Source organism: Streptomyces sp. NPDC058534 (assembly GCF_042717365.1).
Taxonomy (GTDB): Bacteria; Actinomycetota; Actinomycetes; order Streptomycetales; family Streptomycetaceae; genus Streptomyces.
This window is the reverse complement of the sequence record NZ_JBHXNW010000014.1, coordinates 30,410-72,777: the sequence shown is the minus strand read 5'-3', so window position 1 is coordinate 72,777 and position 42,368 is coordinate 30,410. Positions and strand designations below refer to the sequence as shown.

The window sequence follows — 42,368 nt, the reverse complement described above, 5'->3', positions numbered from 1 at the left end:
TGCCCACGCTTAGCCGCGTCCCGGGGGCCGCCCCGCTGTACCGGGCCGGCCGCCCGGTCCCGTTATCGCGGGAGCGCCCCCCCCCCCAGCGGGGGGGGGGGCTCTTCCCTGTGGACGGGGCGACGGGGGCCGCTCTTCATGCCTACGGCAGCCTCGCCGGGGCAGGGCTCGTAGGTCGGCCAGGCTCCCGTCCCTTCGCGCCACCCCTCAGAGTGAATCGTTGGCGGAAGACCGGGGTTCGACCCCAGCCGGGAGCACGGCGTTCGCCCGAGCCTCCGGGGACCGTCCGGTGTACAGGCCGGGCGGTACTCCTTCCCGGCACGACCCGCAAGGGTGAATTTCGGCGAACTGACGTCACCGTGCCCGCCCGTCCGATCTAATCGGACTGGGGACGCAGCCGGAACTCCCCTTGTCCCGTGGGCAGTCGACTCACGACCGCCGTGGTCGTACTCGTGCCTACGGGATGGGGGTAGTGGAACATGCGTCCCACCCGGCGCCGCTTCGCGGCGCTGCGGGAGGTACATGCCGAGCGAGTCAGGGCTCGCGCTGCACGCGTACGCGCCAACAAGAACTACGGCCGTGCGAAGCGTGTAGCCCTGTACGTCGTCAGCCTGGTGGTAGCAGCCATCAGCGACGACGTACTGAACTGGCTTCTACACGGCCTGTAGCACCTTCCAGGGGGGCTGACGCTTCACTGGGCTGAAGCCCCCCACTTCCTGTCACCTTCCTTGCGGTTCGTCCCCAGCACTGTCGGCGACGAACCCAACCCAATGCACATCACTGTGCATTGCGTATGCCATGAGATTAGCGTCTCCAAAGTTGATTCGAGACATGCTTCATTAAATTGGCAGCGGTGAATTTAGTCGGCGAATCAATCGTAATTGGGTTCACATTTGTTCACTGAACAAGTTCAGCCCCGGGAGCACCCGCCCCCAGCAGGTGACGATCAGCCGGCCGCCCTACGGTAGGCGCGGCGCCCTGCGAGGGCCTGTGTGACGGTGGCGCCAGTCCAGCGGTGGGCGCGGCCGTGGGTGTCGTCGGGGGCGGGCCAGCGACCCTTGTTGCGGTCGGCGCGGATCGTGGCGGCCGTGATGCCGGTCAGGGCCTCGATCTCCGTCGCCGTGTAGAGGCGGGTGCGCTCCAGGGCGACCGGGGGGCGTTCGATGCGCTCGCGGATCACGCGGTCGACGTCGGCCGGGTCGAAGAGGAGCCGCTTGCCGTCCTTGCCGATCGCGGCGGGCCAGGCGGGGTGGCGCGCCCAGACGTTGCGGACGTGAGCGAGGCTGCGTCCGTGGCGGGCGGCGATCTGCTCGTACGTCTCGCCGGTGGGGGTGTCTACCATGGGTGGTGTCCGTCCCTTGTGGATGGTGGTGACCGGTGGGGGCATTGCGCCGGGCGTTCGCGCCCGTGGGCTTCGGCCCGGCCCCTGCCGGTCTTCGGTCTTACGGGAAGGCCCCCGGCTGCCGGGGGCCTTCGCGGTCACTCCTGGGGGTCGATCAGCTCGTGGGCTACAGCGTGGAGGGCGTCCGCGCCGGTCACGAGGTTGATCCGGATCTCCAGGCTCACCAGGTGTTCGTGGTGCTCCATCCACCTGTTGTAGAGGTGCGCTGCGGAGAGCCAGTGGAGGCACCCTCCCCAGATCCCTGCCTGGAGGTCTTCGTCGATCGGTTCGTCTTCGATGAGGTCGATGACCCGGGTGACGCCCTCGATCATCTGCTCGCCGTGGAGAACATCCTCTTCGAAGGTCGGGAGGCTGATCGGGATGGGGAGGAACCCGCACACCCTGGTGATCAGGATGTAGATCCCGAGGAGCGCGTTGCCCAGGTTCTGGGTCTCCCGCTCGAACTCGTCAGACATAGTCCATCCTCTCTGGAGTTGTGGTGGTGAAGGTCGGGGATTGCGGCCCCTTCCTTCTGTCTCCAGTATGGCGGTTCACGCATTGCTTTGCAACACTTCGGACGGGAAAAACGGCCCACCCCCGGACAGGGTCAGGGCCGTTGAGGGCTCAGGCCCGACGCCATCCGGAGAGGCGGTCATCGGCGCCGACCGCCGCGGTGAGGCGGGCGCCGGGCAGCTCGTGCAGCTCCAGGCCGGCCTCCGCGGCGATCTCCGCGGCCGGGTAGCGCTCCGGCGCGGCCCGCTCCTGGGGCGGTACGTCGGCTACGACCTCGGCTTCGTCGCCGAAGAGCAGCAGGACACGTACGGCGACACGGTCGCTCATGAGGTGGTTCCCTTCTGATCATTGAGCTGGCGAGCCAGCCGGAAGCGGACCCGATGACTCTTCTTCTTCAGCCCTCCGGAGGCACCGGTGCCCTTGCACCTCAGTCCGGCAGCTGCGCCGCAGCCGGGGCATTCGACCTTGCGGGTAATCTCTTCCTCGGACTCCAGGTCCTGCTCCTCACGCTGCCGCCGGGCTTCGGTCGCGGCGGCATGAGCGCGCTGCGCCTCGTCGACGCGGAAGTAGCAGTCCATAGCGCGCGCAACGGCGGCTGTCGGGTCGGCCCCGGCGGTCAGCTCGTTGATCACCTTGAGAAAGCCGGCAGCCGCAGGACTCTGGTGCTCGATGGGCAGGTACTCATTGCCGGCGTGCTCCAGTTGCTCCTGGAGGCGGGCGAGGTCTCGGTGGAACTGAAGTGCGTTCGTCGGTGGTTCGGTCACGGCGTCATCCTGCCTTCCCAGGGCCCTGCGCGCTGCGCTTCCGGCCGTCTGCGTTGAAGGCGTCCCGGCAGGGTGGGCACGCCGGCGCGGTGATGTAGCGGTGTGCCCAGAAACCCTGCACGGTGCCGCACTGGCCCGTCCAGTCCGGGTGCGCCTCGGGGTTGTCGAGGGCGTCGTCGTCCCAGGCGCCGGGCGGCGCCCAGCCTCGGTCGGCGGCGTACGCGCGGGCGCGGGCGATGCCGCCCAGGCTGGCACCGTGGTCTGCCGGGTCGGCGCGCCACAGGGCGTCGTACATGGCGCGTACGGCGAGGGCGCGGCGGGCGAGGACGTGCTCGCGGTTGAGCATCGTGCCGAAGTTGCCAGGGTCCATGCCGAGGTGGACAGCGAGGTGCTGCTGCGGCCAGCCGACGGCCACCAGGGCGCGGGCGCGGCGGCGGGTTCCCAGCGGGCTGATCGGCGTGTTCGGGGCGAGGTTCTCCAGGGTGGGTTCGACGGCCAGGACGGCGGCCGCGGTATCGGGGCGCATCGTCTTCTGCGGGGGCGTGCCCCGTTCGGGCCGGCCGTTCAGCACAGCTTGGAGCCGCTTCCGATCGACGCCGGCGCGGGCCGCGATGGCGCGGAGGCCCATCTCGCAGGACTGGAGGTAGCGCACGTGGACGCGGACCGGTTCCGCGTCCACCCACGGCTCCCACGTCCCGGCGATGAGGGCCTTCGTGCGGTTCTCCTCGTACCGGCTGCGCGCCCAGCCGCAGGTGTAGCAGCGGCAGCCGTCGAGCCGGTAGCGAGCGTAGCCGTGCGGGCGGCTCATCGTCGGGCCTGCTCCGTGACGGTGTCGGCCATGGCGCGGATGGCGGCGCGCGCGGCCGCCGCGTTCTCGCCTGGCGTGTCGGGCCTGGCGCGGCTGGCGCGGAGGACGGCGAGGGCCTGGCGTAGGTGCTCATCGAGCACGAGGACCAGGCGGCCGTCGTCCGTCGAGGGCTCCGGCGCGCTGGGGGCCGGTGACGGCGCGCTGGAGGCGTCCTCTTGGCGGATGGCCTCCAGGTCGCGGAGGATCGCGTCCTTCCCGACCCGCAGCTGTGCTGCGATCTTCCGGCTCGACAGCGTCGGGTCCTTCTCGATGAGCTGGCGTACGAGCGTCCGGCGCACGTCGGCGGTCATGGCGGGCGGCTGGCTCACGTCCCCTCCCCCGGGGTGTCGTTGGTGGCGCGCGACGGGGGCTCGGTGGCGCGCGCCGGGTGGGCGTGGTCGGGGCACGGTTCGGACTCCACAGGCTCGCCGCACGTCGAGCAGACGTAGCCGCCGGGCGGCAGGGTCGGGTCCCACACCTCGCGGTACGGCCGTCTGGCCGCGCAGTCGGGGCACAGCCAGCCGTGCTCGCCGACCGGGCGACTCCATGTCTCCCGAGCTTCGGAGAGCGGCGCACGCCGACGGCATGCGGTCGTGCTGCACTCCAGCGTCAGCGCGTCGTCGGGCTGGGGAGTGGCGTCGGCCGCGCGGCTGCTCTTCTCCCCGGCGTAGTGATCCGGGCCCGTGGCCATCAGGCACCCCCGGCGTGGACGGGCCGGCCGTCACGGACGACGGTCAGCCGGTGCGGCCCGGCCTCGAACCACAGCTCCATGAGCGGGTCCGGGTCGTCATCGACGGCGAAGCAGCCGACCATGCTGTCGAGGAACTCGGTGTCCTCGGGCAGGGTGTGGCACAGCAGCTGCATGGACAGGAAGCCGTCGATGCCGGCTGTGATGCGGTAGGTCTCCCCGAATGCCTGCGACAGGCCACCGGCCTCGTAGTGGACGTGGACCAGGTCCCCGGGGCGGGCCGGGTACCAGGGCGCGGTCGTCAGATCGGCGTGTCCCCGCTGGAGCGCGGCGATCTCCGCGCCGATGTCGCGGGCGCGCTTGGCGTCCTCAGCTTGCGCGAGGGGGCTCAGTCGCTCACCGGTGTCCGGGCGGCCGTACAGGGCGGTGAACAGCTTCTCGGCCAGCCCGGCCGGGCTGCCCGTCCAGCTGTTGCTGCGCTCGCCCGGGCCGGTCAGCTTCTCGGTGACGGAGATGGAGAGGGCCGCGGGGGCGGCTCCGGGGATGAGGCCCTCAACGGTCTCCGTCATGATCTGTAGGCGCGGGTCGAGGCGGCATTCGGTGGCCATCAGGTGTTCTCCTTCGGGGTGTCGGTGGTGAGCTGCGCTGCCCAGTCGGCGAGCACGGCGAAGTCCACGGCGGTGAGGCCGACGCGCGGGTTGACCCAGTGCAGGAGGGCGGGGCCGTCGTGGTGGCGGTCGACGTACGCCTGGTCGACGTCGGTGATCTGGTCGTCGACCCAGGCGAACGGTCGGCCGGCCGCGTACTCCACGACCTTCCAGGTCTTCACGTACGTGCCGTCGGGGCGGTCGGCGAACTGGTCCCCGAACTCGATCACGGGGAAGTCCTGGGTGCGGGGCAGGCCGATGCGCCAGCCGATCCACTCGTTGGCGTCGTGCTCCCACGTGGTGGCCCACACGAGTTCGAACGGCAGGGCCTGGAGCGCGGGCCCGTGCGCAGGGTTGAGCCACACGCGCAGCGGCTTGACCCGGTGCTCGGGCAGGCCGGCGTGCTGGGCGATCCACGTGTCGGGCTTCAGCCGGTGCGTCTGGTACCCGGCCGGACGCCGGTGCGGCGGCGCGTCGAACGGGTTCAGGGGTCCGTCAACGTCCAGGAGCAGCAGAGGCCGGCGGCTGGCCGTCACGTCTCGTCCTCGTCCGGCTCGCAGACGGCGAGGGCGAACTTCCAGACCCAGGAGGAGTCGTCGACGTACAGGCGCGGGAAGTCCCAGATGTTCTGTCCGTCCTCGTCCAGGTAGCGGACCTGGGCGATGGGGAGGCCGGGCATCTGGATCTCGATGGTGCGGTCGTCGTCCATGGTGAGCGTGAACGCGTACCGGCCGTCACCGTAGTCGGACGCCGACGTACGGGCGCAGCCGGCGACTCCGAGGCCTGCCTGGCGGAGGTCGTCGGCGAAGACGGTGATGTTGGCGGCGGCGTGCTCTTCGGAGGCGTCGTTGACCGGACCGGAGCCGGGGTTGATGAAGACGGTCATCAGGCGGTGTCCTTCGGGGCGTTGCGGGCGTCGCAGGGCTGGGTGAGTCGGGCGAGCAGCAGAGGCAGTGCCTCCAGGTCGCCGACATCGCGGGCGTAGGCGATGGCGTCGGTGATCTGCTTCCGCTCCTCCTGCGTGGTCCAGTGGGCGATGACGTGGTGGCAGGCGCGGCCGGTCACGACGCTCAGTCCTCGAACTCGGGCAGGCCGCGGGTGTCCAGGCCCATGGAGCTGGAGGCGCAGTGAGCGTGATCGAGGGCCTGGGCGAGCAGGCCGGCGATCTCCGAGGCGGTCTTCACCGCCTCGCGGAGGTGCTCCACGGCGGGGTCCGGGTCGCTGCCGCCGTCGATGAGCACTCGGCCGGCCTTGTGAGTGTGCTCCACGGGCCGCAGGGTCTGCTCGATGGCCTGCGGGAGCATGCGCGCCAGGTACGCGAGCGAGCCGATCGCCGCGTACGTCTGGGGCGGGTACTGCCAGTCGTCGCCGCTGGTGATCGTGGCGTGGTTGAACTGGCGTATGAGGTCGCCGGCCTGTGAGGCGAGCCGGTCGGGGGTCGTCATGAGTTCTCCGGTCGGTGGGTAGGGCCCGGCGGCGGGAAGCGAGTCGGTGCGCTGGGGGCGCGGTCGCGCGTCCGGCCGCCGGGCGGTCTGAGGGGTCAGTGGACGCGGAAGCCGCCCTGGCGCTGGGCGCGCTCCAGGTAGGCGATCCACTTGAGCCAGTGGTCGACGTTGCCCCCGAGCAGCGCCTTGACCTCTTCAGCGCTGTGGGTGCGGTACGACTCCAGGGCGGCGGCGATCTCCTCGGGGGTGACCAGCCAGCCGTCGTTCGTGCCGAACTTGTGCAGCGCGATGCCGAACGGCGGGTCGGGGTGCCAGGCGCGGTGCTCGTCGATCGTCTTCGCGTAGGCGACGGCCTCCGGCTTGACCGGCATGTCGCCCTCGTAGTCCTCCGGGTACCGGACGGCCGACACGTCCTCCCAGTCGATGCAGTCCGGCTTCTCCGGCCACGCGGCGAGCGGATAGTCGGTGGCGATCATCCCGAGCTGCTCCATGATCTGGGCGTAGCGGGACATGCCCCAGATGTTCAGCCGGAAGTAGCCGGAGTCCTCGCCTTCCGGGACGTTCGCGATGTACATGTCGTAGCCCACGGCGGGCTCCTTCGATCGATGCTGTGGAGTACCTCCGGCCGGACTCGAACCGGCGCGCTGCGGGGTATAAGACCGCTGCTCTGCCACTGAGCTACGGAGGCTTGGCGGGCCGCGCCCCGGGGCGGGGGGGAGGAGCCCGGCCGCCGGTCTGCGGGGTCAGGTGCGGCTGAGGAGCAGGAGCCGCTTGTGGGCCTTGGTCTTGGTGTCGTCGTCGGCGCCCTCGATGGCGGCGGTCGCGCGGGCGATTTCCTCGGTCATGGTCTTGCCGGGGCGGCGGGGGGCGACGTGGTCGAGGTAGCCGGTGATCGCGCGTTCGGCGGCGTAGGCGGTGCGGCCGACGCGGGCGGTCTCGGTGTCGAACTGGTCGGTGAGGAGTGCGGTGCGCGCGGCGTGGTTGGCGCGGGTGCGGCGGGTGGCGTCCTCTTCGATCGGCCACAGGTCGGCGATCACGCGGTGGAAGTCGGCGACGGCGATGTCCGTGCGGGCGAGGGCGGTCTCCTCGTAGGCAAACTGGGCGAAGTAGTTGACGGACAGTCCGAGGGTGCGGCGTGCTTCCTTGATCTGTGAGGTGGCGCCGATGGTGTGGCGGACGGCCCAGCGGGTGACGGCGTCGCGGACGGCGAACCTCTCGGTGTTGGCGCAGACCGGCCGCCAGGGGGTGACGACGCACTGGAACTGGCCGTTGCCGGTGTGGTCGTTCATCACGGCCACGTACGGGACGATCAGGTCGTTGATGCCGTCGGCGTCGACTCGGACGGCTTCGGGGAGGCGGATGGAGATGAACACCCGGCGGCCGCCGCGCAGGAGTCCGGCCGACTCCCAGACGACGTCGTAGCGGCCGACCAGCTCTTGCAGGAACTCGAAGCCCTGCCGGTTCTGGATGGGCGCGTACCGGGCGCCGACGACTCCGAGGGCGGCGCCGGTGTCGGCGCGGACGGTGTGGAACTGGTCGGCGTGCTCGCGCAGTTCCTCGCCCCACCGGTAGAGGGAGGGGACGGTGGTCACGTCGAAGTTGAGGCAGGACAGCTCCAGCACGGTGTCGATGTCGCTGGTGCCGCCGGGGATGATCTGTCCGAGGCCGTGCCAGGCGGGGGACGACGCGTAGAGGGCGATGGTGCCGTCGGCGCGGGTGTCGAGGCCGTGCTGGGCGATGATCTCCGCGATCTGTCCCCGGGCGTTGCGGGAGACGGTGAAGGTCTCGCCCCGGTCCCAGCCGGTGAGGACCTCGTACCGGTCGGGGCTGATCATGCGGATCTCGCCCCGGTCGATGCGGGCCTGGAACCTGCGCTCGTGGTCGCGGGCGGCGTCGATCTGCCGGGTCTTCTCGTCGGCGAACGCGGTGTTGACGTCTGTGGTCACGGTCTTCCCCTCCAGGGTGGTGGTGGTGCTTCGGCAGTGGGCCCGGCCGGGGTCGAACCGGCGCGCAGTGGGGTTTAAGTCCCTCGCTCTGCCTCCTGAGCTACGGGCCCGGTGGTGCTCAGCCGCAGGCGGCGGAGCGGGTGATGGACGATCGGCGGGCGTGCACGGGTCCGGAGATTTCGCCCCAGGGGTCGACCAGCGCGAACCGGACGTCCGCCAAGCCCATCTGGTCGATGGCGTGGCAGATCCGGCAGGGGCAGGGGACGGCCAGCCACAGGCCGTGGAGGTCCGTGATGGAGCCGTGGTAGACGACGAGGTCGCCGGGCTCGATCAGGTCCAGGGAGCGGAAGAGTGTGTCCATGGCCGTCCTCTCACGGTCGGTGGTGCGGGTTACGGGTGGCTGCGCGTGGGGCCGGTGGGCGGGGTCCACCGCATGGAGTCGCCGCTGCCGTGCCAGGCCGGGCCGGTGCGGCGAGCGGGTGCGGGGGCGGCTGGGCGGGGCCGGTACGTGTACCGTCCGGCGGTGCTGCCGTACTGCTCCCACGCTTCGGTGAGCACGTGCTGCTCTCCCGGTGAGTAGGCCATGACGGGCCGGAAGCGTCCGTGGATGAGCTGGAGGGTGTGGCCGGGCTCGCGGCCGTAGGTGGCGCGGTAGATGCGGGCGGCGGCGCGTCCGAGCGGGGAGCGGTACGTCCAGTCGGCGGGCAGGCCCCGGCGCACGAGGTATTCGGAGACGGTGATCCTGCGGCTCATGGCACCCCCTGCGTGACCTTCCGGAGTCGGAAGCCCGACCCCATGTAGTAAATTGTACGAGAGAGTACGAGCTACCACAAGGCCGTGATGGTGATTTCTTTGACCTCACGAGTCGCACGAGCCCCGGCCCCCGAGCTGTCCCGATCAGTCCCACGCGCGGGCGCGTGATGGGGACAGCGGGCCGCGTCAGCCGGAGGCCGACACGAGAGTGAACGGGCGCCGCACGCCGGCGGAGAATCGTTCCGCCGCAGACAGCGCGCACACCACCCGCACCGCCGGGTCCATGTCGAGCTTCGCCGTGGCGTACAGGGCACCGACGGCGATCTCCTCACCGCAGCCGACCGCGGCGTATCCGTCGGCGGCCTCCCCCACCTGGAAGTCGTCGCGGACGATGAACAGCCGCCCGGCAACACCCACCAGGAAGGTGCCGCCTTCCTCCTGCTCGCTGTCCTTCCTCAGCCACCCGCCGGCCTTGAGGGTCTCCCGCACGGCGTCGATGAACGTCGTCGCCATGAACTTCTCCAGCTGCTCCCCGTCGGGGGCCGGCGGCGCGAACGCGTAGCGCAGCAGCTGCCCCATGCGGAACGAGGTGGTGAAGCCCATGACGTACGGGCCGGTGGTGAACACCTTCTGGTCGGCACGGACGGTGAGGCTGTAGCCCGACACGCCCGCGGAATCCCCGCCGATGAAGACGGTGCCCTCGTGCACGAGGCCGACGATCGCGGTCACGCTGAACTCCTGGTGGTGGTGTTGGTGGTGAGCAGGTACAGGCGGTTGCCCTCGTAGCGGGCCGGTTCGCCTGTGTCGCCGTCCTCGCAGGCGTTGTTGATGCACCACGCGCGCGGCCGGTCGTCGTCGGCGCGGCCGTACACGGTGCGCTGTCCGCACGCCAGGCACAGGGCATGCCGGAAGTGCACCGACGGGCCGCGCAGCCCCAGCACCGTGAGGACCGTGCCGTGCCAGCGGGCGACAATTCGCCGCACCTCCGGCTCGCGGCCGGCGTTCTCCGCGCCGGGCGGGATCGCCTTCAGCGCGCGGCCCCAGGGCTGCTTGTGCTGCGAGTCGCGCAGCTCGGCATCGAGCAGCACGGCCTCCGCCTTGATCCGCTGGGACCAGGACACGGCCTCCATGGACGTCGGTGGCCGGGATCCGGGAGGGGCGTGCCCGCCGGCCGCCGCGGGCCGGGTGCGCAGCGACAGGTGATCGAGCCGGAGGATGAGACCGGGCCCTCGGTCGCCGGGATGCTGATCGTCTCCGCGGTACAGGTCAAGGAGATCGGCGACCAGGTCGTCAAGCGTCTGCATCAGGCCGCGGCCTCCTTCTTGCGTGCCCAGCGGGCCTTGCTGCGCTCGGACTCGCACGCGCGGCACACGCGCTCGCCACGCCTGCCGGGCTTGGGGTTCGGTCGGCGGTACACGTTGTCGCCAGTCAGCTCGTGGCCGTTACGGCAGTGGGTGCGCAGCTGCTTGCCGTACGCGCCCACGCGCCGGTCCGTTCCATTCGTGGGTGGCGCCGTCTCGGGTGCGTACCAGTGCGCGCGGAAGCGGCGGCGAGCCATGGATATCCGCGCGGTCATGGCGCCGTACTTGATCCCGAGGGCGTCGGCAGCGGCCTGGAAGTCGTCGTGCACGGCGAGGGCGATGACAGCCGCGCGTTCGGCGTCCGTGAGGCGGGCGAGGATCTGTGGCACGGCCAGGCGCTCGATGAGCCCGTCCTCGGGGTACGCCGGCGGCAGCGTCCAGTACTGCCGGAACCTCGGGGAGGAGGCGACTTCGTTGGTGCCGTCCTTGTCACGGTGCCCGAACGTGTGCCGCATCTCGCGGACCTCGTTGTAGATCGCCTGCCAGCCCACGCGCACCAGCTCGGTACGCCCGGGCGGTTCGTCGGCCTCCGCCAGGGCGGAGGCGATCGCCGACCAGGCGACGTCGTACCTGGTGTGCGCGTCTGAGGCCAGCGACCGATCGGCCCGGCATGCGGCGGCCGCCATGGCGTGTACGTCCCGCATGGTGAAGCCGTGTGCCACCGGCGCGTCGTCAAGCGTCTGCACGGCCGCCCTCCAACAGGATCGTCGGCAGCTGCTCGCGGCAGTCGGCGCACTTCCGGCTCACCACGGGGGTGCCGTCCCCCAGGCGGAATGGCGTCTCCTCCCACGAGGTGTGCGCGCAGCGGGCGTCTGGCTCATCGTCGACGACGAAGCCGGTCCATGCGACCGACGTGAGGTTCGCGGGGACCTCGGCGACGACGACCTCGGCGACGCGCGAACCGACCACGGCCGGGGCGTTTTCAGTGGCGAAGGTCAGCGTGACGCTGACGTGCTTCTCAGGCATCGGTGTTCTCCTTGCTTCGTCGTGCTCGCCAGACGCGACGGCACCAGCCGCACACGTCGCCGGCGTCGGGGTACAGGGCGCCGCTGCCCTGCTGTGGTTCGTCGCCGTGCAGTGAGCGGCGCAGGTGGGGGCAGTTCGGGTAGATGTGGTCGACCGCTCCGAGCGGGGCCATGTACCAGGGCTGGACGGCGTTCTCGGGGCCGTGCCGGTCCCGGAGATCGGCGTCGGCGATGGCGAGCGCCGTCTCCAGGACTGTCGGGTGCTGGGCGATGACGTGGCCCGGGTGCGTAGCCATCAGCTGTGCCTCACTGATCTCGGGGGATGTTCGTGTACGGGCAGCGCACGGCGATCGCGCTGTGCCGGTGCCCGCAGTGCCGGCAGCGCCAAGGGCTGGCCTCGGGCGGGCGGAAGGCAGTCACCGGCCGCACCTCGGACACGGCTGGTCCACGAGGTCCACGCACACGACGCACGTGGTGTCTTCGTCCTCGTCCACCCAGTCCGAGTCAGTGACGTCGGTGCCGCACAGAGCAAGATTCGGATCGCAGTAGCAGACGACGTGCGTGAGGTCGTCGTGCGCCTGGTCGACGGTGGTCGGCGTCGCAACGAGCGCGGTCACCCCACCTCACCACCCGTCAGGCGCTCGTACAGGGAGCGCCCACTGAGCCGGTCTTCGATGTGCCGGTCGTGGCCCGGGCCGGGCTCGTCGGTCCCATTCACCGCGCGGGCGACGTCGACGGCCAGGACGTCGTACATGCCGGAGCGGGCGACATACTGCGCCTGCTCTTCCAGCCACCGGGCGAGCGGCTCGCGGGCACGCAGGAGGATGCGGATCGTCTCCAGCAGCTCGCGGCTGTCGGAGTCGACGCGGCCCTTCGTGCTGCTGTCGTCGCGCAGCCGGGCGGCGGCGGTGCGCAGCTCCCGCTCCAGGCCGGCAGTGCTCATCGCGCACCCCCGGCCGCCTTCACCCAGTCGGCCGGCGGCGGGAGCACCAGCAGCGCGGTGCGGTCCTCGGTGGCCACCAGCTCCGGGTTGTCGGGGTCAGGGAAGGGACGGCCGTCCGCGTTCCACCGGTACGCCGTGTAGCGGATGACCATGCCGAAGGCGCTGTCCTCGATGACCATCTCGGACCACACCGGCACGTGGTTCGGCTCGATGCCGTTGACGCGCAGCCACACCTGGACCGCGCGCATGCCATCCGGCGTGCGGAACTCCCGCTCATACAGCTGGTGACAGTCGATGACGAGACGCTCACTCACGGGCGACCATCCCTGTAGTGCACGGCGAAGCCAGGCAGGCCCATGCCGAAGTCCGGGTCGGCGGACGCCGGGCGCAGCGGCGCGCGCAGCTCGGTCTCGTCGACGCTGCACATGGGCTGCCGGGGCGAGGACCCGGCGGGGACGCCAGTCCAGCGAAACGGCTCCTTGCAGCCGGCGCAGCGGACCTCGATGTTGGCGGCGTAGCCGACCACGGTCGGGTCGGTGTCGCTGCTCGTGAGCCGGGCGACGTCCACGTACGCCTCGAAGTCTTCGTGCGGGCACGGCCGGTCGGGATTGGTCACAACTGGCCCTCGCTCTTCAGGCCGCGGGCGGCGTCGATGAGGCACTGGCGGGGCACGAGGACGGCACGTTCGTCGGTGCCGATGCTTGCGCCGTGGAAGTCCAGGGCCTCGCTCACGAAGGTGCCGATACCGGGCAGCTTTCCGATCACCAGGAAGTCACCGGAGTCGAGTTCGAGGACGTCGGGGCAGCTCGCCCCGCTGGTGCTGCCGCGCTCAGCCGGGGTGCTGCCGATGCGGCGGACGATGCGCGCCATCGGTCAGGCCTCCATCTCGTGCGGCAGGTCGCAGTAGTTGCGGCGCTCCACGGCGCGGATCAGTCGGTCGACGACGTCGGCCTGGTCCTCGCCGACGCGGGCGAGCAGAGCCGCGCGCGCCAGCTTCACTTCGCCGGCGTCGGCCGAAGGCACCGGGATCCCGGGCCCGCCCTCACGCACCTCTGGGTGGTGCTCGCGGACGTGGTCGTCCATGAGCGCGCGTGGGATGAGCGGGCAGCCTTCGCAGTACGGGCACGGGTCCCGGACCTCTATGCCGGTCAGCGGGCCCTTGCCCGCCGGGTTCTGGTCGGCGGGGTCGGGGCCGTTGCAGCCGTATCGCTGGCGCTCTTCGCGGCCGCGGTGCTTGGTGCAGGGCTCCGCTGCCGGGCTGAGGTAGTGCTGGCGCACGTGCACGAGGTCGTCTGCGTCCTGCGCGGCGTCGACGACGCGGCCGGCGACGGGGTTGTCCCGGCCACTGGTGTTGATGCCGATGTGCTTCAGAAGGCCGCGGATGCCCGTGGGCGCCGGTTCCCTGTGGCACGCGCAGATGCACGGTGCGGCACAGAACTTGCAGCTGGCCGGGGCCTTGGCGCCCGCGCGTCCGACGCTGGCCTTGCAGTAGTCGTGCTCGCCGTGGAGGCAGCCGGTCGACCGGTAGGTGTGGGTCGTCGGCCCGGCGCCGTCCAGCGCCTCACGAAGTTCGACGCCGGCAGCCCGCACGAGGAACGTCGCGGACCCGTGAGCGGCCTCCCATCGGTCGGCGAGCAGGTACGCCCGCCCGGCGACACCGCGCAACCGCTCGATCTCCTGCTGCGCCCGGCTGGCCGCTTCCAGGTGGTCAGCCACCGGGATCGTGTCGTCACGAGCTGGCGCGAAGCTGTGACCGGCTCGCCAGCCACCGGGGCAGTCGGTGCAGCCGCTGACGTTGTGTGCTCCTTCGCCGTGTCCACACCGTAGGCACGGCGCGTCATCCAGCCACACGACGCGGGTGGCGCCGTCGTGGCCGTGCACGGACAGCATCAGCTCCAGGCTGTCCCACACCGAGGTGGACGGGCGGTCGCGCCAGCGGAGGTCGACGTTGCCGTCCGCCCACTGCACGCCGTCCGCCACATCGCCGGGGCCGGAGACGCCGGTGACGTCCCGGTCACGCCGAAGGGTGAACAGGCGGGGTATCGGAGGGTTCACGGTCGGTCCTTGAGGTCGTCGATGGTGGTGAGGGTGGCGAGTTGGCGTCGTCCGTCTCGCAGGGCGCGTCGCTTCTCGCGGCGGTCGGTCAGCCCGTCGTGGATGCGGGCGACCAGCAAGTACAGGGCGCAGATCAGGGCGACGGCGAGGGCCAGGCCGACGACGCCGGCGATGCCTCCGAGGACGCCGATGATGAAGACCTGCTCCGTGGTGAGGACCGCCATCAGCTGCCGCCCCGGGACTGGCGTGCGTCGCGGTAGGCGAAGCGGATCGAGGATGCGGCGAACAGGGCGGCGACGGCGAGGAACAGGGCGGCGCCCAGTTTGTTCTCCCGGTACGCCTCGCCCATAGAGCCGAACAGGCAGGCCAGGGAGAGCAGGCCGAAGAACCAGCTGTCGGGGAGGCCGAAGCAGAGGAGCAGGACGGCCAGGGCGGCGATGGCTATGCCGACCAGGTTGAGCGGGGACATCAGGTCTCTTCTCGGGGTTCGTAGGTGTCGATGGGCGGGAGGGTGGTGATGCGGGCGCGGCGCAGGAACTCGCGGTCGTCGGCGGCCTCGGTGCAGGGGCAGTAGCCGTGCGGGCCACAGCCGCCGTACGGGCATCGCCAGACGACCGCGGTGTTCACAGCAGGTCCCGGGTTGGGACGTTGGCGATCAGCCCGAGGCGGTCGCGGGAGATGCGGATGGCGCGGGTGCCGACGCCCAGGCGGGCGGCGATCTCCCCGTCGGGTAGGCCCTTCACCCACAGGTCGTAGACGCCCTTGTCGCGCTGGCGGGCTTTCCGTGCGGCCCGGTCCTGGGCGTACACGCGCCGACAGGCGTCGTCGATCGTCTGTCCGCGCCTGTGGTGCTGGCGGTAGCCGCGCAGCGTGCCGCACTTGGGCTCCTCCACGGGGACCTTCGGTGCGGGCGGGGCGCTCTGCTCACGGAGCTTGCGCTCCTGGATGTACGCGCGGTTGGCGGCCCGGCACTCTTCCCGTCGGCACCCGGACTGGTAGCAGGCCCGGGTGCCGTGCTTCTCCTCGGGCTCGGGCTGCGCCTTGGGCTTCGGCTTTGGCTCCTGCACGGTCGGGTCCAGGTCCAGGCGCTCCTGCGCGGTGAGGCCGGCGATGACGGCGTCGTCCCGCTGGTACAGGTTCATACCGCGCTCGCGGTCCGTGACCCACGACTGGCAGTCGAGGAGTACGGGGCAGCCGTAGCAGGTCTCTTTCGCCTCGGTCTCCCGCGCTGCCTCGAAGAACGTGTCCGGGTCGACGCTGCGGCACAGCCCGCCGTCCTGCCAATCCAGCGGGCGGGCTCCGGTGTCGGGGACGGCTCCGGTGTAGGCCATGGGTCACCTCGTGCCGTACTCGTCGCCGACGGCCGTGGCGTTCCAGACGTCCTCGCTGACGCAGACTTCGTCGCCGGTGTCGAGTTCCAGCTCCCAGCACTCGGGCTTGACGTCCATGACGCTGCGGGTGCCGTCCGGCACGGTGCGGCAGTCCCGGTACGTCGTTGTCGACTTGCCGATACGGCGGGTCTTGGTGGTGCACTCCTGCCGTGTCTTCGGCTCGGTGCGCCACGTGGTGCGGGCGTCCTCGTGCTCCTTGCCGGTGACGGTGCCCTGCGGCCCCTGCCCCCCGCAGCCGGCCAGCAGGGCGACCGCGGTGACGACCGCGACGACAGCGGTGAGGACGCGGGACTGGCAGATGCAGATCACGCGGTGGCAGCGGTGGCAGACGGGGATCACGGCAGCAGCCCCTTCTGGCGGGCCTTCGGCACCCACTGACCGAACTCACGGGTGACCCCGTCGTACAGGGCGCCGTCGGGGATGCCGCGCGGGTCGGCACCGGCGTGGAAGTACGAGGCGTTGTCGAGGAGCCGGCCGCGCATCGTGTCCAACTCGGTGAGGAACCGGACCTTCGACGGGCCGAACCCGACGAAGCTCCAGAAGATCGGCAGCTTGGACGACTGCACGAGCTGGAGGCGGACGTCGTCAGCGTCCTGCGGGGCGCCGTCGGTCTGGAAGATGACCAGCGCCGGATCGGTCGACTCGGAGGCCAGGTAGTGCTGGGTGACGGCACGCATGGCGATCGTGTACTGGGTGCCGCCCATCGTGCGGGTACCGCCGTGCAGCTGGTGCTGCTGCGCGACCACGCCCTGGTACTGGTCCAGGTGGACGTCGACCACGGGGTACGGGCGGCTGTCGAACATGACCAGCGGCACCACGCCGTCGTCGTCGACGGTCACGGACAGACCCAGCGCCTGGTCCGCGAGGTGCTGCACGCTGCCGTCCGCGAAGTACGGGTGCATCGAGTAGGACCGGTCAACGACCAGGTACACGGCCGCGCGCAGCCCGGACAGGCCGTTCTTCTCCAGCGACACGGTGGCCGTCTTCGCCAGGGACACGAGGCCGGCGGGCACCTTGTCGAGGCTGATCGCCGGGGTGTGAGGGACGGCCGGGGCCGCGGGCTTCTTGCTGCGGTTGAACATGGGGTGCTCTTCTCCTGGTTGGGCGCCCGCCGCCCGGCCGGTGTCATCCGGGCGGCGAGCGGGTCTGGGGGCTCAGTCCGCCATCGGCGGCTGGGCGAACGGGGCTTCGGTGAGCGGGAGGACGGGGGTGCCCTGCGGCACGGTCGGCGCGTCGTCGTCGACCGGCAGCGGCCGGACAGCGGTCGCATTCGCGAGCTGGGACCGCAGCTCGGTGTTCTCGGCGCACAGCGAGTCGAAGGAGGTCAGCTGCTTACCAAGGCTGGCGATCCGGGCCCGGGCCGCCTTCAGGGCCTCGCGCGTCGTGTCGCGGTCCTTGCGCAGGGCGGTGTTCTCGCTGGTCACGCGGAGCAGCGCGCACGTCAGGTCGTCGGCCTCGTGCTCCAGGCGGACGACGTCGGCGCGCAGCTGGGCGCGGGGGACGACGTACCGGTGCAGGCCGCGCCCGGCCGGGGCGACGTACCAGAGGGCGGCGGCTGTGCCTCCCACGCCGGCGGACAGCAGCAGGATCTCGATCACGTCGCGGCCCTCGTCTCCACGGCCTTGCAGCGCGAGCAGTCCGTCTTGAGGCAGGCCTGGCCGCGCTCGATGGACAGCTCGTGGTAGGCGCCCTCGTTGGCCACCTGGAGGTCGGCCACGCGCCGCTCCAGGGCCTTGTTGCGGTCCTTGGCGGTCGACAGCTGCGCGCGCAGCCGGTTGGTCTGCGCCTCGTCGATGCGGGCGCGCCAGCGGCGTATGAAGGCGGGGGCGGTCATGAGGAACTCCGATTGGGGTGGGCCGCGCCCATGCGGCGGGAGAAGGCATCCAGGTCCTCGTAGAGACCGGACGTCAGGGAGTCGTGGAAGTCGTCGCGGGGGAACGCATCGTGGATGCGGCCGTCCAGCTCCCGGCCAGCCGCCGTCTTGCCGACGCGGACGGCGACGGTGTTCGTATCGAGCATCCAGGCGCTGCGGGTACGGTCTCCGGGCCTCATCAACCGGGACTCGCCGTCCCGGAAGGTGCCCGACGAGCCGCGCTCCCGCAGGGTGGCGGAGCACCGGCCGCCGCGCAGCGGGTGATCGTAGGCGCGGCCGCCGGCGAACTGCGGGTCGTCGACGACGGCCGCGGTCAGGTACTCGCCGTGCTGCTTGAAGAACAACGGCACGCCGGCTGTCTCGCAGGCGTCCCGGAGCCGCCGCGCCCAGTCGGGGTGCATGGGGCGGGCGCGGTGGCCGGATTCGCCGCCGGCGATGACCCAGTCCAGGCCGCGCCAGTCGTCCGTGCGGTGGCGGGCCGGGCAGTCCGCCCAGCGGTGGCACTCGGGGGTAGCGGCGTTCGGGTGTCCGCAGGTGCCGTCCTCGGGAGTGACGTGCCCGCAGTCGGGGACCGGGCGCAGCCAGCGGCTGAGGTCGACGGCGCCCAGCAGCGGTTCGCAGGAGACGAACCGGACGTTGGCCGGTGTGTCCATGAGGGCGGGGATGCGGATGTCCGCCCACCGCTGGTTCTCCACGGACACGCCCAGCCACACGTTCCGCAGGGGCCAGTGCAGCGGGGTCGGCGCGTCGACCAGGGCCAGGTCGTGCTCGATCTGCCGGAGGCTGGTCTCGATGTGCGGCAGGAGGGAGCGCAGACGGCCGTGGCGTTTGGTGAGGACCTGGAAGGTGTGCTGCCGGGCCCACCACATGCGGGCGAAGACCTGGACGATGAAGTCGTCCGGGACCGCTTCGTGGAACAGGTCGGACATCGAGTTGACGAACACCTTGCGGGGCTTGCGCCACTTCAGGGGCTCATCGAGCCGTTCGGGACGGAGCACGACGTCGAAGCCCTGCTGGAAGTGGTGGCCCGGCGTGCCGCGGAACCGTTCGGCGAACGTCTCCGCATAGCAGTTGTCGCAGCCCGGGGAGACCTTGGTGCAGCCCGTGATCGGGTTCCAGACCTTGTTCGTCCACTCAATCTTGGTGGTCGTCATGCCGGCGCTCCCTCGGTCTGATCGACCAAGTACTTGACGTAGAGGTCGGCGCCGTCCTGGGTGAGTTCCACGCGGGTGCCGAACGCGCCGGCGGGGCTGTAGAAGCGCAGGAGTTCGTCACCGCGGCGGATCGTGCGGGCGGCGCTCTTCGCGCTGTAGGAGCTGTTGTAGGTGGCGGCCAGCACCCACAGTCCGGGTATCTGCCGGGCCTGGTCGGCCGCCAGACGGTGGTCGGCGTGCGGAGCGCCCTTGACGCCGCTCATCGCCGGCCCCCTCGAAGGCCGGCGGGCATGGCAGTGGAGCGCCGGGTGAGGCTCCCGGTTCGGACGGTGTAGTCCTGGGCGACGGACCAGTCCGCGTCGGGGAAGGCGGCGCGCAGGATGACGGCCGCGGTGTGGTGCAGGCCGCGGTCGTACAGCGGCACCTCCTTGCCGTTGAGGCCGATCACCAGGGCGACCCAGCGCAGGCCTTCGTTGCGGCGGACGCGGGTGATGCGGACCTCGCGGACGGGCCGGCCGACCAGGGTGTACAGCTGCTCGTCCAGGGCGCGGCGCGCGGCCTCGTCGGCCTGGAACTCGGTGGGCGGCGCGGTCATGCGTCACCGCCGGGGTGGAAGGCTCCGCGGACGTCGTCCATAAGCCGGTGGTAGGAGGCGATCGTCGTCGGGTGCCAGCTGTGCTCGGGACCGTGGTTGTCGCGGAACCAGGCGTCGCAGGCGGCGAGCAGGCTGGTCTCCCGGTCCGCGTCGCGGGCGGCGGGGCCGCCGTCGGACGGGGTGACCTCTGCGGGGTGGTCGACGGCCAGCCGCATGAACGCGGCCTCCAGGGCGGGCGCTTCGAGGTCGTGTCGCTCGGGTGCGGTCAGGGGCAGCGCATCGTGCAGCTGCTGGAAGGTGGCGGCCTGCACGCGGCGGAAGTGCCGGAGGGCGAAGCCGTCCCAGCGGGCCCGCAGTGTCGGGCGCGGCTGGCGTGGGGTGGTGCGACGGCTGATGTGCGTCATTGCGGTCATCGCCATCGGTCCCTTCAGATGGTGGGTGGGTGGTTGTGGAGGGCTGCGCGGGCTGCGGCAGCGCCTCGTTGTGCGGTCTCGGGTGCGGGCGGGCGCCGGCGGTGCCGCCAGGGGTCGGCTACGGCGGCGAGCAGGTCGGGGGGTTCGGCTTCGGGGTCGGCGATCAGCTGGGCGACGGAGACGACCAGGCGGCCGAAGCTGAAGTCGTCGCGGCAGCGCAGCTGGGCAACGACGTCCCCGAGGAGGCCGGGGGGCCAGTCGGGGCGGGCAGCGGCGGCGAGGGCCAGCAGCTGCACGGTGGCGGGCTGCGGTACGTCGGTCACGTCGCCCACCTCCGTTCCAGGACGGCCAGGTCGGGCGGGCGGCAGGTGCGGCACACGCCGTCGGCCAGCGGCTCGCGGGACGGGGCGCGGCATGCCTCGCACTCGTGCCAGCGGCCGGGCGGGCGCGGGTAGCCGGGGCGGCGCGGCCCGGGCGGGCGCGGCGGGCGCTGCCCGTCGGCGGCCAGGTCGGCGCACACGTCGCAGCGGGCGCCGGTGTGCCAGATCTGGCCGGACTCGCAGGCGACCAGGCCGCAGCCGCGGCGGGCCAGGGCGGGGCCTAGGAGCCAGCGGCCCGGGTCCCGGATCGTGTCGGTGGATGCGAACCGGAACTGAAGCCGGGCGCGGAGCCGGTCCGGGTCCTGGCCCTCTTCGAGCTGCCGGACGATCTCGCGGGCCAGGGTCCCGGTCAACCACGGCGACAGGCCTGCGGTCAGCGCGGTGACGGGCTCGATGACGTACTGGATCTGCTCCCAGATCCGCGGAGCGAAGGTCAGCTGCGGGGCCGCCGGGGCGTGGCGGAACGCGTCGGGAAGCGGAACGAGGTCCTCGGGCGCGCTACTACCGGTGGTGCGCCTCCGGCGGATGGGACCACCGGCCGGTGGTTCGTCGGGTGAGTCAGTCGGGTGGTGTTCCTTAGACGCGAGGGACCCGTCTTCAAGATCCCCACCCGATCCCTCGTCAGTGTCCGCAGTGAGCACCGGCATCGTGGGCTCGTCGTGGACGGTGTAGAGGTGGCGGCCGCGGTATCCGGCGCGCCGCTCCACGCTGATCCAGCCGAGCCGCTCCAGCTCCCGGAGGATGCGCCGCACCGACCGGGTGTCGAGGGGCTGGCCGGCCTTCTTCCCGGAGCGGTGGCGGAGGACGCGCGCCAGCTCCGACAGGGTCACCGGGGCGTCTGTCGCGGTGGCGTACGCCAGAGCGGCGTAGGCGCGCAGCTGGCGCGGGGCCAGTGATTCGGCGGCGCGCGACGGCACCCATGCCCCGTGCTCGCGGCGGTGGTTGGTGGCGCGGATGCGGCGCACGGCCGTCTGCCCGGTGCCGCCCTGGTGGGTGCGCCGCTGGCTGGTCAGCTCCACGATGTCGTCGTTCGGGTCCGGCCGCATCAGCTGGGTCAGGGCCCGCTCGACAGTGGAGCGCGCCAGCCCGAGCAGCCCGGACAGGTAGGTGACCCCTGCCTCACAGCCGGTGTCGCGCCGGTCCAGCGCGGCGATCTTCACGTACACGGACACGGTGGCGTCGGCGTAGGCGCCAACGATGACGCGCAGGGGTACGCGGACTCGCTGAGGCAAGGGGGTCACCTCCCTTCAAGTCTGGTCGGGGTGAGGCGGGGTCAGTCGTCGATGAAGATCAGGCAGGCGAAACCGAGCCAGGTGAGGACCATGACCGCGACGCCCGTGATGGCGGCGAGTTGGCCGTCCGTGGTCATGCCGTACGTCACGCCGCCGGACGCGCCGCCCAGCAGCAGGCCTGCGAGGAAGAGGGGCACGTCACTCGCCTCCGTCGCCGCTCGCGCCATCGAGGGCAGCGGACAGGCCGTCGGCGACGGTCTTCAGCTCGTGCATCGCCTCGGTGACCGTGAGGTTCGGCGTGTGCAGCACGCGTCGGGCGTACGTCTGCCAGTGGTTCAGGCCGGCGCGCAGGCGCGCCGTCTCCAGGTAGGAGAGCTGTCCGCCCGTCAGGCGCAGCGTGGACTCGTCGAGCTCCAGCTGGCCGTCGTCGTCGAGGGTTCCGCGGGCGGTCCGCTGGAGGTGGAGGAACCGGAGCGCTTCGCGGACGTAGCTCTCCTGGCTCTCGTTGGGGATCTCCAGGGAGATGATGCGGACCTTGACGGACGCTTCCTTCTCCGTGCCCGGCGCGGGTTCGGTGCGCTCGATCGCACGGAACTCGCCGATGAACAGGCGGCCGGCGGCGGGCACGTCGTACACGGGCCGGATGTGCGGCTCCAGGGCCTCCTGCGCCGACGCGCTGACCTTGGCGTCGAACTTGAGCTGGGTCACGGGGTGGGCTCCTTGCTGGGATCGTTCAGGCGCCAGACACGGATGACGGCGCCGGGTGTGCGGAGGGTGTCTTCGCCCGTGAGCACGTACCGCTTGCCGGTGCGCACGTCGGTGACGCAGCTGTCGTCGGCGAGCACGCCGGCGTCCTTCAGCGCGTCCTGGGTGGAGCGCACGAGCTTGTCGAGGTCGGGCTTGCCGGTCGGGAAGTACGGGGCGGACGGCTTCAGCTGTCCGGCGTTGCGGCCGGAGCCGTAGTGGTGCTTGGGGCGGCGCAGGCTGAACGTGACGTCCAGCAGCACCGGGCAGGCCAGGGCCATCCATGCGTCGTCGTGGTGGAGTGCGTCGAGCGCGGCCGTCTTCACGGCTTCACGCCACGGCTTCACGGCAGCCGACGACTCGTACAGCGCGCCGGCCCGGTTCCGGGTCTTCGATCCCTGCGGGCCGGGGGTGCCGTACACGGTGAGGGTGAGCGCGGGCGTGGTCATCGGGACTCACCGCCGTTCCGGCGAGCCGCGACGCGGGCCTGCCACTCCTCTTCGGTGAGGTACTGCTTCGGCTTCGGCGCGCTCTTCCTCGGCTGCCGGGCTGCGTGCTCACGTTGGTACGCGTTCTCCGCGTCCCGGCACGGCTGGCACAGCGGCTCCTTGCGGTACCGGTGCTGGCGCGACCCGCGGTACGTACCGTGCGCGATGGGCTTGCGTTCACTGCCTCCGCGGGGACGCTTCAGCCCGATGTCCGTCATGAGCTGATCGAGTTCGGCATCGGTGAGGGGCATCACGAACCGCCCCACATGCGTCGGAAGTGCCAGCGGTCACCGCACCGGATCGGCCGGTGGTGCTGGCCCGGGAACATGCCCTTGGCCGCACGCTTGGCGTCCCTACGGCTCAGGAAGGACGCTCGCCCGCACGGCTTGCAGTAGCCCACCATCAGGTGCGCTGGGGGTCCGGAGAAGTCGCGGATGACAGTGCTCACCACGATCACCTGTCTCTCGTCGAAGGGAACGAGGGACCCGCCGCGCGCAGGCAGGGTCTTGGGGGCACAAGCGGGCCCCTCACCTGCCTTGGCTGCCGCAACGGACACTCGGGGTCCGAGGGCTGGCGTTGACGCGCGGCGGGTGGTTGGGGGCTCGCCCGGAGCAGGCAGGGTCATGGGGGCGCCTCGGAGGCGCGCCTCTCCCACCTTCGATCCCGCAGCGGCCACGCGCGTGCCTGCTGCGGGTGACGTTGACTCCGGGCGAGCGGTCGGGGACCCGTCCGGCGCAGGGGGGATCACCGGAGCAGAACGGACGTGCCCCTCCCCCGCCTTGGCTTCCGCGGCGGCTGTCTCGCCAAGAGCGGCGGCGGATGACGTGAACGCCGGACGGGTGGTCATCGCAGCTTCACCGACCTTGCGGTGAAGCCGGGCACGGGGGCGTTACGGGCGTGGTCCGCGACCTCGCGCATCGTCTCCGCCCAGGAGGGGGTGAGGTCGCGCGGGGTCTGGCCGTTGAGCGCCTTGAGGACGTCGCCGTGGACGGTGTCGAGGAACTCCGGCTCCGGCAGCGGCCCGATCCCGGTCGTGGGGTGCCAGCCGGTGAGCACGACCGGTCCGGCGTACGGCTGCACCCTGGCCCGGAAGCAGGCGAGGACGCAGGAGCCGACCTCGTTGCGCGGGTACCGCTTCTGGTCCAGGAGGCCGATGTCGTTGACCCAGCCGGCCACGGCCACGCCGGGCAGGAAGACGCGCGCCTTGCCCTCCGGGCCGATGACCGACGTCCAGTCCGGGTGGCCGTCATGGTGGGTGAGTTCGCCGTCGGGGGCGATGACCGCGTACCTCATCGCCGGCCGCCCTTCCGGGCCTTGGCCTTGATGCCCGGCCGGTTGGTGACCAGCGCGCGTGCGCCACGGAGGCTGGACGCGGGCACCCACACGCCCCAGACGAGTTCGGCCTCGTTGTCCCAGTGGGCGAAGACCATGGGCTCGTCGTGCCAGTCGCCCGTCAGACAGACGGCGGTCGGCTCTCCGTTGAACACACCGGGGACGTGGTTTGGCTGGTCCAGGGCGATGGTGCCCTCACGGCCGCCGCGGTGGGTGACGCGAGTACCCACGGGGTAGTCGGTGGCGAGCACCGCGAGTCGATCGCGGATCTGCCCCCAGTCCCAGCGGTCAGGGACGACGGTGCCCCTGATGTCGAGCGTGCGGGCGCTCATGATGCTGCCCTCTCAGTGGTGGTGGGGGTGCCGACGTAGCGGGCCGCGACGACCCAGCGGCTGCCCTTGGTGAGGTAGGCGCGGGCCTTGAAGGACCCGGCGGGCTCGTACGCGTTGAGCTCGCCACGGGGGATCAGGCGCGCGGCCCGGTACGCGGTGCCCCGGGAGCCGTAGTCACCGACGACGAGTTCGACTCCGGGCCTCGTGCGCAGTACGGCGGCGCGGTCCGCGTGGCGGCCCGCGTTCGCGAGCGCGCGGCGCTTCACGTTGCGTGCGGGCCGGGGGATCCGATGCTCTGTGATCCAGCCGTAGTCGGCCGCGATGACGCAGGCGTGGGTGATGTTGCGTGCCCGGAGGCGCGCGCAGAGGTCCACGGCGATCGCCTTGACCGTGTGCAGGCTGGTGCCGAGGTTCCTGGCTGCGCTGCCCTGGGTCTCGCCGCTGGCGAGTTCGGTGAGGACGGCGAGCTGTCGGGGCGTGAGGGGGCACGGCGGGGACGTCTTCCCGCCCGGCGCGCGTTCGCGGATGACGCGCTCGATGGCGTCCAGGGTGGCCAGGTCGTTGTCGCCGGAGGCGGCGCCCCACAGGTCTTCGATGAAGGCGGCGAGCTGTTCGGCGTCGAGGCTGCGGGCCCACGGGAACGCGAGGTGGTCATCGGCCATGACGGGCACCGCCGTCCGCCCCTTGCAGCTGTGCGATGGCCGCCTTCAGCAGCTTGATCTCGTTGCGCTGGCGGGAGACCTCGCCGACGTAGCGGGGCAGCGCCTCGCGGGCGTACTGCACGAACTGGATGACCGGCTGCTGCTGCTCACCGTCGAAGCACTCCAGGTAGGAGATGGGGCCGACGGCGTCCGGCAGGCCGTAGTCGTTGGTGTGCTGCTCCCACGGGCCGTTGGGTACGGCCGCGACGATGGCCTGGGTCTCGCGCAGGTAGTCGGGGGATATCGGCTCAGGCATGGCGGCCGGCCTCCGCGTCGAGCGCGGCGAGGACCTGGCGCAGGGACTCGCAGACGCCGCCGAACTCGCGGGCGACGGTGAAGGAGTCGGCCAGTTCCATGTCGACGGCGAGGGCCTGGCCGAGGATGTCGCGGGCGTGGGTGACGGCGATGTCGAGGGGCGGGTTGACCGGCGGCAGGGCCAGGAGCCGGTCGGCGTATGCGATGCTGGGTTGCATCGGGCCCACCTCGTTCCTTCCAACTGGTGGTTGGGCCGAGGGCTCGCCGGGTGCACGGCGGGCCCTCACTTCTGTCAGGCGGCTGCGCGGCTCTGGCGCGCGGCGGGGGCTTCGGCCGGCCGGTCCTCGATGGCGAGCAAGGTGCGCAGTCGAGCAGCGAGCTGCGCGGTGAGCCCCGACGGGGCAGCGCTGGCGATGCGGCTGGTGAAGTCGTCTTCCGACTCGCCAGGCTGGATCCGTAGTACGACCTCGCTCATGACGTCCCCGCCCTGAATTCGCGGTCGGCCTTGCAGACGCGGCACTGGGCGCGCCACACGGGGTTGCGGTGCCCGCAGCTGCACACCCACCGGCAGACGGCTTCGATCCGGGCGCGCATCAGGTCGCGCTCCGACCGGAGTTGGCGGGGGCAAGCTCGCTGCCGGCCTCGGGGAGCAGGAGGTCAGTGACCTTGCAGTCGAGGACGTCGGCGATGGCCTTGAGGTTCTTCGGAGAGAATCCCGCGCGCCGGTTCTCCACGTCGGAGAGCTGGCTGAGGCTGACCCCGGCCTGTCTCGCGAGGTCGGTGATGCTCAGACCGGCCTCGATCCGCCGACGGCGGAACTCTTTGGGGTCTTCGTTCATGTGTCCGACTGTAGAACTTTGTACGACGCGGGACAAGTACTCTGTCCGATTTACTTCTACCTGATGTGAAGGACTCGTGCACGCCCTCGCGTGACCTGCTCGCCTTCAATAAAGTTCGAGAAAGTACGAGCAACCACGAGGGGGAAGGATGAAGAAGGTGAACCAGGAGCACAGCCCGCCGGGCCACGGGGCCCTGATCAAGCTGGCTCGCGAGGCGCAGGGCATCAGCCCGGAAGTCGCGGCCAGCCGCATGCCGTACAAGTTCTCTGGTTCGAGCTGGCGGAACATCGAAGCCGGCTACCGCGGCGCCGGCGACAAGCGCATCGCAGTGCCCGGCAAACCCTCCACGCTGGCGCAGATGGCACACACCGTCGGGGTGAGCGCCGACCGGCTGGCAGAGCACAACCAGGAGGCCGCTGAGATCCTGCGAGAGATCGAGCGCCAAGAGACGCAGCAGCAACCGGCCATGCCGGAAGCCCTGCGCGCAGCACCACCCCACGTACGCCGCATGATTGACGCCGCGTTGGAAGACGTCGACCCCGAGGACCGGGCCGAGCTACTGCGCGAGCTGGCTGTCGACTACGAGGCCGTCCAGCGGCGACGCAACCGCAATACCGGACAATCCAACCGACCCCGTAACGCGGGATAAACCCCCTGGCCAACGCTTAGTCACGAAACAGTCACGTTCCACGTGAATATGCGTTACGACAACCCACATCGGACGCACGATCGATTCCTCGTACAACTTGCAACAAGGCAACACTCCGCGCGCACAAGCAACAGGGGACGTGACGTGCCATGACATGGCTCATCGTCGCGGGTGCGCTCGGCGCAATCATCATCACTGGGGGTCTGTTCTTGCGGCGTCTCCTCGGTGAACTGATCGCACTGCGCGGCCAGCTCACCGAGATGAGGCGACAGATCACAGGGATCGACAGGGAAACACGCGCCCAGCGAGCCCACGTGAACATACTGAGAGAGATGCTCGCCGACGACGGCGACACTCACGACAACAACGACAGCAGCCCGCCCCCACAGGCCGCCGTCGCCCACGGAAACGATCCTGCGCCCGACCCAGCCGGCCGGCACCCGATCCGGCGTAAGCGCCACTTGGGTCTCTTCCTCGGTGGGGTGGCCGCTGCCATGGCGACCTTCAGCGGGGTCGCCCGCGAGATCGCTGCCACCCATCGCATCCAGCTCGTCGGCACGGTCACCGGAGCCGCCGTCGCCGCGGCAACCGTCACCGTCATCACGGTGCAGCCGTGGACGGACAGCACCGACTACGAGCCGCCATCTGCCGCCCCGTCAGCCAGTGCTCCCCCCACGCCGGCGCCGCCGGGCACGCAGCCACCACCGACACCTGCGCCACCCACTCGTGGCGCCTCGCCGTCGACGGCCGCACAGGATTCCAGCGGCAGCCCATCGCCATCCCCGACTCGGGGCTCTCCGTCGCCCAGGGCCAGCCCCGAGTCCACCGACGTTCCGATCGTCCAGGCCGGTGACGAGCCGTCGGCGACCGCTGCCTCACCGGCCGCGTCTGACGGTGTACCCGGCAACACCGGCGGCACGTCCGGCGAGTCGCCGCCCACAGGCAGTCCGGGCCCGTCGCCTGAGCAGCCGCGGCCGCCCGTGGACCCGCCGACGGAGCCGCCTCCCGTAGCAGAGGAGTCGGCCGACTCGGGGCTGTGCCTGGATCTGTCGCTGGTCCCGCTGCTCGATGCGGACGCCTGCCTGCTGGGCTGAACCCGACGCTCCGCTGCCGACAGGGCCACCTGGCCGGCAGCGGAGCATTCGTGTCCGGGGCCCGTCAGTCGTCCACATCCAGGTGCCAGGCGAGCCGCTCAGCCACCGGGGTGGGCTTCCTGCCGGGGGCCCGCATGACGCGTACCTCACCCAACACCTCCGGGGTCAGCAGCACCGCGACGATGGCGCGCTGCTTCTCGATGCTGGTCTCTTTCCACCAGGCGACGACATCCTTGATCGGCTCGTCGGGCAGCAGTGCGGCGAGCGGCGCGGGTGTCGTCAGCTTGGACAGCTTGGCGTCCTGGACCGCGATGTCTGCCTCCAGTTCCTCCATGTCCTTGGTGCGCTGGATCCGCGCCCGGGCGGTCTTCGGTGTCGGAGCCTTCTCCAACAGCTCCAGCTCCGCGTTCAGCCGGTCCAACTCCGCCTGGACGATCCGCTCCTGCCCGCTGTTGTCGGGGCGTCGTCGCAGCGCGGCGTGCCGCACAGGGTCGGACAGGTACTTGAGGATCACACCCAGAACGGGCGGCAGGCGTCTGCCGGTGTCCGGGTCGAAACGGTCCAGGTCGCCGATGATGACCCGGTCCACTGCTTCCTTCTCGATCCACACGTGGCCGCACGATCTGCCCTGATAACCCGTCTTAGGGCGCTTCTTCCAGCCGGGCATCACCTTCATCGGACCGCGGCACACACCGCAGCGCAACGTCATCGACAGCGCGTGCCGGACACCCTCACCCATGTACGTGCGGCGGGACGGATCCCCCAGGATCTTCTGGACACGGTTGAACAGCGCCTCGGAGACGATCGGCGTGAAGCCGGACCACTTCACAGGAACGATCTTGCCGTTGTGCTTGCGCAGACCTGCGTACACCGGACGCACCAGCATCGACCGCATTGTCTGCGAGCTGAACCGGATACCGGGCACCACTTCGCCGTCGATCCGCTGCTCCCGACTGACGATGCCACGCACCTCCCACTCCTTCGAGATCGCGTACATCGCCTCGGGCATCAGTCCGCCGTCGTCGCGCGACTGGTTCGTGTACAGCGGCGGGACGCTCTCGCCGTCGACCATGCCCCACTGGTTGTCCTCCACCCCCGCCACGCGGACGAACAGCTCCGCCATCAATGGCCCCTCCGTGTCATCCGGATACTGGGCCACCGGGCGGGGCCGGCGGTCGACGACCTCGTAGTCACGCTTGTAGCCGAACGCGATCTGTCCTTGGGGGCGGCCCTCACGGGCAGCTGAGTTCAGCCCGCGCAGGGTCCGCTTGGACAGGCGGCGCACTTCGCGTTCAGCGTCGGCAATACCCGCGATCAGCTCGTGCCGGTCGTTGTAGTTCTGCGGGTTGTAGGTTCGCTCGTGGCTGGTGATGTGGATGTAGTAGCCGCGGACCTCGCACAAGTCGACGATCTCCACACCGCGGCCGGTCTCGCGGGCGAGGCGGGCGATCTCCCACAGCACCAGGACGTCTCCGCCCTGGCCGAACTCGCCGGAGCGGAGATCGTCGACCATCTTCTCGAAGTCGTCGCGTACCTTGCGCGCGAACTTCGAGGCGGACCCGGTGTCCTGGTACGGCTCGCCCCACGTCCAGGGCCCGTGCTCCTGCTCTGCTTCCAGGTTGTCGGTGTGCTGGTCGCTGATGCTGCGTGTGCTGCGTCCCTTCCCCTTGGACACGCGCAGGTACTCGCGCCCTACCCGCGCGGCCGTCAGCGCTGCGCGCTGCTGGACCGGTGTCAGCGTCGTCACGATCCCCTCCCCCTGTCTTAGGAGTCATACTCTACGACTAAGTCAGTTCCTGGGTCCCACCGCGGACGGACGGCCCGGTCACCGAGTACCAGATCCACCTGGACGGCCGTCCGGCGACCTCCCTGGTCTACGGCGCCGAAGCGCCGCGCGACCTGGCCGAGTACAGCTTCTACGCGGGCCGGAAGGCCGGTGTCACGCACCGGGTGCGGATCCGGGCCAGGCTGGCCGACGGCACCTGGGGCGGCTTCTCGGAGGAACGGAAGGTGACGGTGGGCGCGGGCGGCTGACGTACGTCCGGCTCAGACCGGGCGAGTTCAGAGGCCGTCAGAAGCCCGCCCCGACGGAGGCTTGCGGATCTCCAGCGGGGCGGGCACTTGAGAGCCCGCAGCCGCACATATGACGAACCATCACGAAAAGCACCAGGGCTGGCGCTGACATCTGTACATGCACCCTCCACTCTTGTCGATTGCCTAGTGGTCACCCGGACCGGATCATCGAAGGGCGCCGGGCGCTGGGCGCACGCATCGCGGACCTGCGCACCGCCGCGCACTACACCCAGGAGTCCTTCTGCGAGGCCACCAGGCTTGGCCGACGCAACCTCCAGCGGATCGAACGGGGGGGAGCGGACAGACGGGGCCGTACAAGGGGCCGTCAGACCTGGGGCCAGGTCACCCTCTGCTCCTCGGGAGTGATCGTGACCTCGAAACGGTCCAGGGCCGGGGATCCATCGGCCTGCCAGCGCAGCAGGTGATCCTCCACCGCGTCCCACAGTTGCACGGGCCCGCCCTGCCGGACGGTCCACCGCTCGCCGCCTCGGGAGAGCGCCGCCCAGGCGCCGTCCTCCACGTCGACGAGGACGTGCTGAGCCGTGTCCGCCAGCGTGAGACTGAGACGCTGCACGCGCGGCGCCGCGAGCTGGGCAACAAACCGCGCGTCCCAGTCGTCCAGGAGATCAGCCCCGAGCCGGGCCGGCCGCTCATCGCCGGAGTCGAAGTCGGGCAGCATCCCGAGCGGCGGGGGGAGCTGGGGCCGGGCCAGCATGAAGGAGACCCGCCCTCCGAGCAGGCGGCCCCGGGCGGTGCCATCGTGACCGACGGTCAGCCTCGCCAGCTCCGAGGCGTGCATCCAGCCGCAGAGGGTGGCGAGGATGGTGCCGCCCGGCTTGGTCTGCTCGATCCAGGGGTGCGGCAACTCCCGCACGCCGCACGTCGCGATGACCCGGTCGTACGGGGCGCCGTCCTTGTGTCCGGCCAGGCCATCAGCGACGACCAGCTCCGGGAAGTAGCCGCAGGCGCCCAGGCCGACACTGGCACGCCCGGACACCCCGGCGTCCACCTCCACGGACGTCACCCAGTCGTCCCCGAGCCGGTGGCAGAGCAGGCCGGTGGAGTAGCCAGTCCCGGTGCCGATCTCCAGGACCCGGTCGCCGTCCTCCACCCGGAGGTCATCCAGCATGCGCACGACCAGGCTCGGCAGGGTGCTGGAGGAGGTGGGCTCTCGCAGGATCTCACCGCGGATGTCGGCCGGAACGATGCTGCCTGCGATCTGGGTGACCAGCGACTCATCCGCGTAGCAGTGTTCCAGCCAGCCTTCCCGGCCGGCCGGCACCGGCCGCCAGGCGTCACCGAAGCGCCGGAAGAAGCCACCGCGCAGGAACTCGTGCCGGGGCACGGCTTCGACGGCCGCGCGCCACGGCTCGGTGCGCAGGGCACCGTCCTCGGCGAGCTGTGCGGCCAGGGCCTGACGCAGAGCGGCGGAGTCCATGACGGTCATCAGCGGCTCTTCCTTTCCAGGAGGTCGGCCATGGCCGTGAGCATTGGCAGGCCGGTCTCGTGCTCCAGCCAGTACCACTGGCCGGAGGGATTGCACTCCAGGAACCACCATCGGGCCTGGTGGTCGACGGCGAAGTCGAAAGCGCCGAAGACGAGACCGAAGTGGGACAGGTATGCGTACAGAGATCCGGTGATGCCATGCGGCAGGGGAACCACCGAGTAGGAGAGGCGGCTGTAGTCGGTGCGCCAGTCCAGCAGGTCCGAGTCGATGCGGACCGCGAAGACCTGGTCACCGATGACGGTCACCCGTACGTCCGCGACCTTGTCGACACGCTGCTGGAACAGGTGGGCCGTGCCGCCAACGGCCTCGTCGATGTCGTCGACCGCGACCTCAGCGACCTCCACGGTGGATGAGACGCCGTCGATGCGGTACAGCGGCGCCGACAGTGGCTTGTAGATGACGGGGCCGTGCCGCTTGATGAAGGCCCGAGCCGTGTCCGGGTCGCTGGTGATGGTCGTCGGTGGCAGAAGGAAGCCCGCGCTCGCGGCGGCGGCGAGACCGGACGGTTTGAATTCCGCGTTGCCGATGCCGTGGGGGTGGTTGACGTATCGGCAGCCCGGCAGCGAAGCCAGTACGCCACCGAGTCCGTAGCGGGCCTGCGCGACAGCGAACCGGGCGTCCTGCTCCTCCAGGTGCGGGAACGCGAAGCCGGAGGGCCGGCGGTAGTACAGGGACCGGACCGTGGAGAGGTCGGCGGTCCGGGACGGCGTGGACAGTGTGCCCTCCACACCGTTCGACGTGATCGTGGCCGCGACAGACAGGGCGTGGGGGAAGTCCCCCGAGTCGAGCCGCACGACCGGGACAGCCCGGTCGTGCAGCTCGCTGATCACCATGTCGGCCGTGGGGTCGTCCAGGTTGGTGACGACCAGCACCGGGCCGGCACCGGTCACTGGTCGGTGTCGTTCCCGGTGTCGCTGTCCTGCGTAGAGCCGTTGCCATCAGGGCTGGTGCCCGTGGTCGGCTGGGTACCGGTGCTGGTGCCGTGCCCGCCCATCTCCATCAGCTGGCCGCTGGCGCCGAAGTACCGGGTGGTCTGGGTCGTCGGATCCAGGACGGCCCGGGCGTAGCCGGGGGCAGGGGACGGGTAGGGCGCCATGCGGCGCACCCCCCACGGGGTCGGGGTGACTGCGCCGGAGGGCAGCGGCGTCCCGGTGGGGAGCCGGTCAGAGTGAGCAAACAACGGATCTTCCTCTCTCGTCGTCCAGTGGAACCGCCCCGGGGCTCGACCTGTCCAGGGTTGGGCCGGGGCGGGGCTGTGGGACCCGCCCCGCCAGCGGCTTGCGTTCCGCTGACGGGACGGGCGCTCATCGGGTGCGACCCTGACCCGGCGGTCGCCCGGGGCCCCGTACGCCGGGGCAGGCGGGGCGGTCAGCCGCCCTGGGGGAAGACCCGCACGAGCAGAATGCGGGCCAAGACGCGGACGGCCACCGGGTGCATCTCCAACCGGTCGGCGTGAGCGCGGTGCGCCCACACGTTCCAGCCGGGCCCGGAGTTGCCGGCCTCCTGCGCGACCAGGACTGCGTCATCCGGGTCCGTGATCGGCTCGTCGCACTGTCGGCAGACGCGCAGATGGGGAGTCACCGGGGCTCGCCGCTCATGCTCTCGTGGTGGTCACAGAGCGCGGTGAGGACGCGGGCCAGGCGCCGGGCGTAGGCGAGCGGCCCACCGGGGCGCGGCAGCGGCTCCGCCTGGAGCTTGCGGCGGGCCTCGCCGACGCAGGCGAGCGTGCAGTACCGCGCGATGCTGTCCGGCTCCCCCGCCGCGTCCTCCACGACCGGGATCAGCCGTTCCAAGTGGCCGCGCAGGTCCTTGATCGCCGCCGTTGCCGCGTCCTCCGCCTCCAGCTCTGCGGGGCTCCCACCGTCGGGAAGGAGGACGGCGCGCACGGTCTTGCGCATGGCCTCCAGGTCGACGGGAACGGTCGCCTTGCTCTTCTCGATGGCGCTCACCGGGTCGCCGCCCGTTCGGCACGGTGGCGCGGGCACTTGCAGGGCGGGTAGGCGTCGTTCTTCGGCGGCAGCTTCTTCCTGCCCCCGACGTTCACCGTGCCGCGGTCCTCGGTGACCGCGCCGGCCTGGTTCACCCGGTAGACGTGCAGGGTCATCTTGACGCCGGGCTTTCGCGGGGCTGTAGCGTTCGTCATGTCGACGCTCCTTCGCAGCGTTGGCCGGCCCCGGAGTCGTTTGCGCGGCTGCCGGGGCGCACCAAGTGACGACTGCTGGGGCGCGGCTGCGAAGGTCTGCTGTTCGGAACGTTCCAGCGGTGGGCCATCGCGCCGTCCTCACACCGTCGTTGACTTGGTGTGAGTACAGCGTGACCCTCCGGGAAGGGCGGAACGCTCACAGATCTGTGAGTGCCTGTGAGCGTCCTACAGGCCGACCCAGGCGGCCATGTGGGTGAGAGTGTCGGGCGTCCGGCGGGACAGATGCACGAGGCCCGTGATCGTCTCCCGCGCTGCAGGGTGGTATCGGGTCTGCTCGGGCGCCAGCCGCCGCGCTTCGACCAGCGATTTCAGTGCGCCGTCGGTGTGCCCGGTCTCCACTTCGCTGCGGGCCTGGTCGATCAGGAAGTGCGCCCGGCGGGACGTCGCCAGCTGCGTCGGCAGCTTGATCTTCCGCGCCTGGTTGAGCGCGTCGTCGTACCGGCGCATCTCGACTGCGGCAGACATCTTGTGCAGCGCCACGTTGGCCGGCCCGAAACTGAGCCAGTGCACATCGCTGGCGTCACCGATGCGCTTGGCGATCCGGCGGGCCTCCCCGATGTGCAGGTCCACGGCCGCCTGGTCCGCTGCCCGCGCGGAGAGCACCGACGCGCCCAAGTGCAGCTGACCGGTGACCGCCAAGGTCTCGCGCGTCTCTTCCGCCCGGCCGACGATGCTGTGCCCGGTGGCGACCAGGCGCTTGCCGATCCGGTACTCGCCCTCACGGAAGTAGGTCAACGCGCGCATGTACTGGCGGACCGCGGCCAGGCACGGATCGGAGGCGCGCTGCGCCGCCCAGTCCATGCGGTCCAGCGCCACGGATGAGAGGTCGTAGTACCCGAGCTTGATGCTGATGTCGTGTGCGGTGCGGTACGTCGACGCCAGGGCCTGCCACAGCTCGGTGGACGGCGACGACCAGGCGGCGTGCGTCAGTTCCGCGATGAGGCCCGGCAGCTTCCGGGCGGCGCTCCGCAGGCGCGTCGCGCGCACGTCCGCGCACATCCGGTCCGCGCCGGCAATGAGCTCGTCATTCGGCCTCACGGTCAAGTCCGGGTTCGGCCCGAGGTCGTAAAGGTCCAGGGCTTCGCGGATGGGGCGCACCAGTTCGGCGAGCCTGTCACGCTGCAATTCGGACACGTACGGCTGGCCCGTCAGGACCGTCACGTCGATGGTCAGGGCGTGGGCTACGGCCGCAACGAAGTCGGCCGTCGCGGGGCGGGCCGCGCATTCCACCTGATTGAGCAGGCTGTAGGAGTACGGAAGCAGATCGGCGAGCTGGCGTTGCGTCAGCCTGGCCAGTCTGCGCTGTTCCTTGATGCGGGCGCCCGTGTGGTTGTCGTCCAGTGAGTGCATACTGGTCTCCGCTCTAAGCAGCCACTGGGAACAGTACCCCCGCCTGTCGGGCTGGTGCACCACTTGCGCCCCCGACTCATCCGTGAGCGGGGGCGGTTGTGTGTGATCCGATAGGCCGCATGACCACACCCGTCCTGTACCTGTTCGGCTCCGCTGCCCCGCCCGTGTTCGACATCGCCGACGTCGTCACAGACGCGCAGAACCGCGGCTTCGACATCTGCCTCGGGCTCACGCCGACCGCCGCGCACTGGCTCGCGCCACAGCTCACCGAGCTGGCGCGGCTCACCGGCCACCCGGTCCGCAGCGAGTACAAGATGCCAGGCACGCCGGACGTCTGGCCGAAGGCAGACGTCATTGCGGTCGCGCCGGCCACGTTCAACACGGTGAACGCGTGGGCCCTCGGCCTGACCCACGACTTCGTGATTGGCGTCGTCGCCGAAGGCATCGGCAAGCAGATCCCCACGGTGACCATGCCCTGCGTCAACGCCGCGTACGTCCAGCACCGCCAGTTCGAACGCAGCATCAGCGAGCTGCGAGAGATGGGCGTACGAGTCCTCTACGGTGAGGACGGCTTCCAGCCGAACCAGCCGGGCCAGGGCAAGCCCAGCGAGTATCCATGGCATCTGGTCCTCGATGCCGTGCAGGAGATCACCCGCGGCTGATGTCGCACGAGCACGTGATTGAGCCCCCGCTGAGGGGCACACGGCGGGGGCAGCGGCGCCACGCCCACCTGGGAAGCGACACGGGGCACCAGGCCACCGCCCCCGGGAGGTGCCGGACCCTTGCGGAGGGCACCGGTGAGGCGGTGGGGCGACCGCAATGCGCCACCGTGGCGGGAAAGTACAAGACCCGGACACGCGAAAGTCCCCGCCGCCCGAGGGCGGCGGGGGCATCGATCAGAAGACGCCGTGAGACGTCTACAAACGGTCAGGTCAGGAACAGGGCGATCACCGCAGCAACCACTGCGGCAACCGCGGTGAGCGCGCCGATCTGCGCGAGGGGCCAGCGCCCCTTGTTCAGCTCGTCGATCTGCTTCTGGAGATCCTCGATCTCCTTGTGCATGTCGACGCGCAGCTGGCGGACGCCGGCGTCGGTGCGGTTCGGTCGCTCCACGAGGATGCTCTACTGCCACGTTGGTCGTCGGGTCCGGAGCGGCGGTCATGCCGAGTCCGCCGGCTTCCGGTTCGGGACCCACCACGTGATGCCGAGCGCCCCGAGCATGGCCAGGACTACGGTGAGGCCCTCCCCCGTCGTCAGCGTGCCGTCCTGCACGGCGGTGCCGGCCGCGGCGCGCCGGCGACGGCGGCCTTCCGGCTAGCGCGAGATGCTCATGACGCCTCCCAGTACAGGCCGCGCACCTTGACGTCCCCGACCTCAATGGGGGCTTGGTCGCTGGAGTCGGCCGGGTAGTAGATGAACTCGAAGCGGAGCCGCTCGTTGGCGACGATCGAACCGCTGTTGGAGAAGTCCGGGAACGAGCTGCCGTCGGTGCCGACGCGTTCGACGGTCGGTGCGTTCCAACGGGAGCCGTCCGGACGCAGGTGGTAGAAGCGACCCTGGAGCGTGGAGCCCGGCAGGACGGCCACCTGGACGAAGGCCGTGGCCTGGTAGTGGGACGCCCCGGTCAGCAGGTCGGCGCCTTCGACGCTGAGGGTCTTCCACTTCCGGGGCGTGATCTGCTGGGCGTCGGCGTTGTGCCGACTGAGCGCTCGCGGCATGTCGTCCTCCTCGGGATCGCCGGGGTTCCAGCCGGCGGGGTGGGTGAGGCGTTCTTCGACCCGGGCGCGCATCGACGTCATCGTGAAGCCGCGCGGGTCGACCTTTCCGGGCTGCCACTCCAGGTGGCCGATCACCGAGCGTTCGTTCCAGCCGTGGTGCCGGCAGACCGCGGCGGCCGCGCGCTCGATCGCGTCCAACTGCGCCGCCGGCCAGGGGTCGTCGCCGTCGCCCAGGTTTTCGCACTCGAAGCCGTAGAAGTGCCGGTTTCCGTCGGTGTTCGACTCGTTGTCCGCCGGTAGTGGAGTCTCGTTGATGACGGCGCGCAGGACGTCGTCGTCGCCCAGGCCGGCGTGGTTGGCGCGGCCGTAGCCGACCAGGTGCACGCGGCCGTCCTTGGTGATGACGCCGTGGCACAGGGGGCCGGGCAGACCCTCGTAGCCCTTGCGGCAGATCTCCACCGTTCGGGCGCTGCCCTTGGTCACGGTGTGATGGATCATCACGCCGTTGACGGGTCCGAAGGGGCCCTTGTGGTTGCGGTTGTGGTTTCGCCAGTCGTCGACTTCGACGACGACCAGGCCCTCGTCGCGGAGCGCCTGGAGGAAACTGCCGGCGGTCATGGGGTTGGCCATCACACACGCTCCGGCCAGGACCAGGTGCCGGGCTGGTCACCCGGGAGACGGGAGGTCGCCCACACGGGCGGGTCCTGTCCATCCAGGAGTACGCGGAGGTTGACCGCGTCGTCGGGGCTGCCGGACCGGACGCGGATGACTACGGCCGGGTACTGCTGCCCGGCCTCCACGTAGTTGCCGGTCAGGCCGGACTGCACGCGCTGGTGGGCGATGTGCCGGGCGTCGTCCTCGCTGAGCCGGTACATCACAGTGCGGCCCGGGCTGGGTGGCTGGGGCATGGTCAGCCTCCGATCAGGATGCGAAGTGGTCGTGCCTCACAGCACGGTGATCGTGTCGGCCTTGCGGATGATGGACTCGCCGGGCCGGTATCGACGCCCTCGGTCTGTACGAGGATCCACCGCTGGCAGGTGCCGGCCGCGAGCGCCTCGTCCGCGCCGACGGCCGGGCCGATCAGGGCGACGACAGACGCCGACCGCGGTGGCCTGCGTCGGCCCGCCCCGCGTGAACGTCAGCGCGTTGGACGTGTACTCGGTCGCGGTGCTGTACAGCTCAACCGGCATGTCAGGGCTCCCTCTCCAGGATGGTCTCCGCCACGTCGGGGCTGAGGATCGTGGCGCCGACACGAGCGCTGCTGTGTGGGTCGGCCCGACCCGCACGGTGACGTCTTCCGCACTGGACTCGAAATGCCCGGCGGCTGCGAGGCCTACGCCTCCGATGACGCCGGCGAGGCTCGTGCGGCTGACAATCCGGCCAGTGCCGGAGGCTTGCGGTCCACCGACCACCAGCGCCCCGGAAGCGGCCGACGACAGGTCGCCTCCGAGCTGCGCGCCGGCTCCCCCGAGGGCGGCGTTGAGACTGTCGGACAGGGTGACACCGGGTCCGCCAGCTGTGCCACCGGCGACTCCAGTACGCCGCCCACCGGTCCCGCACGCTCTTCGACAGCCCCGCCGGAGGCGCCGGCCGCTCCGGAACGCCGGCGTTCTCGGGGATGGCCTCCAGGTCCTGCGCTCGGTTACGGCGCTGCCGCTTCTCCGGGACCTTCGGTGCCAGCCCTCTTCCCGCCATGCGGATCCCCCTCCTGGGACATGGGGAAGGCGTTGGCCCCGGCTACCTGTGCGTGGATCTGTCCGTCCCGCCGTTGCTGGACAGCGACGTCTGTCTCCTGGGCTGAACGCTGATGCGCCGCGGGGGGGGGGGGGGCGCGCGCGCCGCCGGGCGCGCCCCCCGCCCCGCCCGCCCCCCCCCCCCCCCCCGCGCCGCAATCGTGCAGGGGCCCCTCAGTCCACGTCCATGTGCCAGCCGAGCCGCTCAGCCACGGGGGTGGGCTTCCTCCCTGGTGCCTGCATGACGCGTACCTCGCCCAGCACCTCCGGAGTCAGCAGCACCGCGACGATGGCGCGCTGCTTCTCGATGCTGGTCTCTTCGATCCACCTGGACGGCCGTCCGGCGACCTCCCTGGTCTACGGTGCCGAAGCGCCGCGCGACCTGGCCGAGTACAGCTTCTACGCGGGACGGGAGGCCGGTGTCACGCACCGGGTGCGGATCCGGGCCAGGCTGGCCGACGGCACCTGGGGCGGCTTCTCGCAGGAACGGAAGGTGACGTTGGGCGCGGGCGGCTGACGCGCCGCCCGGCTCGGACCGGCAGACCGTCACCTGGGCGGTCGCGCTCGGCATGCGGGTGCGGCCGCCGCGCTGTTGGCTGCCACTGAGGGGGCACGGGCGTTCCCGATCTCGGCGGCGCAAGGGATGTACCGCCGACCGTGCCGCCGGAGGGCAGTCCACATGCGCATCTCTTCGCCACTTCTCCGCTCCGGCCTGACCGTGGCAGCCGCCGCCGCGCTGCCCGTCGCCCCGGCCGCCGGCCCGGCTCTCGCGGGGCCGGGCATCTCGGTGAGCACCACCGGGACCACGGTGTCGGTCACCACCACGGCCTGCGCCCAGCTCAACGGCAGTTGGGGCACCGCCTCGCTGCTCACCAGCAGCCAGCGCGACTTCGCGCAGGGGCGGCAGGTGGCGCTGTCCGGCACCAGCTCGGGGCAGTCGGCGGCCTGGTCGGGCATCTCGCCGGGCACCTACACGGTGATCGTCATGTGCTCGAACAACAGCACCGCGGGCACCCAGACGGTCATCGTCTCCGCGGCGCCCTCCCCGTCGCCGAGCCGCTCGGCCACTCCCTCGCCGTCCGCGTCGCCACTCGGTGTCTTGGGCGGTCTGGGCGGGGCGGTCCAGGACTACGGCACGGTGACCCTGGTGGCGGGCGGCGCGCTGGTGGGCGCCGGCGTCATCGGCGGGGCCTGGTTCCTGCGCCGCCGCTCGAAGCCCTACAGGTTCTGAGCCCTGCCGCTTCCACGCCCTACCGGTCCTGCGCCCCGGGCCCGTCGGCGGGCAGCTCGGCGAACTCCGCCAGCGCGTGCCTGAGCCACCCCGTCCAGAAGGTCTCCAGGTCGATGCCGGCCCGCAGCACCAGGTGCCGCAGCCGGTCCTCCGCGCTGTCCCTGCCGGGCGGGAAGTCCCGCTCCTCGATCTCCTGGTACTCCGCCAACTGCCGCTCGTGCAGATCCAGATGGCGGCGCAGGTCCTCCTCGACGCCGGCGGTGCCGACCACCGCGGCGGCCCGCAGGCGCAGCAGCATCGTGTCCCGCAGGGGCTTGGGGTCCTGGGGTGCGGCGGTCCAGCGGGCCAGTTCGGCGCGGCCCGCGGGCAGCACCTCGTAGGACTTCTTCTGCCCGCGGGCAGGCTGCCGGCCGGGCAGCTCGCGGATCAGGCCCTCGCCCTCCAGCTTTCCCAGCTCGCGATAGATCTGCTGGTGCGTCGCCGACCAGAAGTAGCCGATCGACCGGTCGAACCGGCGGGTCAGCTCCAGCCCGGACGACGGCTTTTCGACCAGGGCGGTGAGGATCGCGTGCGGGAGGGACATGCGCTCATCCTAGGGACGCCGCGGGCCGCCGCGGGCCGCCCGGACGGCGCTACAGCGCCGCCGCCAGTTCGGTGCCCTGCTTGATGGCGCGCTTGGCGTCCAGCTCGGCGGCCACGTCGGCGCCGCCGATCAGGTGCGCGCTGTGCCCGGCGGCCACCAGGTCGTCGTACAGGCCGCGGCTGGGCTCCTGGCCGGTGCAGAGTACGACCGTGTCGACCTCCAGGACCGTGGACTCGTCGCCGATGGTGACGTGCAGTCCGGCGTCGTCGATCCGGTCGTAGCGCACGCCCGGGACCATCGTGACGCCGCGCTGCCTCAGCTCGGTGCGGTGGATCCAGCCGGTGGTCTTCCCGAGCCCGGCGCCGACCTTGGAGGTCTTGCGCTGGAGCAGGTGGACGGCGCGCGGCGGCGCGGGGCGTTCGGGCGCGGCGAGGCCCCCGGGTGAGCCGTAGTCCATGTCGACGCCCCAGAGGCGGAAGTACGTCGACGGGTCCTCGTGCGCCTTGTCGCCGCCGTCGGTGAGGTACTCGGCGACGTCGAAGCCGATGCCCCCGGCGCCGAGGACGGCGACGCGGTCGCCGACGGGGGCGCCGTCGCGGAGCACGTCGAGGTAGCCGACGACGCTCGGGTGGTCGATGCCGGGGATGTCCGGGGTGCGGGGCGTGACGCCGGTGGCGACGACGACCTCGTCGTGGCCGGTGAGGTCGCCGGCCACGACCCTGGTGTTGAGGCGTACGTCGACGCCGTGCGCGGCCAGTTGGGTACGGAAGTAGCGCAGCGTCTCGTCGAACTCCTGCTTGCCGGGGACCTTGCGGGCCACGTTGAGCTGGCCGCCGATCTCGTCGGCGGCGTCGTAGAGGGTCACGTCGTGACCGCGTTCGGCGGCGCTCACCGCGCAGGCCAGGCCGGCCGGTCCGGCGCCGACGACCGCGACGCGTTTGCGGCGCCGGGTCGGGGTGAGGACCAGCTCGGTCTCGTGGCAGGCGCGGGGGTTGACCAGGCAGGAGGTGATCTGCCCGCTGAAGGTGTGGTCCAGGCAGGCCTGGTTGCAGCCGATGCAGGTGTTGATGGCCTCGGGGCGGCCGGCGGCGGCCTTGGCGACGAAGTCGGGGTCGGCGAGCATCGGGCGGGCCATCGAGACCATGTCGGCGGTGCCCTCGGCGAGCAACCGCTCGGCGACTTCGGGGGTGTTGATGCGGTTGGTGGTGACGAGCGGCACCGTCACCTCGCCCATCAGGCGCCGGGTCACCCAGGCGTAGGCACCGCGCGGCACGGAGGTGGCGATGGTGGGGATGCGGGCCTCGTGCCAGCCGATGCCGGTGTTGATGATGGTCGCTCCGGCTGCCTCGACGGCCTTGGCCAGGGTGACCACCTCGTCGAGGGTGGAGCCGCCGGGCACCAGGTCGAGCATGGACAGGCGGTAGACGACGATGAAGTCCTCGCCGACCGCCTCGCGCACCCGCCGGACGATCTCGACGGGGAAACGTGTCCGGTTCTCGTACGAGCCGCCCCAGCGGTCGGTGCGGTGGTTGGTCCGCGCGGCGATGAACTCGTTGATCAGGTAGCCCTCGGAGCCCATGATCTCGACGCCGTCGTACCCGGCCCCGCGCGCCAGCCGGGCGGCGCGGACGTAGTCGTCGATGGTGCGCTCGATCTCGGCGTCGGTCAGCTCGCGGGGCACGTGCGGGCTGATCGGGGCCTGGAGCGCGCTCGGGGCGACCAGGTCGGCGTGGTAGGCGTAGCGGCCGAAGTGCAGGATCTGCAGGGCGATGCGGCCGCCCTCGCGGTGCACGGCGTCGGTGACGACGCGGTGCTGCCCGGCCTCGTCGTCGGTGGTGAGCCTGGCGCCGCCGGGGTAGGGGCGGCCCTCGTCGTTGGGGGCGATGCCGCCGGTGACGATCAGGCCCACTCCCCCGCGGGCCCGGGCGGCGTAGAAGGCGGCCATGCGCTCGAAGCCGTTCTCGGCCTCCTCCAGGCCGACGTGCATGGAGCCCATCAGGACCCGGTTGGGGAGCGTCGTGAAGCCCAGGTCGAGCGGGCTCAGCAGGTGGGGGTAGCGGCTCATCGGGGCCTCCGTGCGCGGTGTGGTGCCTCCGTTGTAGAGGACCGCCGCCTCTTTGTGCAACGCGGTGGGCAAAGAAGGGGGGGGCCCCCCCACCCCCCCCCCCCCGGGGCCCGGGGGCGGAGGGC

The 42,368-nt window shown here is 71.1% G+C and carries 70 protein-coding genes, 2 tRNA genes and 3 pseudogenes; 7 read left to right on the top strand and 68 right to left on the bottom strand.

From position 1 onward, the window contains the following. Nucleotides 1–946 precede the first annotated feature (946 nt). The 55 genes from ACFWR9_RS11460 to ACFWR9_RS11190 all read right to left on the bottom strand — a co-directional run bounded on the left by ACFWR9_RS11460 (nt 947) and on the right by ACFWR9_RS11190 (nt 26,037). Entirely contained in the window at nt 947–1,342 is a 396-nt protein-coding gene (locus ACFWR9_RS11460) for a hypothetical protein (protein WP_383839135.1), read from the bottom strand. A 137-nt stretch (nt 1,343–1,479) separates the two neighbouring features. Beyond that, nucleotides 1,480–1,857 carry a hypothetical protein gene (locus ACFWR9_RS11455; RefSeq protein WP_383839132.1) on the bottom strand — a complete coding sequence of 126 codons (378 nt, stop codon included), beginning with the start codon at nt 1,855–1,857 and terminating at the stop codon, nt 1,480–1,482. Between the two features lie 148 nt (nt 1,858–2,005). Then, the gene (locus ACFWR9_RS11450) at nt 2,006–2,221 is read right to left on the bottom strand and encodes a hypothetical protein (protein ID WP_383839129.1); all 216 of its coding nucleotides are present in this window, start codon (nt 2,219–2,221) and stop codon (nt 2,006–2,008) included. Further along, the gene (locus tag ACFWR9_RS11445) at nt 2,218–2,658 is read right to left on the bottom strand and encodes a hypothetical protein (RefSeq protein WP_383839126.1); all 441 of its coding nucleotides are present in this window, start codon (nt 2,656–2,658) and stop codon (nt 2,218–2,220) included. Before ACFWR9_RS11445 ends, ACFWR9_RS11450 begins: the two co-directional genes overlap by 4 nt. A gap of 4 nt (nt 2,659–2,662) precedes the next feature. Then, entirely contained in the window at nt 2,663–3,466 is an 804-nt protein-coding gene (locus ACFWR9_RS11440; protein ID WP_383839123.1) for a hypothetical protein, read from the bottom strand. Beyond that, nucleotides 3,463–3,834: a hypothetical protein gene (locus tag ACFWR9_RS11435; protein ID WP_383839120.1), complete on the bottom strand. Its 372-nt coding sequence runs from the start codon at nt 3,832–3,834 to the stop codon at nt 3,463–3,465. The genes ACFWR9_RS11440 and ACFWR9_RS11435 overlap by 4 nt, the downstream gene beginning before the upstream one ends. Beyond that, nucleotides 3,831–4,196 carry a hypothetical protein gene (locus ACFWR9_RS11430; RefSeq protein WP_383839117.1) on the bottom strand — a complete coding sequence of 122 codons (366 nt, stop codon included), beginning with the start codon at nt 4,194–4,196 and terminating at the stop codon, nt 3,831–3,833. Before ACFWR9_RS11430 ends, ACFWR9_RS11435 begins: the two co-directional genes overlap by 4 nt. Then, nucleotides 4,196–4,801 carry a hypothetical protein gene (locus tag ACFWR9_RS11425; protein WP_383839114.1) on the bottom strand — a complete coding sequence of 202 codons (606 nt, stop codon included), beginning with the start codon at nt 4,799–4,801 and terminating at the stop codon, nt 4,196–4,198. Before ACFWR9_RS11425 ends, ACFWR9_RS11430 begins: the two co-directional genes overlap by 1 nt. Beyond that, on the bottom strand, nt 4,801–5,376 hold the full coding sequence (locus ACFWR9_RS11420) for a hypothetical protein (RefSeq protein WP_383839111.1): 576 nt from the start codon (nt 5,374–5,376) through the stop codon (nt 4,801–4,803). Before ACFWR9_RS11420 ends, ACFWR9_RS11425 begins: the two co-directional genes overlap by 1 nt. Further along, nucleotides 5,373–5,726 carry a hypothetical protein gene (locus ACFWR9_RS11415; protein ID WP_383839108.1) on the bottom strand — a complete coding sequence of 118 codons (354 nt, stop codon included), beginning with the start codon at nt 5,724–5,726 and terminating at the stop codon, nt 5,373–5,375. The genes ACFWR9_RS11420 and ACFWR9_RS11415 overlap by 4 nt, the downstream gene beginning before the upstream one ends. Further along, nucleotides 5,726–5,905 (bottom strand): hypothetical protein, encoded by a 180-nt coding sequence (locus tag ACFWR9_RS11410; protein ID WP_383839105.1) that lies wholly within the window; start codon nt 5,903–5,905, stop codon nt 5,726–5,728. Before ACFWR9_RS11410 ends, ACFWR9_RS11415 begins: the two co-directional genes overlap by 1 nt. A 5-nt stretch (nt 5,906–5,910) precedes the next feature. Beyond that, nucleotides 5,911–6,285, bottom strand: coding sequence for a hypothetical protein (locus ACFWR9_RS11405; protein ID WP_383839102.1), 375 nt, complete (start codon nt 6,283–6,285; stop codon nt 5,911–5,913). Between the two features lie 95 nt (nt 6,286–6,380). Then, nucleotides 6,381–6,872: a hypothetical protein gene (locus ACFWR9_RS11400; RefSeq protein WP_383839100.1), complete on the bottom strand. Its 492-nt coding sequence runs from the start codon at nt 6,870–6,872 to the stop codon at nt 6,381–6,383. Between the two features lie 29 nt (nt 6,873–6,901). Further along, a tRNA-Ile gene (locus tag ACFWR9_RS11395) sits at nt 6,902–6,973 on the bottom strand. Nucleotides 6,974–7,028: 55 nt separating this feature from the next. Beyond that, a complete protein-coding gene (locus tag ACFWR9_RS11390) occupies nt 7,029–8,231 on the bottom strand; it encodes a DUF932 domain-containing protein (protein WP_383839097.1) in 1,203 nt (400 codons plus the stop codon). A gap of 37 nt (nt 8,232–8,268) precedes the next feature. Beyond that, nucleotides 8,269–8,341, bottom strand: a tRNA-Leu gene (locus ACFWR9_RS11385). Between the two features lie 8 nt (nt 8,342–8,349). After that, nucleotides 8,350–8,592 carry a hypothetical protein gene (locus tag ACFWR9_RS11380; protein ID WP_383839095.1) on the bottom strand — a complete coding sequence of 81 codons (243 nt, stop codon included), beginning with the start codon at nt 8,590–8,592 and terminating at the stop codon, nt 8,350–8,352. 29 nt (nt 8,593–8,621) lie between these two features. Continuing rightward, the gene (locus tag ACFWR9_RS11375; protein ID WP_383839091.1) at nt 8,622–8,984 is read right to left on the bottom strand and encodes a hypothetical protein; all 363 of its coding nucleotides are present in this window, start codon (nt 8,982–8,984) and stop codon (nt 8,622–8,624) included. Between the two features lie 186 nt (nt 8,985–9,170). Beyond that, on the bottom strand, nt 9,171–9,713 hold the full coding sequence (locus ACFWR9_RS11370) for a hypothetical protein (protein ID WP_383839088.1): 543 nt from the start codon (nt 9,711–9,713) through the stop codon (nt 9,171–9,173). Beyond that, nucleotides 9,710–10,288: a hypothetical protein gene (locus ACFWR9_RS11365; RefSeq protein ID WP_383839085.1), complete on the bottom strand. Its 579-nt coding sequence runs from the start codon at nt 10,286–10,288 to the stop codon at nt 9,710–9,712. Before ACFWR9_RS11365 ends, ACFWR9_RS11370 begins: the two co-directional genes overlap by 4 nt. Continuing rightward, on the bottom strand, nt 10,288–11,031 hold the full coding sequence (locus ACFWR9_RS11360) for a hypothetical protein (protein WP_383839083.1): 744 nt from the start codon (nt 11,029–11,031) through the stop codon (nt 10,288–10,290). Before ACFWR9_RS11360 ends, ACFWR9_RS11365 begins: the two co-directional genes overlap by 1 nt. Next, on the bottom strand, nt 11,018–11,311 hold the full coding sequence (locus ACFWR9_RS11355) for a hypothetical protein (protein ID WP_383839080.1): 294 nt from the start codon (nt 11,309–11,311) through the stop codon (nt 11,018–11,020). The genes ACFWR9_RS11360 and ACFWR9_RS11355 overlap by 14 nt, the downstream gene beginning before the upstream one ends. Further along, complete coding sequence (locus tag ACFWR9_RS11350) at nt 11,304–11,606, bottom strand: hypothetical protein (RefSeq protein WP_383839077.1); 303 nt, start codon at nt 11,604–11,606, stop codon at nt 11,304–11,306. The genes ACFWR9_RS11355 and ACFWR9_RS11350 overlap by 8 nt, the downstream gene beginning before the upstream one ends. Nucleotides 11,607–11,726: 120 nt before the next feature. Next, the gene (locus ACFWR9_RS11345; RefSeq protein ID WP_383839074.1) at nt 11,727–11,927 is read right to left on the bottom strand and encodes a hypothetical protein; all 201 of its coding nucleotides are present in this window, start codon (nt 11,925–11,927) and stop codon (nt 11,727–11,729) included. Then, on the bottom strand, nt 11,924–12,253 hold the full coding sequence (locus tag ACFWR9_RS11340; RefSeq protein ID WP_383839070.1) for a hypothetical protein: 330 nt from the start codon (nt 12,251–12,253) through the stop codon (nt 11,924–11,926). Before ACFWR9_RS11340 ends, ACFWR9_RS11345 begins: the two co-directional genes overlap by 4 nt. Further along, a complete protein-coding gene (locus ACFWR9_RS11335; protein WP_383839067.1) occupies nt 12,250–12,567 on the bottom strand; it encodes a hypothetical protein in 318 nt (105 codons plus the stop codon). The genes ACFWR9_RS11340 and ACFWR9_RS11335 overlap by 4 nt, the downstream gene beginning before the upstream one ends. Beyond that, nucleotides 12,564–12,869: a hypothetical protein gene (locus ACFWR9_RS11330; RefSeq protein ID WP_383839064.1), complete on the bottom strand. Its 306-nt coding sequence runs from the start codon at nt 12,867–12,869 to the stop codon at nt 12,564–12,566. The genes ACFWR9_RS11335 and ACFWR9_RS11330 overlap by 4 nt, the downstream gene beginning before the upstream one ends. Continuing rightward, the gene (locus ACFWR9_RS11325) at nt 12,866–13,123 is read right to left on the bottom strand and encodes a hypothetical protein (RefSeq protein WP_383839061.1); all 258 of its coding nucleotides are present in this window, start codon (nt 13,121–13,123) and stop codon (nt 12,866–12,868) included. The genes ACFWR9_RS11330 and ACFWR9_RS11325 overlap by 4 nt, the downstream gene beginning before the upstream one ends. A gap of 3 nt (nt 13,124–13,126) precedes the next feature. Next, a complete protein-coding gene (locus tag ACFWR9_RS11320) occupies nt 13,127–14,308 on the bottom strand; it encodes a hypothetical protein (protein WP_383839058.1) in 1,182 nt (393 codons plus the stop codon). Then, nucleotides 14,305–14,532, bottom strand: a complete 228-nt coding sequence (locus ACFWR9_RS11315) for a hypothetical protein (RefSeq protein ID WP_383839055.1) — start codon at nt 14,530–14,532, stop codon at nt 14,305–14,307. Before ACFWR9_RS11315 ends, ACFWR9_RS11320 begins: the two co-directional genes overlap by 4 nt. Further along, a complete protein-coding gene (locus ACFWR9_RS11310; RefSeq protein WP_383839052.1) occupies nt 14,532–14,777 on the bottom strand; it encodes a hypothetical protein in 246 nt (81 codons plus the stop codon). Before ACFWR9_RS11310 ends, ACFWR9_RS11315 begins: the two co-directional genes overlap by 1 nt. Then, on the bottom strand, nt 14,777–14,935 hold the full coding sequence (locus tag ACFWR9_RS11305; protein WP_383839048.1) for a hypothetical protein: 159 nt from the start codon (nt 14,933–14,935) through the stop codon (nt 14,777–14,779). The genes ACFWR9_RS11310 and ACFWR9_RS11305 overlap by 1 nt, the downstream gene beginning before the upstream one ends. After that, a complete protein-coding gene (locus tag ACFWR9_RS11300; RefSeq protein WP_383839045.1) occupies nt 14,932–15,639 on the bottom strand; it encodes a WhiB family transcriptional regulator in 708 nt (235 codons plus the stop codon). Before ACFWR9_RS11300 ends, ACFWR9_RS11305 begins: the two co-directional genes overlap by 4 nt. A 3-nt stretch (nt 15,640–15,642) precedes the next feature. Continuing rightward, the gene (locus ACFWR9_RS11295) at nt 15,643–16,038 is read right to left on the bottom strand and encodes a hypothetical protein (RefSeq protein WP_383839042.1); all 396 of its coding nucleotides are present in this window, start codon (nt 16,036–16,038) and stop codon (nt 15,643–15,645) included. Beyond that, nucleotides 16,035–16,781 carry a VWA domain-containing protein gene (locus tag ACFWR9_RS11290; RefSeq protein WP_383839039.1) on the bottom strand — a complete coding sequence of 249 codons (747 nt, stop codon included), beginning with the start codon at nt 16,779–16,781 and terminating at the stop codon, nt 16,035–16,037. Before ACFWR9_RS11290 ends, ACFWR9_RS11295 begins: the two co-directional genes overlap by 4 nt. A 72-nt stretch (nt 16,782–16,853) precedes the next feature. Continuing rightward, a complete protein-coding gene (locus tag ACFWR9_RS11285) occupies nt 16,854–17,297 on the bottom strand; it encodes a hypothetical protein (RefSeq protein ID WP_383839036.1) in 444 nt (147 codons plus the stop codon). Continuing rightward, nucleotides 17,294–17,533 (bottom strand): hypothetical protein, encoded by a 240-nt coding sequence (locus tag ACFWR9_RS11280; RefSeq protein ID WP_383839031.1) that lies wholly within the window; start codon nt 17,531–17,533, stop codon nt 17,294–17,296. Before ACFWR9_RS11280 ends, ACFWR9_RS11285 begins: the two co-directional genes overlap by 4 nt. Next, a complete protein-coding gene (locus tag ACFWR9_RS11275) occupies nt 17,530–18,726 on the bottom strand; it encodes a DUF5131 family protein (RefSeq protein WP_383839028.1) in 1,197 nt (398 codons plus the stop codon). The genes ACFWR9_RS11280 and ACFWR9_RS11275 overlap by 4 nt, the downstream gene beginning before the upstream one ends. After that, nucleotides 18,723–18,989: a hypothetical protein gene (locus tag ACFWR9_RS11270; protein WP_383839025.1), complete on the bottom strand. Its 267-nt coding sequence runs from the start codon at nt 18,987–18,989 to the stop codon at nt 18,723–18,725. The genes ACFWR9_RS11275 and ACFWR9_RS11270 overlap by 4 nt, the downstream gene beginning before the upstream one ends. Continuing rightward, the gene (locus tag ACFWR9_RS11265) at nt 18,986–19,321 is read right to left on the bottom strand and encodes a hypothetical protein (RefSeq protein WP_383839022.1); all 336 of its coding nucleotides are present in this window, start codon (nt 19,319–19,321) and stop codon (nt 18,986–18,988) included. The genes ACFWR9_RS11270 and ACFWR9_RS11265 overlap by 4 nt, the downstream gene beginning before the upstream one ends. Then, complete coding sequence (locus ACFWR9_RS11260) at nt 19,318–19,734, bottom strand: hypothetical protein (RefSeq protein ID WP_383839019.1); 417 nt, start codon at nt 19,732–19,734, stop codon at nt 19,318–19,320. Before ACFWR9_RS11260 ends, ACFWR9_RS11265 begins: the two co-directional genes overlap by 4 nt. Before the next feature lie 14 nt (nt 19,735–19,748). Then, nucleotides 19,749–20,057, bottom strand: coding sequence for a hypothetical protein (locus ACFWR9_RS11255; RefSeq protein ID WP_383839016.1), 309 nt, complete (start codon nt 20,055–20,057; stop codon nt 19,749–19,751). Beyond that, nucleotides 20,054–21,346, bottom strand: a complete 1,293-nt coding sequence (locus ACFWR9_RS11250) for a hypothetical protein (protein ID WP_383839013.1) — start codon at nt 21,344–21,346, stop codon at nt 20,054–20,056. The genes ACFWR9_RS11255 and ACFWR9_RS11250 overlap by 4 nt, the downstream gene beginning before the upstream one ends. Before the next feature lie 41 nt (nt 21,347–21,387). After that, complete coding sequence (locus tag ACFWR9_RS11245) at nt 21,388–21,543, bottom strand: hypothetical protein (RefSeq protein ID WP_383839010.1); 156 nt, start codon at nt 21,541–21,543, stop codon at nt 21,388–21,390. 1 nt (nt 21,544) lies between these two features. Further along, nucleotides 21,545–22,054: a hypothetical protein gene (locus ACFWR9_RS11240; protein WP_383839007.1), complete on the bottom strand. Its 510-nt coding sequence runs from the start codon at nt 22,052–22,054 to the stop codon at nt 21,545–21,547. Continuing rightward, nucleotides 22,051–22,539, bottom strand: a complete 489-nt coding sequence (locus ACFWR9_RS11235; protein ID WP_383839004.1) for a RusA family crossover junction endodeoxyribonuclease — start codon at nt 22,537–22,539, stop codon at nt 22,051–22,053. The genes ACFWR9_RS11240 and ACFWR9_RS11235 overlap by 4 nt, the downstream gene beginning before the upstream one ends. After that, nucleotides 22,536–22,829: a hypothetical protein gene (locus tag ACFWR9_RS11230; protein ID WP_383839002.1), complete on the bottom strand. Its 294-nt coding sequence runs from the start codon at nt 22,827–22,829 to the stop codon at nt 22,536–22,538. The genes ACFWR9_RS11235 and ACFWR9_RS11230 overlap by 4 nt, the downstream gene beginning before the upstream one ends. After that, a complete protein-coding gene (locus ACFWR9_RS11225) occupies nt 22,829–23,026 on the bottom strand; it encodes a hypothetical protein (protein ID WP_383838999.1) in 198 nt (65 codons plus the stop codon). Before ACFWR9_RS11225 ends, ACFWR9_RS11230 begins: the two co-directional genes overlap by 1 nt. 395 nt (nt 23,027–23,421) lie before the next feature. After that, nucleotides 23,422–23,871 (bottom strand): hypothetical protein, encoded by a 450-nt coding sequence (locus ACFWR9_RS11220; RefSeq protein WP_383838996.1) that lies wholly within the window; start codon nt 23,869–23,871, stop codon nt 23,422–23,424. Further along, nucleotides 23,868–24,242: a hypothetical protein gene (locus ACFWR9_RS11215; RefSeq protein ID WP_383838993.1), complete on the bottom strand. Its 375-nt coding sequence runs from the start codon at nt 24,240–24,242 to the stop codon at nt 23,868–23,870. The genes ACFWR9_RS11220 and ACFWR9_RS11215 overlap by 4 nt, the downstream gene beginning before the upstream one ends. Beyond that, complete coding sequence (locus tag ACFWR9_RS11210) at nt 24,239–24,904, bottom strand: LuxR C-terminal-related transcriptional regulator (protein WP_383838990.1); 666 nt, start codon at nt 24,902–24,904, stop codon at nt 24,239–24,241. The genes ACFWR9_RS11215 and ACFWR9_RS11210 overlap by 4 nt, the downstream gene beginning before the upstream one ends. Next, on the bottom strand, nt 24,894–25,199 hold the full coding sequence (locus ACFWR9_RS11205; protein WP_383838987.1) for a hypothetical protein: 306 nt from the start codon (nt 25,197–25,199) through the stop codon (nt 24,894–24,896). Before ACFWR9_RS11205 ends, ACFWR9_RS11210 begins: the two co-directional genes overlap by 11 nt. After that, complete coding sequence (locus ACFWR9_RS11200) at nt 25,192–25,416, bottom strand: hypothetical protein (RefSeq protein ID WP_383838984.1); 225 nt, start codon at nt 25,414–25,416, stop codon at nt 25,192–25,194. The genes ACFWR9_RS11205 and ACFWR9_RS11200 overlap by 8 nt, the downstream gene beginning before the upstream one ends. A 74-nt stretch (nt 25,417–25,490) precedes the next feature. After that, nucleotides 25,491–25,673 (bottom strand): hypothetical protein, encoded by a 183-nt coding sequence (locus ACFWR9_RS11195; protein ID WP_383838981.1) that lies wholly within the window; start codon nt 25,671–25,673, stop codon nt 25,491–25,493. A gap of 118 nt (nt 25,674–25,791) precedes the next feature. Further along, nucleotides 25,792–26,037: a helix-turn-helix domain-containing protein gene (locus ACFWR9_RS11190; RefSeq protein WP_383838979.1), complete on the bottom strand. Its 246-nt coding sequence runs from the start codon at nt 26,035–26,037 to the stop codon at nt 25,792–25,794. A 148-nt stretch (nt 26,038–26,185) separates the two neighbouring features. On the opposite strand from ACFWR9_RS11190, the gene ACFWR9_RS11185 reads away from it, so the two are divergent. Beyond that, nucleotides 26,186–26,686: a hypothetical protein gene (locus ACFWR9_RS11185; protein ID WP_383838976.1), complete on the top strand. Its 501-nt coding sequence runs from the start codon at nt 26,186–26,188 to the stop codon at nt 26,684–26,686. A gap of 314 nt (nt 26,687–27,000) precedes the next feature. Further along, nucleotides 27,001–27,780, top strand: a complete 780-nt coding sequence (locus tag ACFWR9_RS11180; protein ID WP_383838973.1) for a hypothetical protein — start codon at nt 27,001–27,003, stop codon at nt 27,778–27,780. 64 nt (nt 27,781–27,844) lie between these two features. Here the strand turns inward: ACFWR9_RS11180 and ACFWR9_RS11175 are convergent, their stop codons facing one another. Next, nucleotides 27,845–29,527 carry a recombinase family protein gene (locus ACFWR9_RS11175; RefSeq protein WP_383838970.1) on the bottom strand — a complete coding sequence of 561 codons (1,683 nt, stop codon included), beginning with the start codon at nt 29,525–29,527 and terminating at the stop codon, nt 27,845–27,847. Nucleotides 29,528–29,574: 47 nt separating this feature from the next. On the opposite strand from ACFWR9_RS11175, the pseudogene ACFWR9_RS11170 reads away from it, so the two are divergent. Beyond that, nucleotides 29,575–29,814, top strand: a pseudogene (locus ACFWR9_RS11170) (hydrolase); the annotation flags it as partial. Nucleotides 29,815–30,178: 364 nt separating this feature from the next. Here the strand turns inward: ACFWR9_RS11170 and tgmC are convergent. The 7 genes from tgmC to ACFWR9_RS11135 form a co-directional block, all read right to left on the bottom strand. Next, nucleotides 30,179–31,300: an ATP-grasp peptide maturase system methyltransferase gene (gene tgmC, locus ACFWR9_RS11165; RefSeq protein WP_383838967.1), complete on the bottom strand. Its 1,122-nt coding sequence runs from the start codon at nt 31,298–31,300 to the stop codon at nt 30,179–30,181. Further along, nucleotides 31,300–32,250, bottom strand: coding sequence for an ATP-grasp ribosomal peptide maturase (gene tgmB, locus ACFWR9_RS11160; RefSeq protein WP_383838964.1), 951 nt, complete (start codon nt 32,248–32,250; stop codon nt 31,300–31,302). The genes tgmC and tgmB overlap by 1 nt, the downstream gene beginning before the upstream one ends. Next, entirely contained in the window at nt 32,247–32,540 is a 294-nt protein-coding gene (gene tgmA / locus ACFWR9_RS11155) for a putative ATP-grasp-modified RiPP (RefSeq protein ID WP_383838961.1), read from the bottom strand. Before tgmA ends, tgmB begins: the two co-directional genes overlap by 4 nt. Nucleotides 32,541–32,728: 188 nt before the next feature. Continuing rightward, nucleotides 32,729–32,941 (bottom strand): hypothetical protein, encoded by a 213-nt coding sequence (locus tag ACFWR9_RS11150; RefSeq protein ID WP_383838958.1) that lies wholly within the window; start codon nt 32,939–32,941, stop codon nt 32,729–32,731. Further along, nucleotides 32,938–33,309 (bottom strand): DUF6415 family natural product biosynthesis protein, encoded by a 372-nt coding sequence (locus ACFWR9_RS11145; RefSeq protein WP_383838955.1) that lies wholly within the window; start codon nt 33,307–33,309, stop codon nt 32,938–32,940. Before ACFWR9_RS11145 ends, ACFWR9_RS11150 begins: the two co-directional genes overlap by 4 nt. Then, nucleotides 33,306–33,503, bottom strand: a complete 198-nt coding sequence (locus tag ACFWR9_RS11140) for a hypothetical protein (RefSeq protein WP_383838952.1) — start codon at nt 33,501–33,503, stop codon at nt 33,306–33,308. Before ACFWR9_RS11140 ends, ACFWR9_RS11145 begins: the two co-directional genes overlap by 4 nt. A 225-nt stretch (nt 33,504–33,728) precedes the next feature. Continuing rightward, complete coding sequence (locus ACFWR9_RS11135; RefSeq protein WP_383838949.1) at nt 33,729–34,913, bottom strand: helix-turn-helix domain-containing protein; 1,185 nt, start codon at nt 34,911–34,913, stop codon at nt 33,729–33,731. Between the two features lie 119 nt (nt 34,914–35,032). Between ACFWR9_RS11135 and ACFWR9_RS11130 the strand changes: the two genes are divergently transcribed. After that, nucleotides 35,033–35,575 (top strand): flavoprotein, encoded by a 543-nt coding sequence (locus ACFWR9_RS11130; RefSeq protein ID WP_383838946.1) that lies wholly within the window; start codon nt 35,033–35,035, stop codon nt 35,573–35,575. 265 nt (nt 35,576–35,840) lie between these two features. Here the strand turns inward: ACFWR9_RS11130 and ACFWR9_RS11125 are convergent, their stop codons facing one another. The 3 genes from ACFWR9_RS11125 to ACFWR9_RS11115 all read right to left on the bottom strand — a co-directional run bounded on the left by ACFWR9_RS11125 (nt 35,841) and on the right by ACFWR9_RS11115 (nt 37,539). After that, nucleotides 35,841–36,026 carry a hypothetical protein gene (locus ACFWR9_RS11125; protein WP_383838943.1) on the bottom strand — a complete coding sequence of 62 codons (186 nt, stop codon included), beginning with the start codon at nt 36,024–36,026 and terminating at the stop codon, nt 35,841–35,843. Nucleotides 36,027–36,241: 215 nt separating this feature from the next. After that, nucleotides 36,242–37,261: an N-acetylmuramoyl-L-alanine amidase gene (locus ACFWR9_RS11120; protein ID WP_383838940.1), complete on the bottom strand. Its 1,020-nt coding sequence runs from the start codon at nt 37,259–37,261 to the stop codon at nt 36,242–36,244. Further along, entirely contained in the window at nt 37,261–37,539 is a 279-nt protein-coding gene (locus tag ACFWR9_RS11115; RefSeq protein ID WP_383838937.1) for a hypothetical protein, read from the bottom strand. Before ACFWR9_RS11115 ends, ACFWR9_RS11120 begins: the two co-directional genes overlap by 1 nt. Before the next feature lie 1,014 nt (nt 37,540–38,553). Here ACFWR9_RS11115 and ACFWR9_RS11110 point away from each other — a divergent pair. From ACFWR9_RS11110 to ACFWR9_RS11100, 3 genes and pseudogenes are all read left to right on the top strand, one after another. Continuing rightward, nucleotides 38,554–38,760, top strand: a pseudogene (locus ACFWR9_RS11110) (hypothetical protein); the annotation flags it as partial. After that, nucleotides 38,687–38,881 (top strand): annotated as a pseudogene (locus tag ACFWR9_RS11105) (hydrolase); the annotation flags it as partial. The pseudogenes ACFWR9_RS11110 and ACFWR9_RS11105, both read left to right, overlap by 74 nt. A gap of 162 nt (nt 38,882–39,043) precedes the next feature. Further along, on the top strand, nt 39,044–39,595 hold the full coding sequence (locus ACFWR9_RS11100; protein ID WP_383838934.1) for a hypothetical protein: 552 nt from the start codon (nt 39,044–39,046) through the stop codon (nt 39,593–39,595). A gap of 19 nt (nt 39,596–39,614) precedes the next feature. Here the strand turns inward: ACFWR9_RS11100 and ACFWR9_RS11095 are convergent, their stop codons facing one another. Both ACFWR9_RS11095 and ACFWR9_RS11090 read right to left on the bottom strand, forming a co-directional pair. Continuing rightward, nucleotides 39,615–40,178, bottom strand: a complete 564-nt coding sequence (locus tag ACFWR9_RS11095) for a PadR family transcriptional regulator (RefSeq protein ID WP_383838931.1) — start codon at nt 40,176–40,178, stop codon at nt 39,615–39,617. Nucleotides 40,179–40,227: 49 nt separating this feature from the next. Next, entirely contained in the window at nt 40,228–42,243 is a 2,016-nt protein-coding gene (locus ACFWR9_RS11090; RefSeq protein WP_383838928.1) for an FAD-dependent oxidoreductase, read from the bottom strand. Nucleotides 42,244–42,368 lie beyond the last annotated feature (125 nt).

What these genes read in the sequence shown, in the direction of transcription:
- ACFWR9_RS11350 (WP_383839077.1), bottom strand. Translation starts at nt 11,606, where the DNA reads ATGGCTACGCACCCGGGCCACGTCATCGCCCAGCACCCGACAGTCCTG.
- ACFWR9_RS11375 (WP_383839091.1), bottom strand. Translation starts at nt 8,984, where the DNA reads ATGAGCCGCAGGATCACCGTCTCCGAATACCTCGTGCGCCGGGGCCTG.
- ACFWR9_RS11275 (WP_383839028.1), bottom strand. Translation starts at nt 18,726, where the DNA reads ATGACGACCACCAAGATTGAGTGGACGAACAAGGTCTGGAACCCGATC.
- ACFWR9_RS11460 (WP_383839135.1), bottom strand. Translation starts at nt 1,342, where the DNA reads ATGGTAGACACCCCCACCGGCGAGACGTACGAGCAGATCGCCGCCCGC.
- ACFWR9_RS11120 (WP_383838940.1), bottom strand. Translation starts at nt 37,261, where the DNA reads ATGGCCAACCCCATGACCGCCGGCAGTTTCCTCCAGGCGCTCCGCGAC.
- ACFWR9_RS11325 (WP_383839061.1), bottom strand. Translation starts at nt 13,123, where the DNA reads ATGGCGCGCATCGTCCGCCGCATCGGCAGCACCCCGGCTGAGCGCGGC.
- ACFWR9_RS11135 (WP_383838949.1), bottom strand. Translation starts at nt 34,913, where the DNA reads ATGCACTCACTGGACGACAACCACACGGGCGCCCGCATCAAGGAACAG.
- ACFWR9_RS11190 (WP_383838979.1), bottom strand. Translation starts at nt 26,037, where the DNA reads ATGAACGAAGACCCCAAAGAGTTCCGCCGTCGGCGGATCGAGGCCGGT.
- ACFWR9_RS11310 (WP_383839052.1), bottom strand. Translation starts at nt 14,777, where the DNA reads ATGTCCCCGCTCAACCTGGTCGGCATAGCCATCGCCGCCCTGGCCGTC.
- ACFWR9_RS11355 (WP_383839080.1), bottom strand. Translation starts at nt 11,311, where the DNA reads ATGCCTGAGAAGCACGTCAGCGTCACGCTGACCTTCGCCACTGAAAAC.
- ACFWR9_RS11270 (WP_383839025.1), bottom strand. Translation starts at nt 18,989, where the DNA reads ATGAGCGGCGTCAAGGGCGCTCCGCACGCCGACCACCGTCTGGCGGCC.
- ACFWR9_RS11425 (WP_383839114.1), bottom strand. Translation starts at nt 4,801, where the DNA reads ATGGCCACCGAATGCCGCCTCGACCCGCGCCTACAGATCATGACGGAG.
- ACFWR9_RS11100 (WP_383838934.1), top strand. Translation starts at nt 39,044, where the DNA reads ATGCGCATCTCTTCGCCACTTCTCCGCTCCGGCCTGACCGTGGCAGCC.
- ACFWR9_RS11265 (WP_383839022.1), bottom strand. Translation starts at nt 19,321, where the DNA reads ATGACCGCGCCGCCCACCGAGTTCCAGGCCGACGAGGCCGCGCGCCGC.
- ACFWR9_RS11315 (WP_383839055.1), bottom strand. Translation starts at nt 14,532, where the DNA reads ATGGCGGTCCTCACCACGGAGCAGGTCTTCATCATCGGCGTCCTCGGA.
- ACFWR9_RS11405 (WP_383839102.1), bottom strand. Translation starts at nt 6,285, where the DNA reads ATGACGACCCCCGACCGGCTCGCCTCACAGGCCGGCGACCTCATACGC.
- ACFWR9_RS11440 (WP_383839123.1), bottom strand. Translation starts at nt 3,466, where the DNA reads ATGAGCCGCCCGCACGGCTACGCTCGCTACCGGCTCGACGGCTGCCGC.
- ACFWR9_RS11185 (WP_383838976.1), top strand. Translation starts at nt 26,186, where the DNA reads ATGAAGAAGGTGAACCAGGAGCACAGCCCGCCGGGCCACGGGGCCCTG.
- ACFWR9_RS11210 (WP_383838990.1), bottom strand. Translation starts at nt 24,904, where the DNA reads ATGGCCGATGACCACCTCGCGTTCCCGTGGGCCCGCAGCCTCGACGCC.
- ACFWR9_RS11220 (WP_383838996.1), bottom strand. Translation starts at nt 23,871, where the DNA reads ATGAGGTACGCGGTCATCGCCCCCGACGGCGAACTCACCCACCATGAC.
- ACFWR9_RS11415 (WP_383839108.1), bottom strand. Translation starts at nt 5,726, where the DNA reads ATGACCGTCTTCATCAACCCCGGCTCCGGTCCGGTCAACGACGCCTCC.
- ACFWR9_RS11095 (WP_383838931.1), bottom strand. Translation starts at nt 40,178, where the DNA reads ATGTCCCTCCCGCACGCGATCCTCACCGCCCTGGTCGAAAAGCCGTCG.
- ACFWR9_RS11290 (WP_383839039.1), bottom strand. Translation starts at nt 16,781, where the DNA reads ATGTTCAACCGCAGCAAGAAGCCCGCGGCCCCGGCCGTCCCTCACACC.
- ACFWR9_RS11230 (WP_383839002.1), bottom strand. Translation starts at nt 22,829, where the DNA reads ATGCCCCTCACCGATGCCGAACTCGATCAGCTCATGACGGACATCGGG.
- ACFWR9_RS11205 (WP_383838987.1), bottom strand. Translation starts at nt 25,199, where the DNA reads ATGCCTGAGCCGATATCCCCCGACTACCTGCGCGAGACCCAGGCCATC.
- ACFWR9_RS11140 (WP_383838952.1), bottom strand. Translation starts at nt 33,503, where the DNA reads ATGACGAACGCTACAGCCCCGCGAAAGCCCGGCGTCAAGATGACCCTG.
- ACFWR9_RS11195 (WP_383838981.1), bottom strand. Translation starts at nt 25,673, where the DNA reads ATGAGCGAGGTCGTACTACGGATCCAGCCTGGCGAGTCGGAAGACGAC.
- ACFWR9_RS11090 (WP_383838928.1), bottom strand. Translation starts at nt 42,243, where the DNA reads ATGAGCCGCTACCCCCACCTGCTGAGCCCGCTCGACCTGGGCTTCACG.
- ACFWR9_RS11450 (WP_383839129.1), bottom strand. Translation starts at nt 2,221, where the DNA reads ATGAGCGACCGTGTCGCCGTACGTGTCCTGCTGCTCTTCGGCGACGAA.
- ACFWR9_RS11365 (WP_383839085.1), bottom strand. Translation starts at nt 10,288, where the DNA reads ATGCAGACGCTTGACGACCTGGTCGCCGATCTCCTTGACCTGTACCGC.
- ACFWR9_RS11280 (WP_383839031.1), bottom strand. Translation starts at nt 17,533, where the DNA reads ATGACCGCCCCCGCCTTCATACGCCGCTGGCGCGCCCGCATCGACGAG.
- ACFWR9_RS11455 (WP_383839132.1), bottom strand. Translation starts at nt 1,857, where the DNA reads ATGTCTGACGAGTTCGAGCGGGAGACCCAGAACCTGGGCAACGCGCTC.
- ACFWR9_RS11430 (WP_383839117.1), bottom strand. Translation starts at nt 4,196, where the DNA reads ATGGCCACGGGCCCGGATCACTACGCCGGGGAGAAGAGCAGCCGCGCG.
- ACFWR9_RS11200 (WP_383838984.1), bottom strand. Translation starts at nt 25,416, where the DNA reads ATGCAACCCAGCATCGCATACGCCGACCGGCTCCTGGCCCTGCCGCCG.
- ACFWR9_RS11235 (WP_383839004.1), bottom strand. Translation starts at nt 22,539, where the DNA reads ATGACCACGCCCGCGCTCACCCTCACCGTGTACGGCACCCCCGGCCCG.
- ACFWR9_RS11340 (WP_383839070.1), bottom strand. Translation starts at nt 12,253, where the DNA reads ATGAGCACTGCCGGCCTGGAGCGGGAGCTGCGCACCGCCGCCGCCCGG.
- ACFWR9_RS11215 (WP_383838993.1), bottom strand. Translation starts at nt 24,242, where the DNA reads ATGAGCGCCCGCACGCTCGACATCAGGGGCACCGTCGTCCCTGACCGC.
- ACFWR9_RS11260 (WP_383839019.1), bottom strand. Translation starts at nt 19,734, where the DNA reads ATGACCGCAATGACGCACATCAGCCGTCGCACCACCCCACGCCAGCCG.
- ACFWR9_RS11115 (WP_383838937.1), bottom strand. Translation starts at nt 37,539, where the DNA reads ATGCCCCAGCCACCCAGCCCGGGCCGCACTGTGATGTACCGGCTCAGC.
- ACFWR9_RS11300 (WP_383839045.1), bottom strand. Translation starts at nt 15,639, where the DNA reads ATGGCCTACACCGGAGCCGTCCCCGACACCGGAGCCCGCCCGCTGGAT.
- ACFWR9_RS11130 (WP_383838946.1), top strand. Translation starts at nt 35,033, where the DNA reads ATGACCACACCCGTCCTGTACCTGTTCGGCTCCGCTGCCCCGCCCGTG.
- ACFWR9_RS11380 (WP_383839095.1), bottom strand. Translation starts at nt 8,592, where the DNA reads ATGGACACACTCTTCCGCTCCCTGGACCTGATCGAGCCCGGCGACCTC.
- tgmC (WP_383838967.1), bottom strand. Translation starts at nt 31,300, where the DNA reads ATGACCGTCATGGACTCCGCCGCTCTGCGTCAGGCCCTGGCCGCACAG.